Annotated in this window: 53 protein-coding genes and 2 tRNA genes (2 of these 55 only partly in view); 24 read left to right on the top strand and 31 right to left on the bottom strand. The window is 64.0% G+C overall.

Translation table 11 applies throughout. The features are described 5' to 3' along the window. From D0T21_RS19640 to D0T21_RS19630, 3 genes are all read left to right on the top strand, one after another. A protein-coding gene (locus tag D0T21_RS19640) for a hypothetical protein (protein WP_116991512.1) crosses the window boundary here: on the top strand, positions 1 to 53 show its end. It extends 316 nt beyond the left edge of the window; the window shows 53 of its 369 coding nt (coding positions 317–369); its start codon lies beyond the left edge, outside the window; its stop codon occupies positions 51 to 53. Between the two features lie 54 nt (positions 54 to 107). Next, entirely contained in the window at positions 108 to 737 is a 630-nt protein-coding gene (locus tag D0T21_RS19635) for a hypothetical protein (RefSeq protein ID WP_116991513.1), read from the top strand. Between the two features lie 69 nt (positions 738 to 806). Next, positions 807 to 2,366 carry a S10 family peptidase gene (locus D0T21_RS19630; protein ID WP_229211553.1) on the top strand — a complete coding sequence of 520 codons (1,560 nt, stop codon included), beginning with the start codon at positions 807 to 809 and terminating at the stop codon, positions 2,364 to 2,366. Positions 2,367 to 2,411: 45 nt separating this feature from the next. On the opposite strand, the gene D0T21_RS19625 is transcribed toward D0T21_RS19630, so the two are convergent. The 7 genes from D0T21_RS19625 to ybiB all read right to left on the bottom strand — a co-directional run bounded on the left by D0T21_RS19625 (position 2,412) and on the right by ybiB (position 10,460). Further along, positions 2,412 to 2,490 (bottom strand) — tRNA-Ile (locus D0T21_RS19625). 102 nt (positions 2,491 to 2,592) lie between these two features. Further along, on the bottom strand, positions 2,593 to 4,833 hold the full coding sequence (gene rpoD / locus D0T21_RS19620) for an RNA polymerase sigma factor RpoD (protein ID WP_116991514.1): 2,241 nt from the start codon (positions 4,831 to 4,833) through the stop codon (positions 2,593 to 2,595). A 490-nt stretch (positions 4,834 to 5,323) separates the two neighbouring features. Beyond that, the gene (gene dnaG / locus D0T21_RS19615) at positions 5,324 to 7,120 is read right to left on the bottom strand and encodes a DNA primase (protein ID WP_116991515.1); all 1,797 of its coding nucleotides are present in this window, start codon (positions 7,118 to 7,120) and stop codon (positions 5,324 to 5,326) included. Positions 7,121 to 7,214: 94 nt separating this feature from the next. Continuing rightward, positions 7,215 to 7,664 (bottom strand): GatB/YqeY domain-containing protein, encoded by a 450-nt coding sequence (locus D0T21_RS19610; protein ID WP_116991516.1) that lies wholly within the window; start codon positions 7,662 to 7,664, stop codon positions 7,215 to 7,217. Between the two features lie 141 nt (positions 7,665 to 7,805). Then, on the bottom strand, positions 7,806 to 8,018 hold the full coding sequence (gene rpsU / locus D0T21_RS19605; RefSeq protein WP_008451879.1) for a 30S ribosomal protein S21: 213 nt from the start codon (positions 8,016 to 8,018) through the stop codon (positions 7,806 to 7,808). Between the two features lie 194 nt (positions 8,019 to 8,212). Next, on the bottom strand, positions 8,213 to 9,421 hold the full coding sequence (locus D0T21_RS19600; RefSeq protein WP_116991517.1) for an NAD(P)/FAD-dependent oxidoreductase: 1,209 nt from the start codon (positions 9,419 to 9,421) through the stop codon (positions 8,213 to 8,215). A gap of 49 nt (positions 9,422 to 9,470) precedes the next feature. Further along, positions 9,471 to 10,460 (bottom strand): DNA-binding protein YbiB, encoded by a 990-nt coding sequence (ybiB, locus tag D0T21_RS19595; RefSeq protein ID WP_116991518.1) that lies wholly within the window; start codon positions 10,458 to 10,460, stop codon positions 9,471 to 9,473. A gap of 74 nt (positions 10,461 to 10,534) precedes the next feature. Here ybiB and D0T21_RS19590 point away from each other — a divergent pair, with 74 nt between their 5' ends. After that, entirely contained in the window at positions 10,535 to 11,593 is a 1,059-nt protein-coding gene (locus D0T21_RS19590) for a 3-deoxy-7-phosphoheptulonate synthase (RefSeq protein WP_116991519.1), read from the top strand. 10 nt (positions 11,594 to 11,603) lie between these two features. On the opposite strand, the gene D0T21_RS19585 is transcribed toward D0T21_RS19590, so the two are convergent. Beyond that, positions 11,604 to 11,903, bottom strand: coding sequence for a hypothetical protein (locus D0T21_RS19585; RefSeq protein WP_116991520.1), 300 nt, complete (start codon positions 11,901 to 11,903; stop codon positions 11,604 to 11,606). 186 nt (positions 11,904 to 12,089) lie between these two features. On the opposite strand from D0T21_RS19585, the gene tsaD reads away from it, so the two are divergent. Continuing rightward, positions 12,090 to 13,130 (top strand): tRNA (adenosine(37)-N6)-threonylcarbamoyltransferase complex transferase subunit TsaD, encoded by a 1,041-nt coding sequence (gene tsaD, locus D0T21_RS19580; RefSeq protein ID WP_116991521.1) that lies wholly within the window; start codon positions 12,090 to 12,092, stop codon positions 13,128 to 13,130. Here tsaD and D0T21_RS19575 read toward each other — a convergent pair. Then, a complete protein-coding gene (locus tag D0T21_RS19575) occupies positions 13,127 to 13,312 on the bottom strand; it encodes a hypothetical protein (protein WP_116991522.1) in 186 nt (61 codons plus the stop codon). The two genes, tsaD and D0T21_RS19575, sit on opposite strands and share 4 nt — an antisense overlap. Positions 13,313 to 13,445: 133 nt before the next feature. Further along, positions 13,446 to 14,366 carry a LysR family transcriptional regulator gene (locus tag D0T21_RS19570; RefSeq protein ID WP_116991523.1) on the bottom strand — a complete coding sequence of 307 codons (921 nt, stop codon included), beginning with the start codon at positions 14,364 to 14,366 and terminating at the stop codon, positions 13,446 to 13,448. A gap of 108 nt (positions 14,367 to 14,474) precedes the next feature. Between D0T21_RS19570 and D0T21_RS19565 the strand changes: the two genes are divergently transcribed. Further along, positions 14,475 to 15,335 (top strand): oxidoreductase, encoded by an 861-nt coding sequence (locus D0T21_RS19565; RefSeq protein ID WP_116991524.1) that lies wholly within the window; start codon positions 14,475 to 14,477, stop codon positions 15,333 to 15,335. Here D0T21_RS19565 and D0T21_RS19560 read toward each other — a convergent pair. The 7 genes from D0T21_RS19560 to ybaK form a co-directional block, all read right to left on the bottom strand. After that, a complete protein-coding gene (locus D0T21_RS19560) occupies positions 15,332 to 16,582 on the bottom strand; it encodes a metal-dependent hydrolase (protein WP_116991525.1) in 1,251 nt (416 codons plus the stop codon). The two genes, D0T21_RS19565 and D0T21_RS19560, sit on opposite strands and share 4 nt — an antisense overlap. A 4-nt stretch (positions 16,583 to 16,586) precedes the next feature. After that, on the bottom strand, positions 16,587 to 17,321 hold the full coding sequence (locus D0T21_RS19555; protein ID WP_116991526.1) for an AAA family ATPase: 735 nt from the start codon (positions 17,319 to 17,321) through the stop codon (positions 16,587 to 16,589). A gap of 3 nt (positions 17,322 to 17,324) precedes the next feature. Then, positions 17,325 to 17,615 (bottom strand): DUF427 domain-containing protein, encoded by a 291-nt coding sequence (locus tag D0T21_RS19550; RefSeq protein ID WP_116991527.1) that lies wholly within the window; start codon positions 17,613 to 17,615, stop codon positions 17,325 to 17,327. A gap of 18 nt (positions 17,616 to 17,633) precedes the next feature. Then, positions 17,634 to 18,686 (bottom strand): sensor domain-containing diguanylate cyclase, encoded by a 1,053-nt coding sequence (locus tag D0T21_RS19545; protein ID WP_116991528.1) that lies wholly within the window; start codon positions 18,684 to 18,686, stop codon positions 17,634 to 17,636. 133 nt (positions 18,687 to 18,819) lie between these two features. After that, positions 18,820 to 19,470, bottom strand: coding sequence for a DsbA family oxidoreductase (locus tag D0T21_RS19540; RefSeq protein ID WP_116991529.1), 651 nt, complete (start codon positions 19,468 to 19,470; stop codon positions 18,820 to 18,822). Positions 19,471 to 19,548: 78 nt separating this feature from the next. Continuing rightward, the gene (gene plsY, locus D0T21_RS19535; protein ID WP_116991530.1) at positions 19,549 to 20,178 is read right to left on the bottom strand and encodes a glycerol-3-phosphate 1-O-acyltransferase PlsY; all 630 of its coding nucleotides are present in this window, start codon (positions 20,176 to 20,178) and stop codon (positions 19,549 to 19,551) included. 71 nt (positions 20,179 to 20,249) lie between these two features. Next, positions 20,250 to 20,741: a Cys-tRNA(Pro) deacylase gene (gene ybaK, locus D0T21_RS19530; RefSeq protein WP_199538527.1), complete on the bottom strand. Its 492-nt coding sequence runs from the start codon at positions 20,739 to 20,741 to the stop codon at positions 20,250 to 20,252. Between the two features lie 47 nt (positions 20,742 to 20,788). On the opposite strand from ybaK, the gene D0T21_RS19525 reads away from it, so the two are divergent. Beyond that, complete coding sequence (locus D0T21_RS19525) at positions 20,789 to 21,787, top strand: endonuclease/exonuclease/phosphatase family protein (RefSeq protein WP_116991532.1); 999 nt, start codon at positions 20,789 to 20,791, stop codon at positions 21,785 to 21,787. A gap of 9 nt (positions 21,788 to 21,796) precedes the next feature. Here the strand turns inward: D0T21_RS19525 and D0T21_RS19520 are convergent, their stop codons facing one another. Beyond that, the gene (locus tag D0T21_RS19520) at positions 21,797 to 23,548 is read right to left on the bottom strand and encodes a bifunctional diguanylate cyclase/phosphodiesterase (protein WP_229211551.1); all 1,752 of its coding nucleotides are present in this window, start codon (positions 23,546 to 23,548) and stop codon (positions 21,797 to 21,799) included. A 220-nt stretch (positions 23,549 to 23,768) separates the two neighbouring features. On the opposite strand from D0T21_RS19520, the gene D0T21_RS19515 reads away from it, so the two are divergent. Together D0T21_RS19515 and D0T21_RS19510 are read left to right on the top strand one after the other, a co-directional pair. Beyond that, positions 23,769 to 25,004 (top strand): efflux RND transporter periplasmic adaptor subunit, encoded by a 1,236-nt coding sequence (locus D0T21_RS19515; RefSeq protein WP_116991533.1) that lies wholly within the window; start codon positions 23,769 to 23,771, stop codon positions 25,002 to 25,004. Between the two features lie 3 nt (positions 25,005 to 25,007). Then, positions 25,008 to 28,154, top strand: a complete 3,147-nt coding sequence (locus D0T21_RS19510) for an efflux RND transporter permease subunit (protein WP_116991534.1) — start codon at positions 25,008 to 25,010, stop codon at positions 28,152 to 28,154. 50 nt (positions 28,155 to 28,204) lie between these two features. Here the strand turns inward: D0T21_RS19510 and D0T21_RS19505 are convergent, their stop codons facing one another. From D0T21_RS19505 to D0T21_RS19495, 3 genes are all read right to left on the bottom strand, one after another. Then, a complete protein-coding gene (locus D0T21_RS19505; protein WP_116991535.1) occupies positions 28,205 to 28,387 on the bottom strand; it encodes a hypothetical protein in 183 nt (60 codons plus the stop codon). A 71-nt stretch (positions 28,388 to 28,458) separates the two neighbouring features. Continuing rightward, complete coding sequence (xerD, locus tag D0T21_RS19500; RefSeq protein ID WP_116991536.1) at positions 28,459 to 29,364, bottom strand: site-specific tyrosine recombinase XerD; 906 nt, start codon at positions 29,362 to 29,364, stop codon at positions 28,459 to 28,461. Continuing rightward, positions 29,340 to 29,861, bottom strand: coding sequence for a methylated-DNA--[protein]-cysteine S-methyltransferase (locus tag D0T21_RS19495; protein WP_116991537.1), 522 nt, complete (start codon positions 29,859 to 29,861; stop codon positions 29,340 to 29,342). The genes xerD and D0T21_RS19495 overlap by 25 nt, the downstream gene beginning before the upstream one ends. A 595-nt stretch (positions 29,862 to 30,456) precedes the next feature. Between D0T21_RS19495 and D0T21_RS19490 the strand changes: the two genes are divergently transcribed. Both D0T21_RS19490 and D0T21_RS19485 read left to right on the top strand, forming a co-directional pair. Continuing rightward, the gene (locus D0T21_RS19490; protein ID WP_116991538.1) at positions 30,457 to 31,110 is read left to right on the top strand and encodes a TRAP transporter small permease; all 654 of its coding nucleotides are present in this window, start codon (positions 30,457 to 30,459) and stop codon (positions 31,108 to 31,110) included. Between the two features lie 29 nt (positions 31,111 to 31,139). Beyond that, complete coding sequence (locus tag D0T21_RS19485; protein WP_199538528.1) at positions 31,140 to 32,495, top strand: TRAP transporter large permease; 1,356 nt, start codon at positions 31,140 to 31,142, stop codon at positions 32,493 to 32,495. A gap of 58 nt (positions 32,496 to 32,553) precedes the next feature. On the opposite strand, the gene D0T21_RS19480 is transcribed toward D0T21_RS19485, so the two are convergent. Continuing rightward, positions 32,554 to 33,540, bottom strand: a complete 987-nt coding sequence (locus D0T21_RS19480) for a TRAP transporter substrate-binding protein (RefSeq protein ID WP_116991540.1) — start codon at positions 33,538 to 33,540, stop codon at positions 32,554 to 32,556. A 129-nt stretch (positions 33,541 to 33,669) separates the two neighbouring features. Here D0T21_RS19480 and D0T21_RS19475 point away from each other — a divergent pair, with 129 nt between their 5' ends. Then, positions 33,670 to 35,694: a PAS domain S-box protein gene (locus D0T21_RS19475; protein ID WP_116991541.1), complete on the top strand. Its 2,025-nt coding sequence runs from the start codon at positions 33,670 to 33,672 to the stop codon at positions 35,692 to 35,694. 3 nt (positions 35,695 to 35,697) lie between these two features. Further along, complete coding sequence (locus D0T21_RS19470) at positions 35,698 to 36,285, top strand: response regulator transcription factor (RefSeq protein ID WP_116991542.1); 588 nt, start codon at positions 35,698 to 35,700, stop codon at positions 36,283 to 36,285. Between the two features lie 97 nt (positions 36,286 to 36,382). Here D0T21_RS19470 and D0T21_RS19465 read toward each other — a convergent pair whose 3' ends face one another. Further along, complete coding sequence (locus D0T21_RS19465) at positions 36,383 to 38,143, bottom strand: DUF885 family protein (RefSeq protein ID WP_116991543.1); 1,761 nt, start codon at positions 38,141 to 38,143, stop codon at positions 36,383 to 36,385. A 42-nt stretch (positions 38,144 to 38,185) separates the two neighbouring features. Further along, complete coding sequence (queG, locus tag D0T21_RS19460) at positions 38,186 to 39,286, bottom strand: tRNA epoxyqueuosine(34) reductase QueG (protein WP_116991544.1); 1,101 nt, start codon at positions 39,284 to 39,286, stop codon at positions 38,186 to 38,188. Between the two features lie 57 nt (positions 39,287 to 39,343). On the opposite strand from queG, the gene tsaE reads away from it, so the two are divergent. The 3 genes from tsaE to D0T21_RS19445 are packed head-to-tail and all read left to right on the top strand — an operon-like array spanning position 39,344 to position 42,091. Then, positions 39,344 to 39,829, top strand: a complete 486-nt coding sequence (gene tsaE / locus D0T21_RS19455; protein WP_116991545.1) for a tRNA (adenosine(37)-N6)-threonylcarbamoyltransferase complex ATPase subunit type 1 TsaE — start codon at positions 39,344 to 39,346, stop codon at positions 39,827 to 39,829. Next, the gene (locus D0T21_RS19450; RefSeq protein WP_116991546.1) at positions 39,793 to 41,232 is read left to right on the top strand and encodes an N-acetylmuramoyl-L-alanine amidase; all 1,440 of its coding nucleotides are present in this window, start codon (positions 39,793 to 39,795) and stop codon (positions 41,230 to 41,232) included. The genes tsaE and D0T21_RS19450 overlap by 37 nt, the downstream gene beginning before the upstream one ends. Before the next feature lie 16 nt (positions 41,233 to 41,248). After that, complete coding sequence (locus D0T21_RS19445) at positions 41,249 to 42,091, top strand: D-hexose-6-phosphate mutarotase (RefSeq protein ID WP_116991547.1); 843 nt, start codon at positions 41,249 to 41,251, stop codon at positions 42,089 to 42,091. A 9-nt stretch (positions 42,092 to 42,100) separates the two neighbouring features. On the opposite strand, the gene D0T21_RS19440 is transcribed toward D0T21_RS19445, so the two are convergent. Both D0T21_RS19440 and D0T21_RS19435 read right to left on the bottom strand, forming a co-directional pair. Next, complete coding sequence (locus tag D0T21_RS19440) at positions 42,101 to 43,126, bottom strand: carbonic anhydrase (protein ID WP_116991548.1); 1,026 nt, start codon at positions 43,124 to 43,126, stop codon at positions 42,101 to 42,103. 104 nt (positions 43,127 to 43,230) lie between these two features. Then, positions 43,231 to 43,875, bottom strand: coding sequence for a VTT domain-containing protein (locus tag D0T21_RS19435; protein ID WP_116991549.1), 645 nt, complete (start codon positions 43,873 to 43,875; stop codon positions 43,231 to 43,233). 137 nt (positions 43,876 to 44,012) lie between these two features. Between D0T21_RS19435 and D0T21_RS19430 the strand changes: the two genes are divergently transcribed. The 3 genes from D0T21_RS19430 to miaA are packed head-to-tail and all read left to right on the top strand — an operon-like array spanning position 44,013 to position 47,884. Continuing rightward, positions 44,013 to 44,936 carry a peptidylprolyl isomerase gene (locus D0T21_RS19430; protein ID WP_116991550.1) on the top strand — a complete coding sequence of 308 codons (924 nt, stop codon included), beginning with the start codon at positions 44,013 to 44,015 and terminating at the stop codon, positions 44,934 to 44,936. 43 nt (positions 44,937 to 44,979) lie between these two features. Next, on the top strand, positions 44,980 to 46,926 hold the full coding sequence (mutL, locus tag D0T21_RS19425) for a DNA mismatch repair endonuclease MutL (RefSeq protein ID WP_116991551.1): 1,947 nt from the start codon (positions 44,980 to 44,982) through the stop codon (positions 46,924 to 46,926). 1 nt (position 46,927) lies between these two features. Beyond that, positions 46,928 to 47,884 (top strand): tRNA (adenosine(37)-N6)-dimethylallyltransferase MiaA, encoded by a 957-nt coding sequence (miaA, locus tag D0T21_RS19420; protein WP_116991552.1) that lies wholly within the window; start codon positions 46,928 to 46,930, stop codon positions 47,882 to 47,884. Here miaA and D0T21_RS19415 read toward each other — a convergent pair. Continuing rightward, positions 47,881 to 48,285 (bottom strand): VOC family protein, encoded by a 405-nt coding sequence (locus D0T21_RS19415; RefSeq protein ID WP_116991553.1) that lies wholly within the window; start codon positions 48,283 to 48,285, stop codon positions 47,881 to 47,883. The two genes, miaA and D0T21_RS19415, sit on opposite strands and share 4 nt — an antisense overlap. Before the next feature lie 146 nt (positions 48,286 to 48,431). On the opposite strand from D0T21_RS19415, the gene D0T21_RS19410 reads away from it, so the two are divergent. Further along, a tRNA-Met gene (locus tag D0T21_RS19410) sits at positions 48,432 to 48,508 on the top strand. A gap of 57 nt (positions 48,509 to 48,565) precedes the next feature. Here the strand turns inward: D0T21_RS19410 and D0T21_RS19405 are convergent. Genes D0T21_RS19405 through D0T21_RS19395 form a run of 3 tightly spaced genes read right to left on the bottom strand, consistent with a single transcriptional unit; the run spans position 48,566 to position 51,220 of the window. Then, complete coding sequence (locus D0T21_RS19405; RefSeq protein ID WP_116991554.1) at positions 48,566 to 48,904, bottom strand: cytochrome c; 339 nt, start codon at positions 48,902 to 48,904, stop codon at positions 48,566 to 48,568. A 10-nt stretch (positions 48,905 to 48,914) separates the two neighbouring features. Beyond that, positions 48,915 to 50,168 (bottom strand): molybdopterin-dependent oxidoreductase, encoded by a 1,254-nt coding sequence (locus D0T21_RS19400; protein WP_116991555.1) that lies wholly within the window; start codon positions 50,166 to 50,168, stop codon positions 48,915 to 48,917. 53 nt (positions 50,169 to 50,221) lie between these two features. Then, a complete protein-coding gene (locus D0T21_RS19395; RefSeq protein ID WP_116991556.1) occupies positions 50,222 to 51,220 on the bottom strand; it encodes an AraC family transcriptional regulator in 999 nt (332 codons plus the stop codon). A gap of 125 nt (positions 51,221 to 51,345) precedes the next feature. On the opposite strand from D0T21_RS19395, the gene D0T21_RS19390 reads away from it, so the two are divergent. Continuing rightward, positions 51,346 to 52,416, top strand: a complete 1,071-nt coding sequence (locus tag D0T21_RS19390; protein ID WP_116991557.1) for an alkane 1-monooxygenase — start codon at positions 51,346 to 51,348, stop codon at positions 52,414 to 52,416. 74 nt (positions 52,417 to 52,490) lie between these two features. Beyond that, the gene (locus tag D0T21_RS19385; protein ID WP_116991558.1) at positions 52,491 to 53,981 is read left to right on the top strand and encodes a diguanylate cyclase; all 1,491 of its coding nucleotides are present in this window, start codon (positions 52,491 to 52,493) and stop codon (positions 53,979 to 53,981) included. 5 nt (positions 53,982 to 53,986) lie between these two features. Here D0T21_RS19385 and D0T21_RS19380 read toward each other — a convergent pair whose 3' ends face one another. Further along, positions 53,987 to 54,826: an AraC family transcriptional regulator gene (locus tag D0T21_RS19380; protein ID WP_116991867.1), complete on the bottom strand. Its 840-nt coding sequence runs from the start codon at positions 54,824 to 54,826 to the stop codon at positions 53,987 to 53,989. Between the two features lie 48 nt (positions 54,827 to 54,874). Here D0T21_RS19380 and D0T21_RS19375 point away from each other — a divergent pair, with 48 nt between their 5' ends. Together D0T21_RS19375 and D0T21_RS19370 are read left to right on the top strand one after the other, a co-directional pair. Next, a complete protein-coding gene (locus D0T21_RS19375; RefSeq protein WP_116991868.1) occupies positions 54,875 to 55,807 on the top strand; it encodes a 4-hydroxyproline epimerase in 933 nt (310 codons plus the stop codon). After that, positions 55,792 to 55,838: the 5' portion of an FAD-binding oxidoreductase gene (locus D0T21_RS19370; RefSeq protein ID WP_116991559.1), read on the top strand. 1,072 nt of this gene lie beyond the right edge of the window; only the first 47 of its 1,119 coding nucleotides appear in the window; it begins with the start codon at positions 55,792 to 55,794; its stop codon lies off the right edge, out of view. Before D0T21_RS19375 ends, D0T21_RS19370 begins: the two co-directional genes overlap by 16 nt.

The raw sequence follows: 55,838 nt of genomic DNA, 5'->3' as shown, positions 1-55,838 counted from the left end.
CGGACGAGAACGAGCGGCTGCTGTTCGTCAAAAGCAGCAAGCTGATTAAGTGATGGCCGGACGGCGTCTGTGAGAAAATCCCGGATTGGATTCTACTCGCGACAACAATGCCCATCATCGAACCTATCACCCTGACGCTGGCCGAACTGGCCAGCCGTTGGAACAAGACCTCCAGCCAGCTGATCGAACAAGGCCTGCCGATGTATTTCTACTTCGACGGGCTGGTGTTCGACTTCAGCGACAAATGGCATCGCGCCAACGGCGACGTGAACGAACAGCAGGATCTGGAAGCGCATCAACTGCGCCTGTCCACGGTCGACCTGGACCTGCAACGGCAAGCGCTGCACAAGCGCGGCCTGCTGAAACTGACGCAGTGGGAAGACGCGCTCAGCGACGACGACCTGCGCAATCTGCAAGCCGAGTCAGACCGCCTGCATAAGGAAGTTGAACGCCTGACGGCGCTGGTGAAAGAGCGCAACGAAGAGCGCCAGCGTCACGTCCGCAACGGCCTGTTGCGCGCCGCCCCGCGCACCCTGCGCGACATCGCCCAGCATGGCAAGACCAAATTCCCGCAGTTCGCCTTCATGCCGAACTCACCAGGCGGCAACGAGAAGATTGCCGGCGGCGCCGTGGTGGCGCTGGAGGATGGCTTCCCGGCGAAGACGCTGCTGACAGCGGACGATCTGGTGATTGCGATGCTGGACGTGCGGGCGGTGGAAGCCTCCGACAAAACCTGACCTGCAGCAAACTGGACTGCAAGCCCGAAGCTGAACTACTATTGGTTATTTCACCTCCGGGAGTTGTGTATGAAATCCAAGCTTGCCATGTTGCTGCTGGTGTTGAGCGCGACCGTCTCCGCGCAGGATGCGGAACCCGCGGCGGCGCCCGCCCCCGCCGCGGCCGCACCGGCGCTCGGCAAGGACCGCGCTGCCGACCTGCTGGCCCATGAGCGCGTGCTCAAGGCCGACACCCAGGTCAGCAAGACGGCGCAGGTCGTCATCAAGGGCAAGAGCGTTCCATACAAAGTAACGGCCGGTACCCAGCCGGTGTGGGACAAGGACGGCAAGGTGATCGCATCGCTGTTCTACACCTACTACCAGCGCACCGACGTGGCCGACAAGAGCCGGCGCCCGCTGGTGCTGTCGTTCAACGGCGGGCCGGGCTCGGCGTCGGTGTGGATGCATATCGCCTACACCGGTCCCAAACTGTTGAACCTCGACGCCGAAGGCTATCCGACCCAGCCCTACGGCGTGCACGACAATCCGCACTCCATCCTCGACGTCGCGGATATCGTTTATATCGATCCGGTCAACACCGGCTTCTCGCGCGTGCTGGACGGCAAGAACGACCGCGCCCGCTTCTTCGGCGTCAATGCCGATATCGCCTATCTGGCGGAATGGGTCAGCGCCTTCGTTTCGCGCGAAGGCCGCTGGACCTCGCCCAAATATCTGATCGGCGAAAGCTATGGCACATCGCGCGTGGCGGGCCTGGCGCTGGAACTGCAAAATGCGCAGTGGATGTATCTGAACGGCGTGGTGCTGGTGTCGCCAACCGAGCTGGGCCTGAAGCGCGAAGGCGCGGTGGGCGAGGCGCTGGCGCTGCCGTATTTCGCCGCCACCGCCTGGTACCAGAAAGTGCTGCCTGCGGACCTGCAAAGCCGCGACCTGAAAGACGTGCTGCCGGAAGTCGAAGCCTTCACCGTCGACGAACTGCTGCCGGCGCTGGCCAAGGGCGGCTTCCTCGATCCGCAGAAAAAAGCCCAGATCGCCGCCAAGATGGCGCGCTATTCGGGCCTGTCGGAAACCTTCCTGTTGCAGCACAACCTGTCGGTGCCACCCGAGCATTTCTGGAAGGAGTTGCTGCGCGCGCAGGGCAAGACCGTCGGCCGCCTCGACTCGCGCTACCTCGGCATCGACAAGAGCGATACAGGCAACGCGCCCGACTACAACGCCGAGCTGAGTTCGTGGCTGCATTCGTTCACGCCGGCCATCAACCAGTACCTGCGCAACGAGCTGCAGTTCAAGACCGACCTCAAGTACGCGCTGTTCGGCGACGTCCATCCATGGGATTTCAAGAACGAAAAAACCGGCGACAATCTGCGTCTGGCGATGGCCGCCAATCCGTATCTGAAGGTGATGATACAGTCCGGCTACTACGACGGCGCCTGCACCTACTTCGACGCCAAGTACACCATGTGGCAGCTCGATCCCAGCGGAAAAATGAAAGACCGCCTGCGCTTTGAAGGCTACCGCAGCGGCCATATGATGTATCTGCGTTCGGAAGACCTGGCCACGTCCAACGAAGACCTGCGCGACTTCATCCGCAAGGCGACGCCGGCGCCGAACGCGCCGGCAAAGTACCAATAAAAAAAGGGGACGAATGATCGTCCCCTTTTTTCTTTATGCAAATTCTGGTGGGCCTCCCGTGAGTCGAACACGGCACCAACGGATTATGAGTCCGCTGCTCTAACCAAGCATGAGCTAGAGGCCCAGGGTCTTGCTTTGCGCTGGGAGCCTGGCAGCCCCTCTAACGCGCGCTCGTTTTTAAAACGAACTCGCGAGGATAAGGGCTAGCCCGGCCACTAGTCAAGTCTTAGTTGCCTTCCAAGAAGCTTTTCAGCTTGTCCGAACGCGATGGGTGGCGCAGCTTGCGCAACGCCTTGGCTTCGATCTGACGTATCCGCTCGCGCGTCACGTCAAACTGCTTGCCCACTTCTTCCAGCGTGTGGTCGGTCGACATTTCGATACCGAAACGCATCCGCAACACCTTGGCTTCGCGCGGGGTCAGCGAATCCAGCACATCCTTGACCACGCCACGCATCGAAGCGTGCAGCGCGGCATCCGACGGCGCCAGCGTGTTGTTGTCCTCGATGAAGTCGCCCAGGTGCGAATCGTCGTCGTCGCCGATCGGCGTCTCCATCGAAATCGGTTCCTTGGCGATCTTCATGATCTTGCGGATCTTGTCCTCGGGCATCTCCATCTTGATGGCCAGCGTCGCCGGGTCCGGCTCGGCGCCGGTTTCCTGCAGAATCTGGCGGGAAATCCGGTTCATCTTGTTGATGGTTTCGATCATGTGCACCGGAATACGGATGGTGCGCGCCTGGTCGGCGATCGAACGGGTGATGGCCTGACGGATCCACCACGTCGCATAGGTCGAGAACTTGTAGCCGCGGCGGTATTCGAACTTGTCCACCGCCTTCATCAGGCCGATATTGCCTTCCTGGATCAGGTCGAGGAACTGCAGGCCGCGGTTGGTGTATTTCTTGGCGATCGAGATCACCAGGCGCAAGTTGGCCTCGGTCATTTCGCGCTTGGCCTTGCGCGCCTTCATTTCACCGGCCGCCATCTGGCGGTTGATGTTGCGCAGGTCCGGCAGCGGCAGCACAACGCGCGCTTGCAGGTCGATCAGGCGCTGCTGCAGTTCCTTGATGGTCGGGATGTTGCGGCCCAGGATGGCGCTGTACGCGTGCCCTGCGGCCACTTCGCCGTCCACCCATTCCAGATTGGTTTCGTTGCCTGGGAAGACTTTGATGAAGTGGGCGCGCGGCATGCCGCACTTGTTCACGGCCACGTCGAGGATCTGCTTCTCGATGTGGCGCACTTCGTCGACCTGGCCGCGCAGCGTGTCGCACAGCTTCTCGACCACCTTGGCGGTGAAGCGGATGCCCAACAGCTCGTACGAGATCGCTTCCTGCGCCTTGACGTAGGCCTTGGAGTTGTAGCCTTCCTTCTCGAAGGCGCGGCGCATCTTGTCGAATTGCAGGGAGATGACGTCGAATTTTTCCAGCGCGGCGTTTTTCAACGCTTCCAGCTGTTCGGCCGAGAAACCGGCGGCGCCAGACGCGCTCGCTTCTTCCTCTTCCTCTTCTTCCTCTTCTTCCTCTTCCTCTTCTTCCTCGTCCTCTTCGGCCGGCGCGGCCGCTACCGGCGGCGCCACTTCATCGCTATCGTCGACCAGGCCGTCGACGATTTCGTCGATCTTGATTTCATCGGCGCGGATGCGGTCGGAGGCGGCGATGATCTCGGCGATCGTCACCGGGCAGGCAGAGATCGCCTGTATCATGTCCTTCAGGCCGTCTTCGATGCGCTTGGCGATCTCGATCTCGCCTTCGCGGGTCAGCAGCTCGACCGACCCCATCTCGCGCATATACATGCGCACCGGGTCGGTGGTGCGGCCGAAATCGGAGTCGACGGTCGACAGCGCCGCTTCGGCGGCCGCTTCGGCTTCGTCGTCGCTGGTGACGGTGGCGACGTTGTCCGACAGCAGCAAGGTCTCGGCGTCCGGCGCGTGCTCGTAGACGGCGATGCCCATGTCGTTGAAGGTGCCGATAATGCCCTCGATCGCTTCCGGATCGACGATATTTTCAGGCAAATGGTCATTGATCTCGGCGTACGTGAGGAATCCACGTTCCTTGCCGAACTTGATCAGGGTCTTGAGTTTCTGGCGGCGGCGTTCGAGTTCTTCCTCGGTGGCTTCCGTGTCCGACGAGAAAGCGTCCTTCAGCAGCGCCTTTTCCTTGGCCTTGCGGTCCTTGGCCTTGGCCTTGTCGACCGCCTTCAGTTCGGCGCGTTCGACCGCGTTCAGCGCGGCGACTTCGTCGTTTTCTGGCTGGAATTCTTTTGGCTTGCGCCCGCGCCGGCCCGGCACTTTGACCGACGGCAGCACATAGCCCGAGGTATCGATGGCAGCGAGCGTGGCCGCGTCGGTGGTCTGGCTGACCGCTGGCGGGTTGCTGGCGACACGCGTTTCCGACTTATCCGCTGTCTTGGCGGACTTCGCGGTCACTTTGCTCGGCTTTGCAGCCGCTTGGGATTCAGGTTTCTTGATTGGCACAGGCGCTTTCGATTACACAACGACTTGCTTATTTAGGATAAAGTTTCTTGCGGCCCTTTCGGGCCTACGTCTTCGAACATGCCGACTGCACAAGTCCGACAATACTACGACTTACTTACACCTGGTCAGACCGACCGGCCTCAACAGAACTCCACCCTCTCATGGCGGAAATTCTACTGCATCAGACACGTGCGTGGGGGCAAGAAACCATGACTAGGTTGGAAAACGAACGGAACGCTCGCTATACAGCGCCGCCGTAGCGCGCTGACTCAACCAAAGCTGGCCCTGGCCGCCGACACCCGTCTTTCCATGCCGATCAAGAGCCTAACTTACTGAAAACAAACACACTCTGAACTGAAAAACGATGCCAAAACATACAACACTTAGCGTTTTATTATAGCACGTCACTTTTCAATTTCCAGAGGGCAGAACCCACTTCCCAGCACTGCAATCATGACAGAAACATTACTACACAAAACGACCTGCAACATTATCGGTTAGCCAACTCCGCCTGCGCCTCGCGCAACAGTTGATCTTGCTGCGCCGTCAGCTCCCGGTAGCGCACGCCGATCTCGTCGGACGACAGGCCGGCCGCGAACAACTGGCTCAGCTCCTGCTTCAACGCTTCGGTCTTCACCTGTCGGATAATCCCGCGCAACTCCATCAGCACCGCGTCGATGTCGGCCTCCGGCTCCTTGACGATCTCGCCGATGAGCGCGTCGTACTCGTCGCCCTGCGACTTCAGGTGCTGGGCAAAGGCTGCGAAGCCGCCGTTCGGCCCCAGCGCCTGAGCCGACGCCACCAGCTGCGCCAGGCGCTCGGCCGGCGCCGCGCCAAAGTAATTAAACGCCGCCAGCGCCGCCGCATCGATATTCAGCGCCAGCGGCGGATGCGCCACCAGCATCCGCACGATCTGCAACTCCAGCCCCACCGGCACCGGCCGCCCGGTGCGCGGCGGCGCCTGGCGGGCGATGGCGACCGGCTTGGCCAGCTCGAACAGCGCCTCGATCTCGGACGGCGTGGTCTGCGTCAACTGCGCCAGGCCGCGCACGATTTGCAGGCGCAACGCGGTCGGCGTCATCGATTGCAACATCGGCTTAGCGTCGAACTGCGCGCGCGCCCGGCCTTCCGGACTCTGCAAATCATGCTCGCCGACCGCTTCCTTGACCAGGAACTGCGACAACGGCATCGCTTCGTGGATCTCCTGTTCGAACGCTTCCTTGCCGTGGGCGCGGACGTAGCTGTCCGGATCGTGCTCGGTCGGCAGGAACAGGAATTTGATGGTCTTGTTGTCCGTCACGTGCGGCAGACAGGCTTCCAGCGCGCGCCGTGCGGCGCGGCGGCCGGCCTTGTCGCCGTCGAAACTGAAAATCACCGTGTCGGTTTGACGCAACAATTTCTGTACGTGGTTGGTGGTGCAGGCGGTGCCCAAGGTCGCGACGGCTTGCGGGAAGCCCATCTGCGCCAGCGCCACCACATCCATATAGCCTTCCGTCACCAGCACATAACCCGCATCGCGGATCGCCTGGCGCGCTTCGAACAAGCCATACAGCTCGAATCCCTTTGAAAATAAAGGCGTTTCGGGGGAATTCAAGTACTTCGGCTCACCGTGGTCCAGGACCCGGCCGCCAAAGGCGATGACCTGGCCTTTGGTGTTTTTAATCGGAAACATCACGCGTTCGCGGAAGCGGTCGTAGCGTTTGCGATTGCCGCCGTCCTCGTCCACCTTGTCGATCACCAGGCCGGCCTCGGCCAGCGCCACGACTTCGTAGTCGGGGAAGATCGAACGCAGATTGTCCCAGCCGGCCGGCGCGTAGCCGAGGCCGAAGCGGGCGGCGATCTCGCCGGTCAGGCCACGGTTCTTCAGGTAGGCGATGGCGTCGCTGGCGCCGCGCAGCTGGGCGCGGTAAAAGTCGCTGGCGCGCGTCATCGCCTCGGTCAATGCCAGGCTTTGCGCGGCCATTTGCGCGCGCTGGGCCGGCGGAATCTTGTCGTCCTGCTCGGGTACCACCATGCCGACGTTTTGCGCCAGGTCTTTGACGGCGTCGACAAAGCCCATGCCGGAATATTCGATCAGGAAACCGATCGAGGTGCCGTGGGCGCCGCAGCCGAAGCAATGGTAAAACTGCTTGGTCGGGCTGACCGTGAAACTGGGCGATTTTTCGTTGTGAAACGGGCACAGGCCCATGAAATTCGCGCCGCCTTTTTTCAGCTGCACATAACGTCCGACCACGTCGACGATGTCGACCCGGTTCAGCAAATCAGAAATAAAGGATTGTGGGATCACTGGGCTATGCGGTCTTGTTATGGATCAGACTATACCGCCGCGCTAATCCGGTTTTGACACGGATCAAGCTGCGGCGGAGGGAACTACCGGCGCATTATGCCGGGGTCAGTGCTTTCTTGACCAGTGCGGACACCACGGTCATGTCGGCACGGCCAGCCAGCTTAGGCTTGACGATGGCCATGACCTTGCCCATGTCCTGCGGACCGGCGGCGCCCGAGGCAGCCACGGCGGCGGCCACTTCGGCGGCGATTTCCTCGTCGGACAGGCCGGCAGGCATGTAGGCGGTCAGCACCACCAGTTCGGCTTTTTCGATGTCAGCCAGGTCGGCGCGGCCGCCGGCTTCGAACTGGGTGATCGAATCCTTGCGCTGCTTGATCATCTTTTCCACGATGGCCACGGTCTGGTCGTCGTTGACTTCGATGCGCTCGTCCACTTCCTTGCGCTTGATTTCCGCCAGGATCAGGCGGATGGTCGACAGGCGGCCGGCTTCCTTGGCGCGCATGGCGTTTTTCATGTCTTCGGTGATTTGTTCTCTCAAGCCCATGGCGTAGTTTCTCTCAAAAAATTGTTGGAGTAAAAATGCGAAAACCCGCTGCGGCGAACCGGAGCGGGTATCTTCCAGATGCAGCAAGATACAACCCGAGGCGTAAGCGCCATACTACCGGGTTGAATCTGCAGAGCAGTCTTAGAACAGTTTTTTCGGCAGTTGCTGGCTGCGGATGCGCTTGTAGTGACGCTTCACTGCAGCTGCCAGCTTGCGCTTACGCTCAGCCGTTGGCTTTTCGTAGAACTCGCGTGCACGCAGTTCGGTCAGCAGACCGGTTTTTTCGATGGTGCGTTTGAAGCGACGCATTGCGACTTCGAACGGCTCGTTTTCTTTAAGGCGAATAGTGGTCATGTAAAAATTCAAACCGTTTGAGGTTATAGGGAGAAAGAGACTATAGCAGCTTTTGCAGGAAAATGGAAGACGCCTGGCCATCTGAACGGCCAACCGTAAGGCTTTGACTGCAAAAACAACGCGGCGTATGGTGCAATCTTTCAGGAACTTCAACGATTGCGTGACGCCACTAACTTCCAGAGACAGTCAGTATATCAGACTGCTTGCCCCGCCGCCACACCGGATGCCCATGCCCACTGGAAATTGTAGCCGCCCAGCCAGCCGGTGACATCGACCGCCTCGCCGATGAAATACAGGCCCGGTACTTTGTTGGCCATCATGCTCTGCTGCGACAGCTCGCGGGTGTCGACGCCGCCGCGCGTGACTTCGGCTTTCTTGTAGCCTTCCGAGCCGTTCGGGGTGATGGTCCACTGGTTGACGGCCGCGCCCAGCTTGCGCAGCTGCGCGTCGGGCAGGTCGGCCAGGCGCGCGTCCAGCGCGAAACCGTGCGCCAGCAGCAAGCCTTCCGCCAGACGCGCCGGCAGCCATTGCGACAACACATTGCCCAGCTGCTTCTTGATCGTGCCTTTGCCTTCGATCAGCGTGGCGGCCAGGTCCAGCTCGGGAATCAGGTTGATGACGATAGGCGTGCCCGGCGTCCAGTACGAGGAAATCTGCAGGATCGCCGGGCCGGACAGGCCTCGGTGAGTGAACAGCAGGTCTTCGCGGAAGCGGCCGCCGGTCGGGTTGCGGCCCTTGAAGGAGCCGGTTTCCACGTCCACTTCCAGCGCGATGCCGGCCATTTCCACGAACGGCGCCCATTGCTGCGGGTCGAAGGTCAGCGGCACCAGCGCAGGGCGCGTCTCAACCATGCGCAAGTCGAACTGCTCGGCGATGCGGTAGCCGAAGTCGGTCGCACCGATCTTGGCGATCGACAGGCCGCCGGTGGCGATGACCACACTGTCGGCTTCAATTTCACCGGTGTCGGTTTGCAGCACAAAGCCGCCCTCGTCCGCCTGCGCCAGGCTGGTGACTTTGCACGGCATGCGCCAGTGCACGTCGCCGCCCGCGCATTCGTCTTTCAGCATGTCGATGATCTGCTCGGCGGAGTCGTCGCAGAACAGCTGGCCGCGATGTTTCTCGTGGTAGCCGATGCGGTGCTTCTTCACCAGCGCGACGAAGTCGGCGGCGGTGTAGCGCGACAAGGCGCTCTTGCAGAAGTGTGGATTCTCGGACAGGAAGTTGGCCGGACCAGCGTTGATATTGGTGAAGTTGCAGCGGCCGCCGCCGGAGATGCGGATTTTTTCCGCCAGCTTGGTGGCATGGTCGATCAGCACCACGCGCTTGCCGCGCTGGGCCGCCGTCGCCGCACACATCATGCCGGCCGCGCCCGCGCCGATTACCGCTACATCAAACTTTGCCATATCAAATCCAATCGTCCAAAGGCGTATTGTACTTGACCGGACCGCCCGCTTACTCGATCGGCTCGCTCACCCGCTGGCGCGACTGCAAGGTGCGCGACACCAGCATGCACTGCGCCACCTGCTCGGCGATCGACGGCGGCACCGGCACATCGCCGTCCAGCACGGACTGGATCCAGGCCGCCGTGGTGGCCGCGTCCTTGTCTTCCGGCAGCAGCGGCAACTCGCCCACCAGGGTCTGCTTGGGCACCAGCGTGGTGCGCAGGCCGCCGTGGAACCAGTCGATCTGCTGCGCCTTGTTGGCGTTGGCCACGGTTTCGCCCTCGGTGCCGCGCATCAGGAAGGCGTCACCGCGCTCCGGCAAGGCCGCCGTAGTGAAGTATTCGCCCAGCATCTCCAGGTATTCCGGATGGGTGTACGACACCAGCCGCAGCGCCGGCCCGGCGAACGGCTGCATGATCTTGACCAGCGTGTGCGTCGAATTGCGCACGCCCAGCCGGCGCCGCAACGACAGGAGGTAGGCCAGCTTGGGCGCCAGCACGTCGATGGTGATGAAGGCCGGATGCCCTTGCGACATGGCCTCCTCCGCCTCGGACCGATGACGCGCGGCAGGCAAGCCCAGCGCCTCGAACACCTCGGCCGTGGCGACCCGGCCGGCGTCATGCGCCACGCCGTGCACCAGCACCGGCACGCCTTCGCGCGCCAGCAGCAGCGCCAGCAGCGGCGTCAGGTTGGCCATCTTGCGGGCACCGTTGTAGGTCGGAATGCAGACCGGGGCGAACTGGCCCGGCGGCGCGCTGAGCGGTTCAAAAGCGGCCTCTGCAGCATCGAGGAAGCCGGCGATCTCTTCCACCGACTCGCCCTTGATGCGCATAGCCAGCAAAATGCCGCCCAGCTCCAGCTCGGAAACGCGGCCGTCCAGCATGGCTTCGTACAGATCGTGGGCGTCGTCGCGGGTCATGCTGCGGGCGCCGTTTTTGCCGCGGCCTATTTCTTTGATGAAACGTGCGGCCAGGAATGGTTCGGTGGAGTGTGTCGTCATGACGTCAGCTTAAACCAGTCCGCCGCATTTCGGCTACACTATCCCTCCCCCGCAATAAATATACGTAGAGAATCATGATCTCCCCAGATATCGAAAACATCAACGTCACCTCGTTCGCGCCGATGCCGTCGCCGGAAGCCTTGCACAGCAAGCTGCCGCTGACCGACAGCGCCTCGGACACCGTGATGAAGGGCCGCGAAGCCCTGCGCAACATCATCGACCGCCAGGACAAGCGCCTGTTCGTGGTCGTCGGTCCATGCTCGATCCACGATCCCGTGGCCGGCCTGGATTACGCCCGCCGCCTGAAAGCCCTGCAAGCCGAAGTGGCCGACACCATGCTGCTGGTGATGCGCGTGTATTTCGAAAAGCCGCGCACCACCACCGGCTGGAAGGGCTATATCAACGATCCGGACATGGACGATTCCTTCCGCGTCAACGTCGGCATGGAAAAGGCGCGCCAGTTCCTGCTGGACGTATGCGAGCTGGGCCTGCCGACCGCCACCGAGGCGCTCGATCCGATCTCGCCGCAATACCTGGGCGACCTGATCGCCTGGACCGCCATCGGCGCCCGCACCACTGAATCGCAGACCCACCGCGAGATGTCGTCCGGCCTGTCGACCCCGGTCGGCTTCAAGAACGGCACCGACGGCGACATCAGCATCGCCATCAACGCCATCCTGTCGTCGGCGCATCCGCACTCCTTCCTGGGCATCAACGCGCAGGGCAACGTGGCGATCGTGCGCACGCGCGGCAACGCCTACGGCCATGTGGTGCTGCGCGGCGGCGACGGTCGTCCGAACTACGATTCGGTGTCGATCGCGATTGCCGAGCAGGCGCTGGCCAAGGCCAAGCTGCCGGCCAACCTGGTGGTCGACTGCTCGCACGCCAACAGCTACAAGAAGCCGGAACTGCAACCGCTGGTGATGGCCGATGTCATCCACCAGATCGCACAGGGCAACCAGTCGCTGGTGGGCGTGATGATCGAATCGAACATCGTCGGCGGCAACCAGAAGATCCCGGCGGACCTGAGCCAACTGAAGTACGGCTGCTCCGTCACCGACGGCTGCATCGACTGGGAAACCACCGAGAAGATGCTGCTCGACGCGCACAAGCAACTGAAGAACCGTCCGTAAGTCAACGAAGTCAGCCGAAGGCCATCACCCTGGTGGCCACGCCGAAAGACCCCGCCAGCGCCGCTTCGGCCTGGCTGGCCGGGGCGCTCAGTTCATCGAGATCCAGATAGACCTTGCAGTCCTCCACCTTGACCGAGTAACGGCGCGGCTCGACATCGCTGCACGCCAGCACCGCATGCACCTGCTCCTCGCCGGTACGGAACAGCGCCACGCCCGGCAATTCCTGCCAGGCCAGACCGCGCGGCACCAGGCGCGCGCCGCTCATGGGCACATCCTTGAGTTTGCAAATCAGCTTCCATTGTCCGGTCATCGCGCGCCTCCCTAGTCAACTTCCCCCAGTTGTCTAAGCAAAACCGGTGCCACGAAAAACGCCCGGAATCCTGACCGAACGGCAAAATTCCGCACTTTGCCAGTGCGGCGCGGACCTGACATGGTGCATGCTTGCACGCACTTTCCATTACAATGGCGGATTCCCCTTTTCATTTGTGCACCCTTCATGATCGTTCTCGGCGTCGAATCCTCCTGTGACGAAACCGGCCTTGCGCTGTACGACACGCAACACGGCCTGTTGTCCCACGCCCTGTATTCGCAAGTGGCGATGCATGAAGAATACGGCGGCGTGGTGCCGGAACTGGCCTCGCGCGACCACATCCGCCGCGCCATTCCTCTGCTGACGCAGACGCTGGAAGGGGCCAGCAAGACGCTGGCCGACATCGACGCCATCGCCTACACCCAAGGCCCCGGCCTGGCCGGCGCGCTGCTGGTCGGCTCCTCGGTCGCCTGCAGCCTGGGCCTGGCGCTGGACAAGCCGGTGCTGGGCGTGCACCACCTGGAAGGCCATCTGCTGTCGCCGCTGCTGGCGTCGCAGCCGCCGGAGTTCCCTTTCATCGCGCTGCTGGTTTCGGGCGGCCACACGCAGCTGATGCGGGTGGACGGCGTCGGCCAGTACACGCTGCTGGGCGAAACGCTGGACGACGCGGCCGGCGAAGCCTTCGACAAATCGGCCAAGCTGCTGGGCCTGGGCTACCCGGGCGGTCCGGCGATTTCGCGCCTGGCCGAGTTCGGCGACCCGACGGCCTACAAGCTGCCGCGCCCGATGCTGCATACCAAGGATTTCAATTTCAGCTTCTCCGGCCTGAAGACGGCGGTGCTGACGGTGGTGAAGAACCACGAAGAAAAAGTCATCGCCAATATCTGCGAGCAGGACAAGGCCAACATCGCGCGCGGCTTCGTCGACGCGATCGTCGACGTGCTGACGGCCAAGTGCATCTCCGCGCTCAAGCACACCGGCCTGAAGCGGCTGGTGATCGCGGGCGGCGTGGGCGCCAATTCGCAGCTGCGCGCGTCGCTGAACGAGGCGGCGGCCAAGAAGAAATTCAAGGTCTACTACCCCGAACTGGAATTTTGCACGGACAACGGCGCGATGATCGCCTTCGCCGGGGCCATGCGCTTGATGATCAACCCGGACGCGGCAAAGAAAGACTACTCGTTCAACGTGCGGCCACGCTGGCCGCTGGACGACATCAAAGTCGTTTAAGCCTGCGCGAACGCGACCGAGGCCAATACGGCCAGGCCGGCCAGCGCCAGCAGGTACTTGATCTTGCCCTTACCCAAGCGCACGCCGCGCGCGGCGATGCGTTCGCTGCGCAGACGGTGCTCGTCCGACGCCGATTCGTGGACTACATTGTTCGTTGTTTTTTGTTCAGTTGCGGTATTCATAACAGCCTCCATGTTTAACGATCTTCTTCCTTTCTGGAGGGCAACGCAATTGTCATGCCAGCCATCTAGTCCAAAAGTGGCCTATACGACTTGATTTTAGGCCTTTTTGTGGCAAACACGCGACACGATACCGCTAAGCAAGCGCGGCCTGCTGCGCCGCCAGCCGCTGCGGCGCCCGCTCCGCGACGAAATCGATGAAGTGCCGCACCCGCAGCGGCATCAAGGTACGTTGCTGGTAGTACATGAACACGCCGCTGTTGGACGTGGCCGTCTGCCGCAGCAGCGGCACCAGCGCGCCGCTGGCCAGCTCGGCCTCGATCATGAAGACCGGCAACTGGCCGATACCCAGGCCGTTTAGCACCGCCGTCAACTCCCCTTCCACCGTATTGAACCTGGCCACCGTCGGCATCTCCTGGTAGACCGTGGCGCCGTCCACCTGCAATTCCCACGCCATCACGCGGCCGGTGGAAGGGTGGAGGAAGCCGGTGCAGCGATGCTGCTGCAAATCCGCCGCCGTCTGCGGCGTGCCGTGCAGGGCCAGATAGCCGGGCGTGGCGCAGGGCACCAGCAGGATCTCGCCCAGCTTGCGGGAAATCAGGTTGCGCTCGGGCGGATTGCCGGCGCGGAAGCCGACATCGATCTTGCTCTCCACCAGGTCGGTGAAGTGGTCGTCCAGTTGCACATCGAAATGCGCGCCCGGATAGCGCCGCTGGAACTCCGGCAGCAGCGGCACGAGGATCGTATTGCCGATCGACATGGGCGCGACCACGCGGATCAGGCCGTCCACTTCGAGACGGCTGTTCTGGATATGGTCCAGCGCCTCGTCCAGCAGGCGCAGGCCGGGGTTGGCCAGCTCGAACAGGCGCGCGCCCTCCTCCGTCAGGCTCAGGCTGCGGGTGGTGCGGTGGAACAGGCGCACGCCCAGATGATCCTCCAGCTGCCGCACCGCCTTGCTGACGGCCTGCGGGGTCAGGCCGGCATCCACCGCCGCCTGGCTGAAGCTTTTGGCGCGCACCACGCCGATGAACAGACTGACAACCCTGGCTTTATCCATATTTACAACCAAAAGGTGATAATCAAACAGCTTCCCTATGGCTAGTGTAACAGGTCGGTGATGCCTACACTGGCATCTACCAACTCACCTCACACCAAGGAAACGATCATGACTGGCACTGCACAAAAAGTATGGTTCATCACCGGCGCATCCCGTGGCTTCGGCATGCTGACGGCGCAAAAAGCGCTGGCACGCGGCGACTTCGTGGTCGCCACCGCCCGCGATCCGCAATCCGTCACCGCCGTTCTGGGCGACCATCCGAATCTACTGGCCTTGCGCCTGGACGTCAAACTGGAAGCGCAAGCCATCACCGCCGCCCAGCAAGCGATTGCGCGTTTCGGCCGCATCGACGTGCTGGTCAACAACGCCGGCTACGGCCTGCTGGGCGCGGTGGAGGAAGCCAGCGCCGAGGAAGTGCGCGCGCTGTACGACACCAACGTCTTCGGCCTGCTCAACGTCACCCGCGCCGTGCTGCCGGCGATGCGCAAGCAAGGCGGCGGCCATGTCATCAACATCTCGTCGGTGGGTGGTTATTCGGCCTTTGCCGGCTGGGGCCTGTACAGCTCGACCAAGTTCGCGGTCGAAGGCTTGAGCGAGGCGCTGGCGATGGAAATGGCGCCGCTGGGCATCCATGTGACGGTGGTGGAACCGGGCTTCTTCCGCACCGATTTCCTCGATGCCTCGTCGCTGGTGTCCACCCACAGCCGCATCGAAGACTACGCCGCCACCGTGGGCGCGATGCGCGAGTTCGCCGCCGGCGTCAATCACCAGCAGCCTGGCGATCCGGCCAAGCTGGCCGGCGCCCTGCTGCAACTGGCCGACAGCGCCAAGCCGCCGGTGCGTTTGCAACTGGGCTCGGACACGGTGGAACGCGTGCGCGCCAAGAACCAGTTCGTCGAAACCGAGATGGCGCAGTGGCTGGAGCTGGCGGTATCGACCGACTTCAACGCGCTGCAAAAAGCGGCTTAAAGCTTGCCCGGCGGGTGCAGCGACAGCATATCCTCGCGCGGGTAGCCCCAGCCGGGGACGCCCGCCGGACATGGCCCGGCCTGCCCCGCATGCAGCGTCGTGAAGTTCCCACGCGGCGTGGTCGCGAAACGATAATCGGCCAGCTCGCCGGTTGACAGCATCAGCGCCGGCATGCGGGCAAAGCGCAGCCAGGCGTCCACCTGGCAGTTCTCATCCTTCAGCATGCGCAGCGCCGTCAGGCTGGCCAGCACCGTGCCGAATTGCTGCACACCGGGCGACAAAGCCAGCACCTGCTCCGGCGCTCCGACCAGGCCCGCAGGACAGGCCAACGGCGCCAGCCACTCAGGCGCCAGGCTGGCCACGCCACGCCGCAGACGGTAGTAGCCCTGCTTCTCATTGGCCTCCACGCTGGCGTACGACCAGCACAGCGGCTGCGACGGGAACGCCGTCATCGCCACATCCATCACGCGCACGCCCGGATCGGCCTTCAGCAACGCAGCGCTGATTTGCTCGCGTCCGTAATGCGAGGCCACGCCCTGCAGCGCGATGAAGCTGGCGCTGACTACCAGCGCCAGCACCAGGCCCGCGCGGCCGCGCGCACCGGCGCGCCACTGCGCTGCGCCGCAAGCGGCCGCGATCAACAGCAGCGCGGCAAACGACGTCCACGCCAGATAACCCTTGGCCGCGAACACCACCAGCGCGCCGAACAGGCAGGCCAAGCCGAGCATGCGCAAGGAACGCCAGCGCATGATGAGCGCCATCGGCACGCCGATCGCCACCCAGAACAGCGGCTCGACGATGAACACCATGTCTCCATAGAACCAGCGTCCGGTGAACGGATACCAGGGATGAATGCCGTAGGAATTGGTGAAGTCCATCAGCAGGTGCAGCGCAAAGCCCAGCCCCACGCTTAAGGCCAGGCCGAGCCGCGCCGGCCGGCTGGCCTTCAGCAGCGCGCGCGCCGACGGCCAGCAGAACCACAGCAGCGCCGCCAGCAGCAAGGCCTGCGGCAGCGCCAGCAAGGCCGTATGCGTATGGCCGCGATGATGCAGCAGATAGCCCAGCGGATCGGGCAGCAGCTTGTTCAGGACCAGGTCGAGATCGGGGAAATTACTGGCCAGCGCGCAAGCCACCAGCAACAGCCGGTGCCGCACCCGCTGCGACGGCGCATCCGCCTCGTCGGGCAGGCTGCGGTGCACCAGTTCTCCAACGCCGAAACCGATAATGCTGTGGGTGATATTGTCCATGTACCTATTCTGGTTTGAGCAGCTGTTCCAGCCGCCGCGGATAGTGGTTGAGGAAGTCGCGCGTGACGGCGTAATGCTCGGTGTCTTCGTAGGCGACTTCGGTGATGCCGGTGCCGTCGAACAGCAGTATCTTCGCGTTCGGGTAGGACAGCAGTATCGGTGAGTGGGTGGCGATGATGAATTGCGACTCGTCCTCCACCAGCTGATGGATCGCCGTCAGCGCCGCCAGCTGGCGGTTGGGCGACAATGCCGCTTCCGGCTCGTCCAGCAGGTACAGGCCCTTGCCTTTGAATTTGTTGAGCAGCACCGCCATGAACGCCTCGCCATGCGAGCGCGTATGCAGCGAGCGGCCGCCGTAACCATCCAGGTAGCCCACTTCGTCCATGTAGGTGGCGACGTTGTGAAAACTCTCGGCACGAAAAAAATAGCCATCGCGCGGCGCGCGAAAACTCCTGGACAGCTTGAGCGACTCAAACAGCGGCGCATCTTCGCGCGCCGTATTCAAGCGCACGCCCTTGGTGCCGCCCTCCATGCTGAAGCCCAGTGCCAGCGCGATCGATTCCAGCAGCGTCGATTTGCCGGCGCCGTTCTCGCCGATGAAGAAAGTCACATCCGGGTGAAAGCTGATCGACTCCAGGTTGCGTACCGCCGGCACGGTGTAGGGATGCCGCTCCCAGTCGACACCATCGCCGAACAGCGCCGTGATCCTTTGCAGATACGGCTTGGCCTGTAACGCCATCGCCTAGCGCTGCACGTCCACGCCGCGCCAGAACGCCACATGGTCCTTGATCTGCGCAGCCTTCTCGGACGGCTCAGGATAGTACCAGGCGGCGTTCTCGTTGACCTTGCCGTTGACGTTCAGGCTGTAGTAGCTGGCCAGGCCCTTCCACGGACAGCGCGAAGTGTGCGCGCTCGCCTGCAGGTACTCCGTCTTGACGCTGGACGGCGGGAAGTAGACATTGTTCTCGACGATTTCAACTTCGTCGTCCTTCGCATCGGCGATGACGACGCCGTTCCAGCTGGCGGTAGGCATGGGGACTTCCTTTCAGTGTCAGGTGGGGCCGCATTCCACGCGGTTGCGGCCGGCGTGCTTGGCGCGGTACAGCGCAGCGTCGGCCTGGCGCAGCAGGCTTTCCGCGTCGCTGATTTCCATGTGGTCGAACGAACCCACGCCGATGCTGGCCGTCACCGGCAGCAGGCGCGGGCCGGCGTAGTGCAGCTGCGCTTCAATCTTGGCGCGCAGTGTTTCGGCGAACTTGCAGGCGCCTTCGACCGGCGTGTTCGGCAGGATCACGCACAGCTCTTCGCCGCCGTAGCGGCCCGGCACGTCGATCACGCGCACGCTCTCGCGCAGCAGCAGGCCGACGCTGGCCAGCACCTGGTCGCCGACCGCGTGGCCGTATTCGTCGTTGATTTGCTTGAAGTGGTCGAGGTCTATCATCACCGCCGACAACGGCGAGCGGAAACGCTTGGCGCGCGCCGTCTCGAACTTCAGGCGGTGCAGCAGCGAGCGGCGGTTGTGCAGGCCGGTCAGCTCGTCGGTGGTGGCCAGCTGCTCCAGCTCGCGCACGGTGGATTCCAGCGCCTTCTCGTTGGCGCGCAGTTCGATCAGCGCCATCACCTGGCGCGCCAGCTTGACCAGCGTGGCGCGCTGTTCGGCACTCAGGCCGCCCGGCTTGGTGTCCATCACGCACAGCGTGCCGATGGCGAAACCGTCGGACGAGGTCAGCGCCACGCTGCTGTACATGCGCATGTGGGGTTCATCGACCGTCAGCGCCATGTGGGCGGTGCGGAAGTCCAGCGTCAGGTCGGGGATTTCAGTGGCGGTCTCGCCCAGCACCGCCAGCGAGCAGTAGCTCTCGCCGCGCGGCAGCTCACCCAGCTGCATGCCGGCGCAGGACTTGATCCAGACGCGCTCGGCGTCGACCAGCGAGATGAAGGCATACGGCACCTCGCACACTTTGGCGGCCAGCTCGGTGAGGAAGCTGAAGTCTTCGCAGGCGGGGGTATCGAGGATGTGGTAGCGGTGCAGTGCGGCCAGCCGGAACTGGTCGGCCTGCGGACGGGCGATGGACAGCGTGTGTACTTTTTCTGCGGCCAGCATAGGCCTCCCTGTAGCGACGTCGATCTTTTTTGGGCACCCGGAATGCAGCGGGGCCGAACTATGGTGCTACCCGATCAGTTTATCGCAAAACAGGGACGGCGGGAGCACTTGCCCCCGCCGCGGTCCGCATTTTTTAAGCCGCTTGCGCCATGATCTCGCGCAGCGCCTTTTCAAACACCTCGGCCGGCTGGCCGCCGGAAATCAGGTGGCGCTCGTTGATGATCACGGCCGGCACCGAGTTGATGCCGTGGCGCTGGAAGAACTGCTCGCGCTCGCGCACCTCGTCGGCGTACTGGTTCGATTGCAGCACCTCGGCGGCGACGCCGGTGTCCAGCCCCACTTCGCCGGCCACCCGCAGCAGCACGTCGTGCGAACTCGGATCGTCGCCCTTGGTGAAGTAGGCGCCGAACAGCGCTTCCTTCAGCTCCTTCTGCTTGCCCTCGGCCTCGGCCCAGTGCAGCAGGCGGTGGGCGTCGAAGGTGTTGTAGATGCGGCTGCGCTTGCCCATGGCGAAATCGAAGCCGACTTCGGCGCCGCGTGCGCGTATCATCTCGCGCGCCTGTTCCTGCTGCGACGGGGTCGAACCGTATTTTTCGGCCAGGTGCTCGCCGATGTCCTGGCCCTCGGGACCCATGTTGGGATTCAGTTCGAAGGGCTGGAAGTGCATGCTCACTGCCGCTTCATCACCGATATTGGCCAGCGCCTGGTCCAGCGACTTGAGGCCGATGGCGCACCACGGGCAGGAAACGTCGGAGACGAAATCGATCTTCAGGGGAGTGGTCATGATGTGCCTTTGCTAAACGTAATTTTCAGCATATGGCGATGCCCGGCGCAAAATCAAGCGCCGGGACGGGGGATGGCCTTACTTTTTCTTGGCTTTGACGGCTTCTTTGCTTTTGCTGCCGATGCGGCTTTCCTTGCCAGCCAGCAAATTCGAGATGTTTTTGCTGTGACGGAAAGCCAACAGTGCGCTCATGACGAACACCGCGAACAGCTGCGGCTCGACGCCGAACAGCAGGCCGTAGTAGAACGGCGCGAACAGCGCCGCCACCAGCGCCGCCAGCGACGAGTAGCGAAACGCGAACGCCACCGCCAGCCAGGTCACCAGCGTGGCCAGGCCCAGCCAGGGGTTCAGGCCCAGCAGCACGCCCAGCGCGGTCGCCACGCCCTTGCCGCCGACGAAGCGGAAGAACACCGGCCACAGGTGGCCCAGGAACACCGCGATCGCCACCAGGGCGATGGTGGCGTCGCCGATCTGCAACTGATTCTGGTAACGGATCGCCAGCCACACCGCCAGCCAGCCCTTGGCGCCGTCACCGATCAGGGTCATGATGGCGGCCGCCTTATTGCCGCTGCGCAACACATTGGTGGCGCCGGGATTTTTCGAGCCGTAGGTGCGGGGATCGGCGATGCCGAACAACTTGCTCATCACGACGGCAAACGAGATCGAGCCGATCAGATAGGCGGCGACGGTCATCCAAACTGTATTCATTATTTCCTCAAAAGTAGTCATACGCCCGTTGGGGGCCGCTGAATATACACTGCCGGCGGCCAATCAGCCAACTAATCGGCCAGCGCGCAGTGCACCGGCTTGGCCTGCAACAAATCGATCAACACCTGCGGCGCGATGCCAACCAGATAACCCCTGCGGCCGCCATTGATATAAATCGTTTCCAGCGCAAGAATGCTATCCTCGACATACACCGGCAGCGCCTTGCGGGTGCCGAACGGCGAGGTGCCGCCGATCTGGTAACCGCTGTGGCGGGTGGCCACCTCCGGCTTGCAGGGTTCGACGGATTTGCAGCCGATGCCGCGCGCCAGGTTTTTGGTCGAGACCTTGCAATCGCCGTGCATCAGCACAATCAAGGGTTTAGCGGCCTCGTCCTGCATGACCAGGGTCTTGACCACCGCGTGTTCGTCCACGCCCAGTTCGCGCGCCGACACCGTGGTGCCGCCGTGTTCTTCGTAGTCGTAGGGGTGCTCACTGAAGACCACCTTATGTTTGCGCAGCATTTGCGTTGCCGGGGTCTCGGAGATGTGCTCTTTTTTAGCCATGCGTGATACGCTGCTTGTGAAGTAATGTCGATCGGGAGTTTCTAATTATGCAGCAGGAAATTCGCTTTGCCACTTTCAATGTTTGCAATCTTTCCCAGCCTGGGGCGAAATTGTACGACAATCTGCCGCCATTGACGCCGGCCGAGTACCAAGCGAAAGTCCTGTGGACCGCGCAGCAGCTGGACCAGCTCGACGCCGACGTGATCGGCTTGCAGGAAATTTTCTCGCTGGCGGCGCTGCGCGACGTGCTGGCCCACAGCGCCCGCTACCGCGAAGCCACGCTGGCCGGCTTCGACGCCGCGCCCGATCCGAGCACCGGCGCCGCGCGCGTGGTGCCGCAGGTGGCGCTGATCTCGCGCCTGCCGCTGGCGGCGCCGGCCGCCGAATACCGCGCCTTCCCCGACGGCGTGGCGCTGCCGGCCGGCAGCCGCGACGCCGACCGCTTCGCCCGCGCGCCCTTGCACGCGCAGGTGCTGCTGCCGGACCAGCGCATCGTCGACGTGATCGTCATCCACCTCAAATCCAAGCGGCCCGACTACAGCAGCGGCGACGACTACGCCGATCCGATGCAATACGCGCAAGCCAACCTGCGCTCGCTGATACGGCGCGGCACCGAGGCGGTGGCCCTGCGCGCCCTGCTCAGCCAGCTCGAAAGCAGCGCGCGCCGGCCGCGCGTGGTGCTGGGCGATTTCAACGACACCGCCGACGCCGTCACCACCGCCATCGTCATGGGTTCCGGCGCGGCCGGCCTGCCGGGCGAGGAACTGAGCGGACGCATGTTCGATTGCAACCAGATCCAGCTGGGCCGCGACACGCTGCGCCAGGTCGGCTACACCAACATCCACGAGGGCCACTACATGACCATCGACCATGTGCTGGTGTCGGAGGAGTTCAACCCGGCCTCGCGCTACGCGGTCGGCGAGGTGCTGGACGTGACTTATCTAAATGACCACCTGCTGCAGGACAAGCCGGAAGCGTCCGACCACGGTCAGGTGCTGGTGCGGCTGCGCCTGTACGGCGCGCGCGACCGCGCCCAAGCCATGTAGCCTGGCGTATCAGGCACCGTCCAGCAGGCCGCCCAGGCCGTCGAGCAAGCCGTTCTGCCGCACATAGTGCCCTTGGTACTGCTGGCAACCATGCTGCGCCAGGAAATGCAGCTGCGCTTCGGTCTCCACCCCTTCCGCCAACACCGTCAAGCCCAAGCTGCGCGCCATCGCGATGATGGCGATCACCACCACCGGCGGCGCCGCGCCGTCGCCAGCGCCGTCGATGTCGCCGATAAAGGTGCGGTCTATCTTCAACTTGTCGAACGGGTACTCGCGCAAATGGCCAACCCGCGTATAGCCGGTGCCGAAGTCGTCGATCGCCAGCCGCACGCCCAGCGCCCGCAAGGCGCGCAGCGTGGCCGGCGCAGTGGAGCTGTGCTTCATGATGACGGCCTCGGTCAGCTCCAGCTCCAGCAGCTCGGGCGCCAGGCCGGACAAGGTCAGCGCCGCGGCGACGCTGTCGGCCAGGTTCCGCTGCAGGAACTGCGTCTGCGACAGGTTGACCGCCACCGCCAGCGGACAACCGGCATCCTGCCAGCGGCGGGCGTCGCGGCAGGCCTGCTCCAGCACCCATTGCCCGATCGACACCATCAGCCCGCTGTCCTCGGCCACCGCGATGAAACGCTCCGGCCGCAGCAAGCCCAGCGCCGGATGGCGCCAGCGCAGCAAGGCTTCGGCCGCCAGTGGCCGCGCACTGGCGATGTCGATCTGGGCCTCGTATTCCAGCACGAACTGCTGCTCGCGCAGCGCGCGCCGCAAGTCGTTTTCAAACGTCACCCGCTCGACGATCTGCGCGTTCATTTCGGGACTGAAGAACTGGAAGCCGTTGCGGCCTTTTTCCTTGGCGTGGTACATGGCCAGGTCGGCGTTACGGACCAGGGTGTCGATGTCGGCGCCATCGTCCGGGTAGATGCTGACGCCGATCGAAGTGCTCACATGCAGCCGGTGCGGCTCCAGCACGAACTCCTGGCTGATGGCGTTCAGCACCGTGTCCGCCAGGTGCGCCACCTGGTCGATGCCGCCGATCTCGGGCAGCATGATGACGAACTCGTCGCCGCCCTGGCGGCTGACGGTGTCGACGCTGCGCACGCAGCGCACCAGCCGCGCCGCCACCTCCTGCAGCAACTGGTCGCCGACGTGATGGCCCAGGGTGTCGTTGATATTTTTAAAACGGTCGAGATCGAGGAACAGGATCGCCAGCCGGCTGCGCTTGCGCCGCGCCACCGCCATCGCCAGGCTCAGGCGGTCGAGCAGCAGCACCCGGTTCGGCAAGTCGGTCAGGAAATCGTGCTCGGCCAGGTGGCGGGTCTGCTCCTCGGAGCGGCGGCGGTCGGCGACGTCGGCCAGCAAGGCCAGGTACATCACCAGCTGGTCCTGCTTGCGGGCCGAGATGTCGCGGATCACCGCGACCATGCGCTGCGGGCCGATGGCGGTCAGCAACACCTCGGCCCAAAACCGGCGCCCGCCGCAACCCACGCAGCACCATTCGAACTGGCGGTTGCCGTCGCGTTGCGCATCGGCCAGCAAGTCGGCCAGCGCGCGCGCCGACAACACGCCCTCGGCCTGCTGCAATGGTGACAAATCGACCAATCCCAGGCCCAGCAGGCGGTCCGGCTGGGCGCACTCGAACAGCGCCTGCGCGGCCGGATTGCAGGCCACCACGCGGCCATCTTGCAACAACAGCAAGGCGTCGCTGGTTTGCGCATACATCGCGAGCAAGTCCGCGCCCGCGCCGTCATCTCGTTTGTGTGCTGGTGCCACCTGGCCCTCTCCGGCATAGCGCCCATAGCGCCCTCTCAGGCCTTGCTCATTCTTGCCGCTGACAGGAATCGACCATTGACTTCCATCAAACGCGCTTGATCCCGCGTTTTTACCGTTCATCCGTATTTTTTCGCGGCCTGTCGCATTTCTCTGGCGGCCGGCCTTGAAAATTCCTAAAGTGCCAATATGCGCCGTGGCGACCTTTAAATAGAAGAACGATATGAAACTAGAAACCTTGCCCGTCTCCCCACAATCCACGGTGCGCAGCAAGCGCTGGCGCAAGCCGCTGGCGGCGCTGATCGTCATCGGCCTGGCCGGCGGCGGCTGGACCGTCATGCACAAGAAGGACGCCCCGCCGCCCAGCGCGCAGGCGGCCAAGGACGATAAAAAGAAACAGGAAATCTTCGAGTTGGCCAGCGGCGATATCGCGGCCATCGATGCCAGGTCATTGGCGGTCAGCTTGCCCTTATCCGGCTCGCTGGCGCCCCTGAGTTCGGCCACCATCAAGTCCAAGGTGTCGGGCGTGGTGGAGGCCACCACGGTGCAGGAAGGCATGGCGGTGTCCGCCGGCCAGGTGCTGGCGCGCATCGACCAGTCCGACCTGCGCGCGCGCCTGCAACAGCAGCAGGCCATGCTCGACGAGGCGCAGGCCAAGCTGTCGCTGGCGACCAAGAACGAGACCAACAGCGGCGCCCTGCTCAAGCAGAAATACATTTCGCAAAACGCCTACGATTCGACCCAGAACAGCGTCGACCTGGCGCGCGCCAACGTCAAGTCGGCCGCCGCGATGGTGGAGATCGCGCGCATCGCGCTGAACGACGGCGTCATCAAGGCGCCCATCAGCGGCGTGGTCAGCAAGCGCCACGTGCAGGCCGGCGAGAAGCTGGCGCCGGACATGCCGGTCTACAGCATCGTCAACCTGGCCGAGCTGACGCTGGAGGCGCAGGTGCCGGCCTCGGAAATCCCGCGCGTCAAGGTGGGCCAGGACGTCAAGTTCAGGGTCGACGGCTTCCAGGGCCGCGACTTCGCCGGCAAGGTGGCGCGCATCAACCCGGCCACCGAGGCTGGCTCGCGCGCGATGCTGGTCTACATCTCGGTCAGGAACGACGACAGCGCGCTGCGCGCCGGCATGTTCGCCAAGGGCAGCATCGTCACCGACCGTTCCGCCGTGATGCCCATCGTGCCGATGACGGCGCTGCGCACCGACAAGGGCCAGCAGGTGGTGTACAAGATCGAGCAGGGCAAGGTGATCGCGCAGCCGGTCAAGCTGGGGCTGCGCAACGAGGATGAGGGCTACGCCGAAGTGGTCGAAGGCCTGGAGCAAGGCGCCAACGTCATCGTCTCCAAGCTCGACAGCGTCAAGCCGGGCAGCCAGGTCAAGCTGCCGGCCAATGTCGCCACGCCGGCTCTGCTGACCAATTCGGCAAAGTCCGCCATGCTGGCTCAGAAGGGTTAAATCATGTGGATCACTAAAACCAGTATCCAGAACCCCGTCTTCGCCACCATGGTGATGGTGGCGCTGGTGGTGCTGGGCCTGTTCTCCTACCGGGGACTGGGCCTGGAAGCCATGCCCAACGTCGACATCCCCGGCGCGCTGATCGAGGTCAATTATCCGGGCGCGTCGCCCGAGGCGGTGGAGAACGACATCACGCGGCCGATGGAGGACGTGGTCAACACCGTCAGCGGCATCAAGACGCTGCGCGCCAACTCGTGGGAAGGCCGCGCCGGCCTGTACATCGATTTCGAGCTGTCCACCAATATGGACAAGGCGATGCAGGACTTGCGCGACAAGGTGGCGCAGGTGCGCCCGCGCTTCCCGAAAGAAGCCAAGGATCCGTTCATCGTCCGCTTCGAGGGCGAGAACAGCCGCCCGATCGCGCAGATCGGCCTGACCGCCACCGACCACTCGCTGCGCGACCTGTCGACCATGGCCGACCAGCTGATCGGCAAGCGCTTCCAGGGCGTGGCTGGCGTCGGCCAGGTGCGCCTGAACGGCACCGCCTCGCGCCAGATCCTGATCAGCCTGCGTCCCAACGACCTCAACGCGCAGGCCATCGGCGTCGATGAAGTGATCAACGCCATCCAGGCCACCAACACCAACCTGCCGGCCGGCTCGATCAGCTTTGCCGGCAACGAGCAGCTGGTGCGGGTCGAGGGCAAGATGAAGGATGCGCGCGACTTCAACAAGATCATCGTGGCGCGCCGCGCCAACGGTCCGGTATTCCTGGAGCAGGTCGCCACCGTGATCGACGGCGCGCAGGAAGAACTGTCGGTCTCGCGCCTGAACGGCAAGCGCGCCGTCACCATCGACATCACCAAGGTGCAGGACGCCAACGTGGTCGAAGTGGGCCGCCGCATCCAGAAGGTCGCCGCCGACCTGCAGAAGACGCTGCCGGCCGACATCACGCTGACCGTGCTCAACGATGAATCGCTGAAGGTGCAAAGCCAGCTCGACAACGTGAAGGAAACCATCATCGAAGGCGCCGTGCTGACGATGTTCATCGTGTTCCTGTTCCTGCACTCGTGGCGTTCGACCATCATCACCGGCCTGACTTTGCCGATCTCGGTGATGGCCAGCTTCATCGCCATGAAGTTCTTCGGCTTCACGCTGAACTTCCTGACCCTGATGGCGCTGTCGTTGTGCATCGGCCTGCTGATCGACGACGCCATCGTGGTGCGCGAGAACATCGTGCGCCACCTGGGCATGGGCAAGAACCACCGCCGCGCGGCCGAAGACGGCACCAATGAAATCGGCCTGGCCGTGATGGCCACCACCTTCGCCATCGTCGCCGTGTTCATTCCGGTGGCCTTCATGCAGGGCATCATCGGCCGCTTCTTCCTGCAGTTCGGCGTCACCGTCGCGGTGGCCGTGCTGGTGTCGCTGTTCGTCAGCTTCACGCTCGACCCGATGCTGTCGTCGGTGTGGCCGGACCCGGTCAAGGACCGTTTCAAATATGTGCCGTGGCTGGGCCGCTTCATGCACTGGCTGGAGGGCGGCGTCGAGGCGCTGCACGTGGTGTACGGCAAGGTGCTGGCGGTGGCGCTGCGCTGGCGCAAGCTGACCCTGGCCTTCGCCGCCGCGCTGTTCGTCGCCAGCCTGATGCTGGTGCCGATGATAGGCGGCGAGATGTTCCCCGACCAGGACAACGGCTGGATCAACCTGCACCTGAAGACGCCGGTCGGCTCCAGCCTGGAGTACACCGACAACAAGGTGCACCAGGTCGAGGAAGCGCTGAAGGCCTTCCCTGAAATCGCCAGCGTGATCTCGGTGGTCGGCACCCAGGACGGCCGCAACAACGCCCAGATCGACATGAAGCTGCAGGACCGCAAGACCTACAAGCGGCGCTCGCAGAAGGAGCTGGAAGGCGTGGTGCGCGCGCGCCTGAGCAAGATCGCCGGCATCACCATGTCGGTGGGCTGGAAGCCGATCTTCATCGCCATCCTCGGCACCGACGAAGGCAAGCTCGATTCCGTCGCCCATCACCTGATGGACAAGATGCGCAAGATCAAGGGCATCGCCGACCTGGAATACAGCCAGGAAGGCGCCAACCCGTCGACCACGGTCAAGATCAACAACGAGCTGGCCAGCGATTTGGGCCTGTCGGTGCAGCAGATCGGCAGCGCGCTGCGGCCGTTCGTGGCGGGCGACACCACCAGCCACTTCCTGGCCGACGACGGCCAGAACTACGACGTCAACGTGCAACTGCCGAAATCCGGCCGCCAGAAAATCGCCGACCTGGCCGACCTGTCGCTGGCCTCCAGCAAGCTGGGACCGGACGGCCGTCCGGTGATGGTGCCGCTGCGCCAGGTGGTGGACTTCGTGCCGTCGTTCAGCCCGCAGGTGCTGAAGCGCCAGGCGCTGCAACGCCGGGTGGCGGTGTATGCCGGTGTCGAAGGCCGTCCGGGCGGCGACGTCGACAGCGACGTCAAGAAGGCCATGAAGGAAATCGAGCTGCCGGCCGGCGTGCGCTTCGACGTCGGCGGCAATGCGCAGGACATGGAAGAGAGCATGTCGTCGGCCATGATCGCGCTGGGCATCGCGGTGATCTTCATCTACCTGGTGCTGGCTTCGCAGTTCGGCAGCTTCCTGCAGCCGGTGGCGATCATGATGTCGCTGCCGCTGTCGCTGATCGGCGTGCTGGTGGCGCTCTTGATTACCGGCAGCACCCTGAACATCTTCTCGGTGATCGGCTTCATCATGCTGATGGGCCTGGTGACCAAGAATGCGATCCTGCTGGTAGACTTCACCAACCATGCGCAGCAAGGCGGCATGGGCCAGCGCGAAGCCATCATGTCGGCCGGCCAGGTGCGGCTGCGGCCTATCGTGATGACCACCTTGGCGATGGTGTTCGGCATGCTGCCGATGGCGATCGGCATGGGCGACGGCGGCGAAACGCAGGCGCCGATGGGCCGTGCGGTGATCGGCGGGGTGATCACCTCCACCCTGCTGACCCTGGTGGTGGTGCCGGTGGCCTACACCTACCTGGACAGCCTGGGCAAGCGCTGCGCCCGCTTCTTCAAGGGCAAGGCGCACGACGAAGAGGCCGCGCTGCAGGACGCCATCGAGCCGCTGCACGACGTCAAGAGCCGCAACGAAGTCGCCTGATTAGCAGGCACCACGCAAAACCGGGCTGCATGCCCGGTTTTTTTTCGTTCTTACTCGGCCGCTGCGGCGTCGCCATCGGCGGCGTCGTCGCCGTCCATCTCTTCCAGCTCGCCTTCCTGGGCCAGGCCGGGGTTCTGCTTCAGCTCGGCCTTGCGCCGGGCTTTTTCATCCGCTTTTTTCTTCTTTTCCAGCTCACGCTGGCGCTTTTCATACGCGAAATTTGTCTTTGCCATTTGCCACCTCTTCTTTATACGGTTCGATTACCTGCCCACATTATGACGCAGTTACGGCCGGCGCAAGTTTTTCAGCCGCGAGGATGATGTTGCGCATGCAAATGCTTCAGGCGTTCGCGGGCGACGTGGGTGTAGATTTGCGTCGTCGAAATGTCCGAATGCCCCAGCAGTAACTGTACCACCCGCAGGTCAGCGCCGTGGTTCAGCAAGTGGGTGGCGAAGGCGTGGCGCAAGGTGTGCGGCGACAGCGGCGCGGTGATGCCGGCCTTTAATGCATGTTTTTTAATCAAGACCCAGAACATCTGCCGCGTCATCGGCCCGCCGCGCGCGGTGATGAACAGCGCGTCGTCGACCTGGCCGTTGAGGATGATGCCGCGCGCTTCCTTGACGTAGCGCTCGATCCACACCCGCGCCTGCTGCCCGAACGGCACCAGCCGCGTCTTGGCGCCCTTGCCGGTGATGCGCAGCACGCCGTCGTTCAGGCTCAACTCCAGCAGCTTAAGCGTGACCAGCTCGGACACGCGCAGGCCGCTGGCATACATCAGCTCCAGCATGGTGCGCTCGCGCAGGCCCAGCGGCGTGGCGACGTCGGGCGCCGCCAGCAAGGCCTCCACTTGAATTTCGCTCAAGGTGTGGACGAAGCGCGCCGGCTGTTTGGCAGATACCAATTTCAGCGTCGGGTCGTCGGCGATGCGGCGCTGGCGCAGCAGCATCTGGTAGAAACGCCGCAGCACCGACAGCCGCCGGTTGGACGAGGTGGCCTTGCCGCTGTCCTGGTGGCGGGCGGCGATATAGCCTTCGATATCGTGCGCGGCCACCGCCGCCAGCCCCGCCACCTGCGGCCGCTTCTTCTCCAGCCAGGTGGCGAACAGGCGCATGTCGCGCCGGTAGGCTTCCAGCGTGTTCTTCGACAGGCCGTCCTCCAGCCACAGGCTGTCGCAGAACTCGTCGATCAGAGCAGTGTTGTCTGTTGCCATGCGTATTCGCTCGATCCTTCATGCGCCAGCAGCCAGCGCTTGATGCCCAGCAGGTAGCCATTGGGGTCGTCGCTGTTGGCGAAGCCGCCCAGGCCGCTGGCCGAGGTGACGCGGTGGCAAGGAATCACCACCGGGAACCAGTTGGCGCCGCAGGCCTGGCCCACCGCGCGCGGCGCCGAGCCGATGTGCCGGGCCAGCTCGCCATAGCTGCGCACGCTGCCGCGCGGAATCGAACGGATGGCGTCCCAGACCTTGTGCTGAAACTCGGTGCCGGCGCGCTTGAGCGGCAGGTCGAAGATGAAATCGGCGTCCTGGCAATACTGCTCCAGCTGCCCGGCCGCCAGTTCCGCGACGGCGTCCTGTGGTGCTTTTGCATCAAAATGGGGCGGCAGGTAACACAGTTCCGTTATCAGACCACTTGCCGTGCGCACGCCCAGTTTTCCAAGCGGCAAATCCAGGACGGCGGAAAACAATTCATGCTGCTGTTGTATTTTCATCACACGCTATGCACCAAAAAATCCGGCTAAAGTTGTCGAAATGCACCATTTTGTTGCATTCGAACTACATTAAAAAAACCACACGGTTGCATTGTAAATCCGCGCCGCCAACGACAACGGATCGACAGGCAAAAAAAAACGCACCTTGCGGTGCGTTTCCAAATCCTGCTTCACGTTCCCGGTCGTTTGCCTGTCCCCGTAGCACGCTTGTGGCGGCCTTCAGCGACTATAACAACGACATTCTGTAAAACGTGCGTCTCCTCGATCTATTGCCGGTATTCAGTACCGTTTCTCTACACACTCCCCACCTACAATTCTGGGCTCTTGCTACCGGATCGCATATTGATATGCAGTTATCCCTGAGAGCGACGCAATCATAACGTATCTATTTCGCTTTTTCTCCTTTTTTTTCGGCCTGATGACGGCCTTGCTTTAAACATGAAACAAATCTGACGCATATCAAGAAAGTTGTGGTATTGGGCTTGAAATTGCCAAAAGACCTAGTAGTACCCCTCATTGCTTTCATCCCAACAAAATTATAATTTAGGCGAAAATGCCGGATTTCCCGGTATCAATAAAACCCTAGAGACAAATCATGTTCGCAAAACTACTGGATCATCTGGAGGAGTGGATCATCACCTTCCTGATGGCAGGCGCCACCCTGATCATCTTCCTGTCCGTGGTGCACCGCTACGGCACCGGCCTGGCCATCCCCGGGGTCCAGGATTACCTGCTGTCGCTGCACTTCGAATGGGCGCAGGAGCTGGCCATCATCATGTTCGTGTGGATGGCCAAGTTCGGCGCGGCCTACGGCGTGCGCATGGGCGTCCACGTCGGCGTCGACGTGCTGGTCAGCCGCCTGCCGGACGCCTGGCGCCGCCGCGCCACCTACGTCGCGCTGGCCTGCGGCATGCTGTTCACCGGCATCATCGGCACGCTGGGCCTGACCTTCGTGTGGGAAAACGGCCTGCACTACGCGCTGTTCAACAAGCTGGGCATGGATATCAGCGCCCTGACCGAAGGCCCGACCACGCCCGACCTGGAGTGGCCGACCTGGTTCATCTACTCGGTGGTGCCGATGGGCTCCTACCTGATGTGCTTCCGCTTCATCCAGGTGTCGCTGGTCTACTGGCGCACCGGCGAGATGCCGCACCAGGACGAATCGCACGTCGATGGCCTGGACGATGCCGAAGACGACGACATGTTTGCCGTCGCCCACCCTACCCCAGCCCACGGAGGTGCCAAATGAGCGGCGCTGCACTCACTTCAGTCAATGTCATGTCCAAGAAACGCGCGGCTACCTGGCTGATCGGCATCGCCGCCATCCTGCTGGCGGTGTGCGTGATCGGCGGCAAGGTCGGCATCGTGTTCGCGCTGCTGCTGGCGCTGATGTTGACCGGCATCCCGGTCTCCATCGCGCTCGGCCTGACGGTGCTGATGTTCATGTACCTGCTGACCCACGTGCCGGTCGAGGCGGTGGCGCTCAAGCTGTTCAGCGGCATCGAGAAATTCGAGATCATGGCGATCCCGCTGTTCATCCTGGCCGGTAACTTCCTGACCCACGGCGGCGTGGCCAAGCGCATGATCAAGTTCGCCACCAGCCTGATCGGCCACTGGCACGGCGGCCTGGCGCTGGCCGGCATCATCGCCTGCGCCATGTTCGCGCTGGTGTGCGGCTCGTCGGTGGCGACGGTGGTGGCGATCGGTTCGATCATCCTGCCGGCCATGGTCAAGCAGGGCTATCCGAAACGCTTCGGCGCCGGCGTCATCATCACCGCCGGTTCGCTGGGCATTTTGATGCTGCCGTCGATCCCGAAAGTGATCTACGCCATTTCCACCAACACCTCGATCGGCGCGCTGTTCCTGGCCGGCCTGTTCCCCGGCATCCTGCTGACCGTGATGCTGTGCACCACCACCTGGGTGCTGGCCAAGAAGAACGGCTATCCGCGCATGCGCAAGGCCACCTGGGGCGAGCGCGGCAAGGCGTTCAAGGACAGCGTGTGGGGCTTGATGCTGGTGGTGATCATCATCGGCGGTATCACCAAGGGCATCTTCACGCCGACCGAGGCGGCGGCGATGAGCGCGGTGTATGCCTTTATCATTTCGGTGTTCGTCTACAAGGACATGCCGCTGAAGAAGACGCCGGAAGTGCTGAAGAAATCGGCCAGCCTGAGCGCGATGCTGTTGTACATCATCACCAACGCCGTGCTGTTCTCCTTCCTGATGGCGCACGAGAACATTCCGCAGGCGATGGCGGACTGGATCCTGGCCAAGGACCTGGGCCAGGCCGGCTTCCTGTTCTTCACCAACATCCTGCTGCTGCTGGCCGGTAACGTGATGGAGCCGTCGTCCATCATCCTGGTGATGGCGCCGATTCTGCACCCGGCCGCGATCCGCCTGGGCATCGACGCCGTCCACTTCGGCATCATGATCGACGCCAACATGGAAGTGGGCCTGTGCCACCCGCCGGTCGGCCTGAACCTGTACGTGGCCAGCGGCATCTCGAAGATGAGCATCTCCGAGCTGACCGTGGCGGTGATGCCGTGGCTGCTGACGATGCTGGTGTTCCTGGTGATCGTGACCTACTGGCCGGGGCTGTCGTTATGGCTGCCCAAGGCGATGGGCTTGATGTAATAAAAAAGGGAGGCCAAGTTCGAAACTGGCCTCCCTTTTAATTTAAAAACGAGCTAAATTATTTAGCTGCTTCCTTGTTGATCGCCGAGATCAGATCCTTGCCGATACGGCCTTCCATATCCTTCTGCACCGGCAGCAGCGCCTTGCGCCATTCCGCCTGCTCTTTCACGCTAGGCGTGTAGATCTCGGTCTTGCCGGCTTTCTTGATGGCTTCCAGCGCCAGGTCGTTGTCGCGCTGGGCGATGGCTTTTTCAAACGTGGTGGCATCCTTCATCGCCTTGTCCAGCGCGGTGCGGATATCGGCAGGCAGGCCATCCCAGAACTTCTTGTTGACGATGACCGCATAACCCAGGTAACCGTGGTTGGACACCGTCACATACTTCTGCACTTCGTGCATCTTCTGGGTGTACATATTCGATGGCGGATTCTCGGTGCCGTCGACCACGCCGGTTTGCAGCGCCTGGTACACCTCCGAGAAGGCCAACACCTGCGGGTTGGCGCCCAGCGCGCGCATCTGCGCGTCCAGCACCTTGGACGACTGGATACGCATCTTCAGGCCTTTGAAATCGGCCACGCTATGCAGCGGCTTGTTGGCCGACATGACCTTGAAGCCATTGTCCCAGAACGCCAGGCCGATGATGCCCTTCGGTTCCAGCTTCTTCATCAGGCCCTTGCCGATTTCGCCCTCGGTGACGTTGTACAGCGCGGTCTTCGACGGGAAGATATACGGCAGGTCGAACGCTTCGAATTCCTTCACGCCCAGCGGGCCGAATTTGGCCAGCGACGGCGCCAGCATCTGCACGGCGCCCAGCTGCAGCGCTTCCAGTTCTTCCTTGTCCTTATACAGCTGGCTGTTTGGGTAGACTTCGACCTTGACGCGGCCATTGGTGGCCTTCTCGGCCAGCTGCTTGAAACGCTCGGCGGCCTGGCCTTTTGGAGTATCGGTGGCGACCACGTGGCTGAATTTGATGACGATAGGCGCCTGGGCGTAGGCATTGAAGCTCAGAGCGACGCTCAGTGCCAGTAGTACGGATTTCAGTTTCATGAAGTCTCCAGAAGGGAATTAAAATACACTATTGTTCTAGTTTGACCGATTCTTACCATTAGTGACAAGGGGCACAACTGTGGAAAACCACAATGGTGCCGCCACTCCAAGGCTTTACCCTGAGTGTCCATGACAGCCACACAAGTCCCAGCCCCGCCGCGCCGCGCCCAGTACAGCTCTTCGCTGCGCTGGTTGCTGCCCATTGTGCTGGTGCTGTTCTTCCTGGCGATCCTGATCTGGCTACCATGGCAGGCGCGCCAGATGGAGAGCAACGAGCGCCAGGAACAGCTGATCGCCGACACGTTGTGGGTCGAACAAACCATCCGCTTCCAAATGGCGCGCGACGAGGAAAGCCTGCGCGGGCTGGGCGCCGAGATCAGCGCTGGCCGCCTGCCGCCGGGACAGATGCACGAACGCCTGGCGCGCCTGCTGAAGAACGGCCACGAACTGCTGCGCGTGATCTGGCTGCGGCCGGACGGCACCCTGGCCGCCAGCAGCGATCCACAGGCGGCGCCGGTGGAACTGTCGGCCGCCTCGCTGGCAAGCATGGAGCTGTCCCGCAAGACCCGCCACGCGACCTACACCCAACCGGAAGCGCAGACGCCCAACCTGTCGGCCGCGCCCGCCGCCGTGCTGATGGACTACCACGTGCCGCTGTTCCGCGGCGACGAATATCTGGGCGACCTGGTGGCCACTTATCAAACCAGCACGCTGCTGGAGGAAATGGTGCCGTGGTGGTTCGCGCAGGACAACCAGGTCTCGCTGATCGACCGCGACGACAAGGTGCTGGCGCGCCGCGCCGCCGCAGGTCCCGGCCACGGCGTCTACACCCACAAGCGCGCGCTGGACCTGCCCGGCGCCACCATCACGCTGGTGACGGACAGCGTCAAGAGCGAACCGCAGCTGCTGCCCAACCTGCTGGTCGGCTCGGTGATCGTGCTGTCGCTGGGATTGTTATGGAGCTTGCTGGCCCTGTGGGGACACATCTCGCGCCGGCTGGAGGCGGAAGGCGCGCTGCGCCAGCAGATGTCGTTCCGCACCGCGATGGAAAATTCGCTGGTCACCGGCCTGCGCGCGCGCGACCTCGAAGGCCGCATCACCTACGTCAACCCGGCCTTCTGCCACATCGTCGGCTATCCGGCCGAGGAACTGGTCGGCATGCTGCCGCCCATGCCCTACTGGGCGGCAGAAGCCATGTCCGAATACCAGAGCCGCTTCGCCTCGGTCCTGGCGGGCAGGGTCACGCCGCAGTTCGAAACCATCTTCCAACGCCCCGACGGCGAGCGCGTGCCGGTGCTGATCTTCGAGGCGCCGCTGGTCGACAAGGATGGCAACCAGACCGGCTGGATGGGCTCCATCCTCGACATCTCGGACCGCAAGCGCATCGAGGAACTGAACCGCCAGCAGCACGAGAAGCTGCAGGCGAGCGCGCGCCTGGCGACCATGGGCGAAATCTCCTCGATGCTGGCGCATGAGCTGAACCAGCCGCTGGCCGCCATCTCCAGCTACACCACCGGCGCGCTCAATGTGCTGGCGCGCGCCGACAGCAGCGGCGCGGCGGTCGATTGCAGCATGCTCAAGCCGGCGCTGGAACAGGCCAGCGCGCAGGCGCAGCGGGCCGGCCAGATCATCCGCAGCGTGCACGAATTCGTCAAGAAGAGCGAGCCGCAGCGGCAGGAGATCGGCATCGCCTCGCTGCTCGACGGCATCCGCGCGCTGATCGAACTGCAGGCGCGCCAGGCCTACGTCTCCTTCAACGCCAGCATCCCCGCCGACCTGCCGCCGGTGCGCGCCGACCGCGTGATGATCGAACAGGTGCTGCTCAACCTGACCCGCAACGCCATCGAAGCGATGGCCCACATTCCGCCGCAGCGACGCATACTCAACGTGGTGGCGGCGTATGACGCGGCCAACGCGCAGGTCAGCGTGGCGGTGATCGACCAGGGGCACGGCATACCGGAGGACGTGGCGCAGCGCCTGTTCTCGCCGTTCTTCTCGACCAAGGCGGAAGGCATGGGCATGGGGCTCAACATCTGCCGCACCGCGATAGAATTCCACGGCGGCGCGCTGACCCACAGCGCCAACCCGCAAGGCGGAACCATATTTACCTTCACGCTGCCGGCGGTGCTGGCGGCGGCAGAACAGGAGACTTGAAGCATGCTGCATATCGTCGATGATGAAGCGGTCGTACGCGACTCCCTGACCTGGCTCGCCACCTCGCGCGGCATCCCCTCGCGCGCCTACGAATCGGCGCCGCAGCTGCTGGCGCATACGGAGGCCGGCCAGTTCGACGCCGACGGCGACTGCGTGCTGCTCGACGTGCGCATGCCGGACATGAACGGCGTGGCCGCGTTCGACCAGATGTCCGCGCGCGGCCTGGTGCAGCGCATGCCGGTGATCTTCCTGACCGGCCACGGCGACGTGCCGATGGCGGTCGATGCGCTCAAGCGCGGCGCCTTCGATTTCTTCGAGAAGCCCTTCAACGACAACCAGCTGATGGACCGCGTGCAGGAAGCGATGGCCAACTCGCGCCAGGCCGGCGCGATGGCGGCGGTGCACGCGCGCCTGGCCACGCTGTCGGCGCGCGAGCGCGAGGTGCTGGACCTGATCCTGGCGGGGAAGATGAACAAGGTGGTGGCCGACCAGCTGGGCATCAGCATGCGCACCGTCGAAGTCCACCGCGCCCACATCTTCGACAAGATGCAGGTCAAGACCGCCGTCGAGCTCGCAGGCCTGCTGAAATAAAACTGGGGTCAAGTCTGACATTCGGACACGAGCTGTACTGTAAATCGCTCAACGGCTGACCTCGTGTCCGAATGTCAGACTTGACCCCGCAGTTGTTTTAAGCCGCCTTCTGCGCGGCGATCCACTCGTCCACCACCTGCTCCAGAACCGGCAGCGGCACGTTGCCGGTCTCTAGCACCACGTTGTGGAAGGCTTTGATCGAGAACTTGTCGCCCAGCGCTTTCTGCGCCTTGGCGCGCAGGTCGAGGATGCGCATCATGCCGATCTTGTAGGCGCAGGCCTGGCCCGGCATGGCGACGTAGCGCTCCACTTCCGCCGCCGGAATGCCGTAGTCGATGCCCTGCTGGCGCGTCCACTTCATCGCGTGCAGGCCGGTGTCCACCACCAGCCGGCGCGCGCGGAACAGCTCCGCATCCAGCTGGCCCAGGTGGCCGACCACGTCACCGTCGTACCAGTTGTTTTCCGCCGCCAGCTGCTCCGCATACAAGGCCCAGCCCTCGCCGTACGCCGAACCCACCGCGAACACGCGGTCGCGGCGATAGCGCGGCAGCTTGTCGTTCTCCTGCTGTAGCGCGACCTGGAAGTGGTGGCCCGGCACGCCCTCGTGATACACCAGCGTGCGCATGCCGACGATGCGGAACTCCGGCCCCGGCATCGGCGCCCAGAAAATGCCCGGCCGCGTACCGTCCTTGGCCGGCCCCGTGTAGTGAGCCGCCGCCGTCTTCTCGGTGAAGGACGGCTCGCGCTTGACCACTACCGGCGCTTTCGGCGTCACGTCGAACAGCTCCTTGGCGCGCGCCTCGGCGTCGCGCAGCACGCCGTCGTAGCGGGCCAGCAGCGCCGGACGCGGATCGGCATCCTTCGGCTGCGAGTCCTTCTCCAGCTGCGCCATGCGCTCCTTGATCGTGCCGGCGCTGTAGCCCAGCGACGCCAGCAGACCATCCATCTCCTTCTCGATACGCGCCACTTCCTGCAAGCCGATATTGTGGATCTGCTCCGGCGTGTAGTCGGTGGAGGTCATCTGCTTGAGCAACAGCGCGTAGGCCTTGTCGCCATTGGGCAGGCGCCACAGGCCGGCGTCGTTGGTGGTGCGTGGCAGCTGCTCTTGCAGCATCGCGCGGGCGCGCTGGAACACCGGGATGATCGATTGCTTGACGATGGTTTCAGCCGCCGCCGCAAACTTGGCCTGCTGTTCCAGCGACACGTCCTTCAAGCCGCTCATGCGCTGCTTCAGCGTCGCGACGAAGACATTGTTCTCCGGCGCGTCGCCAAGGAAGCGGTCCAGCTGGCCAATCGAGGACTGCGTCAAAAAGGTCGGCATCAGGATGCCGTGGCCGGCGGCGCCGCGCGCCTGCACGATGCCGGTGTCCATCTTGCCGGCCACCGCCTTCAAGCGCATCAGATAGTTTTCCACGTCGCGCTGGTTGCGGATCGGGTGCGCCTGCGTCAGGAAATTCACCAGCTGCACATGCAGGCCGCCGAACTGGTTGAACACGAAGTTATAGTCCGCGTAAGGCCAGGCATCCACGGCGCCACGCAAATTCCAGGCGATGCTGGCGGCGCTGGCGCGCTGCTGCGGCGTCAGCGTCTGCTGGTCGATCCTGGCCAGCTGCGCCAGCGCGGTCTTGGCGGCGGCCACTTCGCCGGCGCGGTAGACGATGGAGTTCGGCGTCAGCTTGCGGTCCAGGCGATCCTGCTCCTTGCCGCTGAAGTACTGCTTCTGCGTGGCCTGCTCAGGGTCGTTGCGCACCTTGGCGTTGGCGACCTTGTCGGCCCAGTCGTCGAAGCTGGCGCCATGCGCGGCCAGCGTGAAGGATGCGCCGGCAAGCAGCGCAATGAATCTGGTTGAAGTATGCATTTGCGTGGGCCTTGTGTAAGAACCGCACGAGTGTAGCGCAGTTCAAGCGTGGCAGGCCAGCGCCCATTCGACGTGCTCGCGCACCAGTTCCGACGGGTGTTCGCGGCGCGCCATCAGCGCCGCCACGACGGCCGCATCGCCCTTGGCGCCGGCCGCCGCCGCGTTGCCCAGGCCGACCGCGATATTGCGCAGCCAGCGTTCATGGCCGATGCGGCGTATCGGGCTGCCTTCCATCTTGCGGTTGAATTCTTCCTCGCTCCAGGCGAACAATTCCACCATCGAGGCGCTGCCCAGGCCGTGGCGCTCGTCGAAGTCCGGCAGCACCGCGCGCTGCGCGAACTTGTTCCACGGGCAGGCGGTCTGGCAATCGTCGCAGCCGTAGACGCGGTTGCCGATCAGCGGCCGCATCTCCAGCGGTATCGCGCTTTTCAGTTCGATCGTCAGGTAGGACACGCAACGCCGCGCATCCAGCTTGCCCGGCCCGAGGATGGCCTGGGTCGGGCAGATGTCGATGCACGCCGAGCACTGGCCGCAATGACGGCCGGTCGGTTCGTCGACCGGCAGCGGCAGGTCGACCAGGAATTCGCCCATGAAGAACATCGAGCCGGCGGTCCGCGACAGCAGCAAGGTGTGCTTGCCGCGCCATCCCAGGCCGGCCTTCTCCGCCAGCGGCAGCTCCATCACCGGCGCCGAGTCGGTGAAGACGCGGTAGCCGAAGTCGCCGATCTCCGCTTTGACCTTGTCGGCCAGCTGCTGCAGCCGCGCGCGCAGCACCTTGTGGTAGTCCCTGCCCCGCGCATAGACCGAGATCACGGCGGCGCCGGGATCGGCCAGGCGCCGGGCCTCGCGCTCGCGCCAGTCGTTGTCGCCGCCGGTTTCCGTGTCCCTCGGCAGATAGTTCATGCGGGCGCTGATCACGCGGATGGTGCCCGGCACCAGCTCAGCCGGACGGGCGCGCATCATGCCGTGGGTGGCCATATAGTCCATTTCGCCGTGCATGCCGGCGTCCAGCCAGGCCTGCAGGCCGGCCTCGGCATGGCTGAGGTCGATGTCGGTGATGCGGATTTCGGCGAAGCCCAGCTCTACACCCCAGCGCTTGATGCTGAGGGCAAGTTCGGCTAAATTGGTGACAGGCAGGGACATCGGTAGCAGGTGGCGGTTACAATGGCTGGCGATCCAACCAACACGACATTCTAATTGATGCAGCACTTCCAAGCCCATCTCCATGACGAAGCCGGCACCGCCGCCCTGGGCACGGCCTTGGCGCGCGCCTTGGCGCCCGGCCTGGTGATCTACCTGCACGGCGACCTGGGGGCCGGAAAAACCGCCCTCACCCGCTCCCTGCTGCACGCGGCCGGCCATGTGGGCACGGTCAAAAGCCCGACCTACACCCTGTCCGAACCGTATGCAATCGAGCTCGACGGTCGCAGCGTCAGCGTGATCCATTTCGACCTGTACCGCATGGGCAGCCCGGAGGAATTCCTCGACGCCGGCTTCCGTGAAGACTTCAACGGCGACAACATCTGCATCGTCGAATGGCCCGAAAAGGCCGACCGCGTGCTGCCTGCCGCCGATATCAACCTGTTTCTGACTGTGGCCGGCAACGGCCGTGATGTAGAATTGCAGGCGTCCACCGCACTGGGTAACTCATGCCTTCAACGCCTCAAATTCGCCCCGAACATGTGAGCAGCAAGCCTGTTTCGCGCCGCACCGTCCTCAAGGCCGGCGCCACGCTGCTGCTTTCCGTGGTGGCGCCGATCCGCGCCTACGCCGCGCAAATCCTGGCGGTGCGAGTCTGGCCGGCGGAGGACTACACCCGCGTCACGCTGGAAAACGACGCCGCGCTCAAGGCCACCCACTTCATCGTCAAAGACCCGGAACGCATGGTGGTCGACATCGAAGGCCTGGAGCTGAACCCCACGCTCAAAAGCCTGGTCGCCAAGATCCAGTCCAACGACCCGTACATCAAGCAGGTGCGCGTGGGCCAGAACCGGCCCAACGTGGTGCGCCTGGTGTTCGACCTGAAGGAAGAGATCACACCCCAGGTGTTCACGCTGGCCCCGGCCGGCAACTACAAGCACCGCCTGATCTTCGACCTGTATCCGGTCAAGCCGGTCGACCCGATCGCCGCGATGATCGAAAAAGGCGACTGGTCGACAGACGGCAAACCGCCGCCGTCCGGCGCGGCCGCAAGCGGCAGCGCGCCCAAGGGCGACATGCCGCCGCTGAAGCCGTCCGAAGCCGACGCCATCGCCGCCGCGCCGCAGGCGCAATTGGAGGCACTGAAGCCCAACACCAAGGCCGAGCCGCGCGCGGAACTGAAGAACGAGCTGAAAACCGCCGAAGCCCAAACCCGCACCGACAAGAACGGCAAGCTGATACGCATGCTGACCGTGGTGCTGGACCCCGGCCACGGCGGCGAAGACCCCGGCGCTTCGGGCAAGAACGGCAGCCGCGAAAAGGACATCGTGCTGGCCATCGCCAAGCGCCTGAAGGACAAGATCGAGGAATTCCCCAATATGCGCGTGATGCTCACGCGCGACGGCGACTACTTCGTGCCGCTCGGCACCCGCGTCGACAAAGCCCGCAAGGTGCAGGCCGATTTGTTCGTCTCGATCCACGCGGACGCCTTCGTGCAGCCCACCGCGCGCGGCTCGTCGGTGTTCGTGCTGTCGGAAAAAGGCGCCAGCTCGTCGGCCGCGCGCTGGCTGGCGGACAAGGAAAACCTGGCCGACACCATCGGCGGCGTCAACGTCAAGACCCAGGACCGACAGCTGGCCAGCGTGCTGCTGGACCTCTCGACCACGGCGCAGATCAACGATTCGCTCCGGCTAGGCAAGTCGGTGCTGGGCGAGATCGGCGGCATCAACCGCCTGCACAAAGGCTCGGTCGAGCAGGCCGGCTTCGCGGTGCTGAAGGCGCCGGACATTCCGTCGATCCTGATCGAAACCGCCTTCATCTCCAACCCGGAAGAAGAAGCCAAGCTGCTCGACGACGGCTACCAGAACCAATTGGCCGATGCCATCGTCAAGGGCATACGGCGTTATTTCGCGAAGAACCCACCGCTGGCAAAGAACCGGCTGACCTGATTAAAACGGACGAGACATGGCTGTAATAGCAAACACGGAATACGGCGCACTGCCGGCAGTACAAATCACGGCGGCCGACGGCAGCCAGGCGACGGTGTCGCTGTTCGGCGCCCACCTGCTGTCCTGGAAAACCGGCGACGGCAAGGAGCGGCTGTTCGTCAGCTCGCAGACGCCGCTGGACGGCAGCAAGGCCATACGCGGCGGCGTGCCGGTGATCTTCCCGCAGTTTAATGTGCGCGGCCCCGGCCTGCGCCATGGCTTCGCCCGCGTCAGCACCTGGCGCCTGACCGGCAGCGGCGGCGACGGCGGCCAGTCCTTCCTCGAATTCAGCCTCAATCAAAACGACCTGGCGCCGGAACACGCGCAAGCCTGGCCGCACGCCTTCGAACTGACGCTGCGCTTCACCCTGCACGGCGAGTCGCTCGATGCGCAGTTCACCGTGCATAACAGCGGCACACAGGAGTTCCCGTTCGGCGTCGCGCTGCACACCTACTACGACGTCGGCCAGCTGGCAGCGACCAGCATCAGCGGCCTGCAGCACATGCGCTGCACCGACCATCACCAGGAAACGCTGACGCAGGAGCATCCGGCGCTACACTTCACCGCGAAGCTGGACCGCCTGTACCAGTCCACGCCGACGCTGACGCTGAACACGGCCAACGCCACGCTGCGCCTGGAGCAGCAAGGCTACGATAACTGGGTGGTGTGGAATCCGGGCCAGGACGACGCCAGGGCGCTGGTGGACCTGGCCGATGACGAGTATCTGCGCTTCGTCTGCATCGAGCCGGCGCGCATCGACCAGCAGCAGCTGGCCGCCGGCGCCACGTGGACCGGCAACCATCGCATCACTGCGGATTAAGTCAGATCTTTAATTCGATTCTTTGACGATGCGGCCGGAACCCGGCTGGATAGGCCGCGCATTCAATGGATAGAGGCGGCTGAACAGCGCCATCTGCGCCGGCGAGGCCTGCACCGGCTCCTTCATCACCAGCCACAACACGCCCTCGGAACACGGCGGCGTGGTCAACGAACCCATAAACGTGAAGTAGTCGCGGCGCGCCGGCAGCAGGTCCATCGGATCGAGCACGGTCGATGGCGCCAGCGTTTCCAGCTTCTCCAGCGGCAGGTTGTTCCACACCGTCTGGATCACCGGCTGCGGCTTGCCGCGCTCCAGCAGCAGCGCCAGCACGGCCAGCTTGCCCTCGCCGTCCTTGTGCACCAGGTGCACCACCATCTCGTAACCCTTGCCGTTGATGCGCTCCTCCGACGGCCGGTGGAAGTGGAACTGGATCAGCTCATACATGCGGTTGTTCACCGTGATGAAATTGCCGCCGCCGAGCATGACCTGCACCGTGTGGCCGTTGTCGGTCACGTTGAACGAGGAGGGATGGTAGTCGAAGGCGATCTGTTCCAGCTCGACCTTCATGCCGTCGCGGATATCGATCGGCGACTGGCGGTTGCCGGTGCCGCACTTGGCCCACTCGGGATTGATCTTGCCCCAGTTGGCCGGGCCGTTCTCGCCCTCGTACGACCAGACATTGCTGTACACCCTGGGCACCACCGGCGCGGCGGCGGCGACCTTCTTGGCCTTGGCCGCCGCGGCGGCGCGGGCCTGCTGGTTGGCGCGCATGATGGCCAGGCGCGCCGCGATCTTGGCCGACAGGTCGGATTCCGCCTCGGCCTCGCGCTCGCGCTCGGACATCTTGCGGGTCGGCGAAGAGCCACTGGATGCGGAAGCGCTGGAAGAACCTGGACTATTCGGACGAATGGACGCGATCGACCCCGTGGCGCCACCCACCGCCGATTTCGTCGAAGGCGAAATCAGCGGATCGTTTGCTGCGCTGGCGGTCGCGAGGACGCAGCAGCAGGCAATCAGGGTGAGAAGAGGTCGCATGTGTATCCAGAAAGAAGAGAATTCACACTGGTATACGGATGCATTTGGGCAAAACTTGAGCGGACCGGGCCTTTTCGAAGGACTTTATTTACAAAACATCACGCTCAGCGGCCCAGCATGCGGCGCGACAGCTTCCACATGCCGCCCAGCGCCATCGGCACCACGGCCACGCCGACGCCGAACAGCACGATCTCGGTCAGGTGTTCGCGCACGATGGCGATATTGCCGAAGAAGTAGCCGGCGGTGGTCAGCAGCGCCACCCACAGCACGGCGCCGGTGATGTTGTACATCTGGAAGCGGGTATGGGTCATGTCCGACACGCCGGCCACGAACGGCGCGAAGGTGCGCACCACCGGCACGAAACGCGCCAGCACGATAGTCTTGCCGCCGTGTTTTTCAAAGAAATCGTGGGTGCGGCGCAGCGCATCCTTGTTGAGCCAGCGGTAATCGTGGGTGAACACGCGCTGCCCGATGGCCTCGCCTATCCAGTAATTGAGCGTGTTGCCGGTGACGGCCGCCGTAATCAGCAGCAGCATCAGCAGGAACAGATTCATTTCGCCCAGCGCGCACAGGGCGCCGGCAATGAACAGCAGCGTATCGCCTGGGAAGAAGAACAGCACCACCAGACCGGTTTCGCAGAAGATAATCGCGAACAGCACGGCATAGACCAAGGTTCCGTATTGCTGAATCAGCACTTCCAGTGTTTTGTCGACATGAAGGATCATGTCAAAAAATTGCATAAAATCCATATTCTTCCCATAAAGTCTGCGCCGGAATCATACACCACCCTTGCCCCGGTCGCGGAAGTTTCCAGACCGTTGATATCCAGTTTACAATCTCCCGGGCGCCCGCAACAAGCAGGCGCGACCAACCAAGGAGATAATGGATGTCCCTGACCCACCCGTTCCGCGCCCTTCCCCTCTCCGCCCTGGCGATCAGCCTGGCTTCCCTGGCGCATGCCGCCGACCTGCCGGTCCGGCCCAGCGCCGGCGACATCGTCAAGCTGTCCAAGCCGTCCGACTGGCGTCCGCTGGACCCCAACAACACCTTGTACATGGAGCTGCCCAGCGGCCGCGTGGTGATCGAGCTGGCGCCGGATTTCGCGCCGCAGGGCACCGCCAACATCAAGACGCTGGTCAAGGAAGGGTATTTCGACGGTCTGGCCATGCTGCGCTCGCAGGATAACTATGTGGCGCAATGGGGCGACCCGAACGCCGAGACCACGCCCAAGTCGCTGGGATCGGCCAAGGCCAAGGTGCCGGGCGAGTTCACGGTGCCGATGGCGAACGACAAGCGCTTCGTGCGCCAGCAGGACGCGGACGGCTACGCGCCGCAGATCGGCCATTCGAACGGCTTCCCGGTCGGCCGCGATCCCAAGGCCAAGACCACCTGGCTGGCGCATTGCTACGGCATGGTCGGCGTGGGCCGCGACAACGACACCGACAGCGGCACCGGGGCCGAGCTGTATGCCGTCACCGGCAACGCGCCGCGCCACCTGGACCGCAATATCACGGTGGTGGGCCGGGTGGTAGCGGGCATGCCGCTGCTGACCGGACTGCCGCGCGGCAGCGAGGCGATGGGCTTCTATGGCGCCAGCGAGACCCGCATGCCGATCAAATCGGTGCGGCTGGAGGCCGATGTGCCGGAGGCGGAGCGCAGCCACCTGGAAGTGATGCGCAGCGAGGCGGCAATTTACAAGGACGTGGTCGACGCGGCGCGCAACCGTGGCGGCCCGTGGAACAAATTCACGCCGCATTACGTTGAGCTGTGCAATGCGCCGATTCCGGTGCGCGAGCATCCAAAAGACTAAGCCCGGCGGGGGAGCGGGCGCGGCGAGCAGTTATAATCTCGTGATGAACGCGCCCGACACTTCCCCCCACACTCCCCGCCCCATCCAGGCCCTGCCTGACCAGCTGATTTCGCAGATCGCCGCCGGCGAGGTGGTCGAACGGCCGTCCGCCGTGGTCAAGGAGCTGCTGGAAAACGCCCTCGACGCCGGTTCCACCCAGATCACCGTGCGGCTGGAGGAAGGCGGCGTCAAACGCATCGCCATCACCGACAACGGCCGCGGCATCCCGCCCGAGCAGATGCCGCTCGCGCTGGCGCGCCACGCCACCTCCAAGATCGCCTCGCTGGACGACCTGGAAAACGTCGGCACGCTGGGCTTCCGCGGCGAGGCGCTGGCCTCGATCGCCTCGGTGGCCGCCGTCACGCTGACCTCGCGCACCGCCGATGCCGCCCATGCATGGGAAATCGTCGGCTCGCACAACGGCGCGGTGGCGCCGTCGTCCGGCGCCCAGGGCACCACGGTCGACGTGCAGGACCTGTACTTCAACACGCCGGCGCGCCGCAAGTTCCTCAAATCCGAGCAGACCGAATTCGGCCACTGCGCCGAAGTCGTGCGCCGCATCGCGCTGGCGCGGCCGGACGTGTCGTTCTCGCTCAGCCACAACGGCCGCACCATCGATCACTGGAACGTCAGCGAGATGGCCAAGCGCAGCGCCCACATCCTCGGCGACGGCTTTGCCGAGGCGCGCCTGCCGATCGACGAAAGCGCCGGCCCGCTGCGCCTGCACGGCTACGCCGGCCTGCCGACCGCCTCCAAGGCGCGCGCCGACGGCCAGTTCTTCTACGTGAACGGCCGCTTCGTGCGCGACAAAGTGCTGGTGCATGCCGTCAAGGCGGCCTACCAGGACGTGCTGCACGGCGACCGCTTCCCTTCCTACGTGCTGGCGCTCGATCTCGATCCTGCGCTGGTGGACGTCAACGTCCATCCGTCGAAGATCGAAGTGCGCTTCCGCGACAGCCGCGCGGTGCACCAGTTTGTGTTCCATGCGGTGCAGCGCGCGCTGGCGCAGACCTCGGCCACCGCGCACGGCAGCGTGCCGTCGCCGCTGCCGGCGGCCGAAAGCCTGGGCAGTTCGACCTGGCGCGGCGAACAGACTTCGTTCGGGCCGTTGCTGGCGCCGGACTATGCACCGACGTTCTCGCCGTCGCCATTCGGGTCGCGTGACAGCGGCGCAGGCGCAGGCTTCGGCGCACCGCGCTTCGGCGGCAGCGAAGGCGGCATCGCCCAGAGCACGGAAAAATACGGCGCCCTGTTCGGCGGCTCCGGCCCCGTCACCGGCTACCGCGCCGAATCGGACATGGCGCTGCCGCAGGCCAGCCCGTTCACCGTATCCTCGGCCGCGATGGCGCAGGAAGAGTTCCCGCTCGGCTTCGCGCTGGCGCAGCTGCACGGCATCTACATCCTGGCGCAGAACAACAAGGGCATGGTGCTGGTCGACATGCACGCCGCGCACGAGCGCATCCTGTACGAACAATTGAAGACCGCATTGGACAGCCGCGTCGCCGGCGAAGAGATGCAGGTGCAGCCGCTGCTGATCCCCGTCACCTTCTACGCCGACACGGTGGAAGTGGCCACCGCCTCCGAACACCAGGAGACCTTGCAGGCATTGGGCTTCGACATCGCCACGCTGTCGCCGACCACGCTGGCGGTGCGCTCGGTGCCGGTGCTGCTGAAGAACGCGGACGCCCAGACGCTGGCGCGCGACGTGCTGCGCGACGTGCGCGAATTCGGCGGCTCACGGGTGCTCATCGAGCGCCAGAACGAGCTGCTCGGCACCCTGGCCTGCCACACGGCGGTGCGCGCCAACCGCATCCTGTCGACGCAGGAGATGAACGCCCTGCTGCGCCAGATGGAAATCACCGAACGCGCCGACCAGTGCAACCACGGCCGCCCGACCTGGGTGCAGGTGGAAATCGGCGCGCTCGACAAGCTATTCCTGCGCGGTCAATAAGATGAACACTCACGTTTCAAAACCGCTGGCGGTCGCCATCATGGGGCCTACGGCGTCGGGCAAGACGGCGTCCGCGCTGGCCATCGCGCAGCGTATTCCGTCGGAGATCATCTCGGTCGATTCCGCTCTGGTGTATCGCGGCATGGACATCGGCACCGCCAAGCCCACGCGCGAAGAACGCGCCGCCGCGCCACATCACCTGATCGACATCATCGATCCACTAGATTCGTATTCGGTGGCGCAGTTCCGCAACGACACGCTGCGGCTGGTCGACGACATCGTCGCGCGCGGCAAGCTGCCCTTGCTGGTGGGCGGCACCATGCTGTACTTCAAAGGCCTGGCCGACGGCCTCGACGACCTGCCCGGCGCCGATCCGGCGCTGCGCGCCGAGCTGGAAGAGGAAGCGGCCCGCGTCGGCTGGCCGGCGATGCACGCAAAATTAGCATTGCTCGATCCCGAAACCGCCGCCCGCCTGGCGCCGGCGGACGCGCAGCGCATCCAGCGCGCGCTGGAGATCTGCGCCTTGAGCGGCAAGCCGATGTCGGAACTGCTGGCGTTGAAGGAAAAGACCGAGCTGCCGTTCGACCTGCTGTCGTTCGCGCTGGAGCCGTCGGACCGCGCCGTGCTGCACGAACGCATCGCGCGCCGCTTCGACATCATGCTGGAAGAAAGCCCGGACGGTAACCTGATCACCGAAGTGGAAGTGCTGCGCCGCCGAGGCGACCTGCATCCAGGCCTGCCGTCGATGCGCTGCGTCGGCTATCGCCAGGCATGGGAATACCTGGACGGCACCATCGACTACAAGACGATGCGCGAAACCGGCATCATCGCCACGCGCCAGTTGGCCAAGCGCCAGCTGACGTGGCTGCGCTCCATGCCGGAGCGCGTGGTGCTCGACTGCCTGGGCGCCGATCCGGCCAGCGCGATGCTGGCGCAGATCGCCGAGAAGCTGGGCTAGGTTTTCGGCGGCGCCGAATCCATATAAATGATTTCCCACAAATGGCCGTCGAGGTCCTGGTAGCCGTGGCCGTACATGAAGCCATGGTCCTGCGGCTCCTTGTAGGCGCTGCCGCCGGCCTCGATGGCCTTGTTGACCATGGACGTGACCTGTTCGCGTGATTCCACCTGCAGGCAGAGCAGCACCTCGGTCGAGGTACGGGCGTCGCAGATGGGTTTGGGTGTGAAACCCTTGAAGCGCTCCTCGACCAGCAGCATGACGAAGATATTTTCCGCCACGATCATGCAGGTGGCGCTGTCGTCGGTGTAGTGCTGGTTGAAGGAGTAGCCCAGATGAGTGAAGAACCTGACCGAGGCCGCCAGGTCGCGCACGGGGAGGTTCACAAAGATATTGGTCGCCATATCGTCTCCGTTAAAAAAATGCTCACATCCAGCGAAACAGCATACCAATTTGACTATCTTTTGGCGACGCGATTCAAAATTTTAAAAAATTTTCGGAACGGTCGTTGACAGCGAAGGCTCCAACCCCCATAATGCTGGGCGTTGCAGGTGATATAGCTCAGTTGGTTAGAGCACAGCATTCATAATGCTGGGGTCGGTGGTTCAAGTCCACCTATCACCACCAAGAATTTCGAAGGGCGATAACTCGATGAGTTATCGCCCTTTTTGCTTATGTGTCGCGCTATTTGGTGGCGGCGGGACGGGTGGCAGCGGTGCGTTCGGCGCCGTAGGTCTTGACCAGGTAATCGACCATGTCGGGAATGTCGGCATCCGCAAACGGGGCGCCGAACGGTTTCTTCATCTTCTTCACCGTGGCTTCCCAGTAGGCGCGCGGCGATGCCGGCGGTTGCGAGTGGATGTAGTGCGCCGAGTGGCAGAGCATGCAATTGTTCTGGACCAGCGCATAACCCGGCAGTGTGCTGGGTTTGAACAGCGCGGTTTCGGACGGCAGGTCGATATCGAGCGCGAACGCGGGGGCCGCCATCATCAGGCCGGCGGCGAGCAGGGAACGGATCATCATGACTCTCTCCTTAAACCGCGACGACGCGCGTCGATTCGACCACATTGCGCATGTAGCCGGGTGGATTCCACAAGGCGCTGGCAGGCTGGCCCTGGCCGATGCGATTGACCGCACGCACCATCAGCTCGTGACTGCCTTTCTGCTTGGGCGTGAACGCCGCGCTCCATTCGCGGAACGAGTACTTGCCCAGGTCCTTGCCCAGTTGCGCGGCCTGCCAGTTCTTGCCGCCATCCGACGAGAAAGCCACCTCGTTCACGCCATAGCCGCCGTCGAAGGCGATGCCGCGCACCGCCGTCTGCTGCCCGCTCTTGACGTGCATGCCTTCGGTCAGGCTGGTCACGAAGGAGCGCACATTCATGCGGTTAATCGGGACGGTCTTGGCCGGTCCTTTACCCGGCTCGGTGCAGGCGCACTGGTTGTCCGGTATGCGATAGGCGGTGCTCATCCAGAAGCCATCGAACACCTTGTCGGTCACGGTGATATCGGACAGGTGCTTGACCCAGTACGTGCCGTAGTAGCCCGGCACGATCAGGCGCAGCGGATAGCCGTTCAGCATCGGCAGGTCGGCGCCGTTCATCTGCCAGGCCAGCATGACTTCACCATCGAGCGCATGATCGAGATTGAGCGCCTTGACGAAATCGGGGCCGTCGCCGAGCGGCGGCGTATCGAGGCCATTGAACGCCACCTGCACCGAGCCAGCCTTTACGCCGGCCTTCTCCAGCACCTTGCGCAGCGGGACGCCGGTCCAGCGCGCGTTGCCCATGGCGCCGTTCGACAGCTGGCCGCCATTGGCGCGCGGCTCGAAATGTCCACGGCTGTTGCCGGAGCACTGGACCACGGCGACCAACTCGGTCGCATCGGCCATCTGGCGCAGGTCGGCCAGCGAAAGCTCCAGCGGCGTATTGACGTTGCCACCTACGCGCAGGCGATAGGCCTGCGGGTCGATGGAAGTCGGAATGCCGCTCCAGTGATAGCGCACGAAGAAGGCGTCGTTCGGCGTGATCACCGATTCGTTGAAGACGCTGAACGGCGTTTCCAGTTGCGGCGGACGGGCGGTGAGCAGGATCAGCGGCCGCTTCTGCGGATAGGCGACCAGTTCACGCTCGCCGTTCTCGAACGGCAGCGTGACGCGGCCCGGTTCCGCCGCCAGCGCGTCCAGCACCGGGTTGCCGAATGCGGCCGCTGCGCCTATCGCGCCGGCCTGCCGTAGAAAGGAACGGCGCCGCAGCGCCTCCGCCGTCAATACCAACGCTTTAGTCGCCATGCTGGTCTCCGTTCATGTGATGAAGTCAGTGATAACGATAATGCCATAAATCGTCAGCGCCGCGCCGATGGCGGCACCGACTCCCAGCGCTTAAACGCGCGGCGGAAGTTAGCGACGTCGGTGTAGCCCAGCGCGTAGCTGATCTCCTGCACGCTGAGCTGTCCGGCGCGCAGGTATTCCAGCGCCAGCATGCGGCGCACCTGTTCCAGTATCTGCTTGTATGAACTGCCCTCCTCCAGCAGGCGCCGGTGCAGGGTGCGCGGTGTCATGCACAACAGCCGCGCCGTCAGTTGCAGCGACGGGAAGCTGGTGCGCTGCTCCAGCATCAGCCGCTGCACGCGCGCGCTCAGCGAGACTTGCGCCGCCAGCTTGTCCAGCTCCCGCTGGCAGATCTGCACCGCGTGTCCGAACGTGGCGGGATCGCCCACCCGCAACGGCACATCGATGGCCGCCGATGGCAGCACCATGCCGGTCCAATCCTGCTCGTACTTGACCTCGCAGCGGAACAGCTCCCGCGCCAGCGGAGCATCGTCCGGCGCGGCGAACTGGAAGGCCACGCTGCGGCATTGATACGAGCCGCGCGCGATGAAGTCCAGCACATTTTTAAACGCCAGCAGCGCCGCCTCCAGCACCGGCCGCGCGATATCCCCCAGCGGAATGCGTTCATGCAGGCGCACGCGGAAGTCGTCGCCCTGCTGCGCGAAGTCGATCGAGATCATCGTCGTGCGCAGCATGAAGAAGCGCTCCAGCAGTTCCAGCGCCTGGCGCAGCGTGGCGCTGTTCATGGCGGCGTAGCCGAGGATGCCGTGGGTGTGCTCGCGCATGCGGTCGCCCACCAGCAGCCCCATGGCCGGTTCGCCGGTGAGCGTCACCGAGTCCAGCACCAATTGGCGGAAAACCGGGAACGACACGGCCAGTTCGCCGTCGTCCAGTTGGTCCGCGCGCAGGCCGCTGCGCGCCAGCCAGTCGCCGACGTCGCCGCCCATGCTGCCGATTTGCTCGGCGATCTGGCGCAGGTAGCTGCTTGCCAGCGTGTGATCGTTTGCCTGCATGGGGAGCGCCTGAATGAAGATGAATCGATTGTCAATAAATAACCCCTGCATGTCAATTCGGCACCTCCCTTGGACGCCGCGACGCTGCCTACAATGGACGTAATAACAACAAGGAGACCGCGTCGATGAACGTCCTGCACTACCTGAAGTTTTTTCTGTTCCATGTGGTCGGCCTGCTGGCCGCCGCCGCGCTGTACGTGGGCGGCGACACGGTCACGGCGTCGCTGCTTGGCGTGGTGCTGTTCTACGTGCTCGGCGACCTACTGGGCGGCGACGATCTGAGCACGCCGTCGCTGCGCCATCACGCCATCCTGACCGGGCAACTGTGGCTGGCGTTGCCGCTGCTGTTGCTGATCGTCGGCGCGGCGCTGGACAGCTTCATCGCCGGCCGTTACGCCTCGCCGCTCCAGCTGGCGGCCGCCGTGCTGCTGACCGGGCTGATGATAGGCATGATAGGCACCATCACCGCGCATGAACTGGTCCACCGCACCAAGGAACCGGTATCGCTGCTGATCGGCCGCTGGCTGCTGGCCTTCAGCTTCGACACCGGCTTCGCCATCGAGCATGTGTACGGCCACCACCGCTACGTCTCCACCTGCGAGGACCCGGCCACCGCGCCGCGTGGACGCAACGTCTACTGGCACATCGTCTGCTCCACCATCAAGGGCAACATCAGCGCGTGGAAGCTGGAACGCAAACGGCTGGAACGGCGCGGCCATCGCCAGTACACCTGGCACAACTTGGTGATACGCGGCTACCTGATGAGCGTACTGCTGCTGGCCGCGGCCTGGTACTGGGGCGGCGCCACGGCGACGCTGTTCTTCACCGCCTGCGCGCTGTGGGGCAAGGCGCTGCTGGAGGTGGTCAACTACATGGAGCACTATGGCCTGGTACGCAATCCGGCCAAACCGGTGCAGCCGCGCCACTCGTGGAACACCAACAAGCGCCTGAGCTCCTGGACCATGTTCAACCTGACGCGCCACTCGCACCACCACGCCCGCGCCGGCCTGCCGTACCAGGACCTGCATCCGTATCCAGATGCGCCGATGATGATAGGCGGTTACCTGTCGACCATCCTGGTGGCGCTGGTGCCGCCGCTGTGGCACCACCTGATGACGCCGCGGCTGCGGGCCTGGGATCTGCACCAGGCCAACGACGAAGAGCGCGAGCTGGCCGCCCGATTCGGCAGGGATTGACAGCGCTGCCGTTGCGGGGCAATCTAGCGTGAACCGACCGCCGCGCCGGTTGCCTCCCTCCGCAAAGGCAGCTGATGATCAAACGTGCCACGTTCTGGGAACGGCCTGGCTGGCTGTTCTGCGTACTACTGTTCCTGCTCCATTTCGCCAGCGTCAAACTGACGCTGTTCTGCGCCGTCACGCCTGAAAAAGTGGTGGTGGTCTGGCTGCCGAACGCCGTGCTGCTGGCCGCGCTGGTGCGCTTTAACGGCCAACGCGCGCCGCTGATGGCGGCGATGACCTTCAGCTCCGACATCCTGGGCAATCTCGGTACCTTCCCCTTGCATGAAGCGGTCCTGCTGAGCGTCATCAACCTGTTCGAGGTGATGCTGTCCTTCCTGCTGATGCGCCGCAGCGGCGCCACCTTCCGCCTGCAACGGACGCAGGACCTGCTGCGCTTCGTGGTGGCCGGGCCGATCGCCGGCACGCTGGCGGCTGCGCTGATGGCGGCGGTCGTGATGCAGCAGGTCGGCGGCGACACCACGCCCTACCCGACACTGGTCCGCCTGTGGTGGTTCGGCGACGCCCTCGGGCTGCTGATCTACACGCCGATGCTGCTGGCCTTCACCTACCCGCCGCGCCAGAAACGGCGCCGCACATGGCTCGACGACGCCGGCCTGGCGCTGACGCTGATGCTGGCGACGGCCGTGCTGTTCGCGCAGGGCGGCGCCATCGACGGTTTCCCCGTCACGCCCACCCTGCTGCTGCCCGCGGTGGCGGTCATCGCCTTCCGCTTCGGCATCCGCATGACGACGTTGTTCGTGGCCCTGATTTCGCTCGGCATGACGATGACGATGACCGCCCATTTCAAACCCTTCGGCGACGTGCCGGTGTACCTGGAGACACTGCACGCCCAGGAGTTCATCCTGACGCTGTGCATCGTCGGCATCGGCTTCGCCGTGATGCTCAACGAACTGCGCATGCGCGAACGCGAACTGGAAAGCCGGGTGCAGGAACGCACGCGCGAACTGGAACAATCGAACCAGCTGCTGGCCGCGATGAGCGCCACCGACGGCTTGACCGGCATCGCCAACCGGCGCCGCTTCGACGAGATGCTGAACGCCGAATGGAGCCGCGCCTGGCGCGGCCGCCAGCCGCTGGCGGTGGCGATGCTGGATGTCGACCTGTTCAAGCAATACAACGACCACTACGGCCACCAAGCCGGCGACGAGGTGCTGCGCATGGTGGCGCAGGCGCTGGCCGCCCAGGTGCGGCGCAGCGGCGATTTCGTCGCGCGCTACGGCGGCGAGGAGTTCGCGGTGATCTCGCAGTCGACCGATGCCGAACACGCGCAAAAGATGGCGGATATGGTGTGCCAGGTGGTCGAGGCGCTGCGCATGCCGCACGCCTTGTCGCCCTACGGCGTGGTCACCGTCAGCGTCGGCGTCGCCGTGACGGTGCCCGATGCGGACAGCGCCGCCGCCGACCTGCTCAAGCAGGCCGACGCCTCGCTTTACCGCGCCAAGCAGATGGGCCGCAACCGCGCCGAGATGGCCGACATCCGCGACATCCACCTGCCGGTATGAGCGCGCTAACCGCCCTTGCCCGCCACCGCCAGCTGGCGGTACTGGGTCGGCGTGACGCCGGTGGTGGCCTTGAACTGGCGCGTGAAGGCGGAATGGTCGCCGTAGCCGCAGGCCTGGGCGATTTCCGCCACGCTGGGGGCGCCCTTCAGCAAGCGCGAGGCGGCGTCGACGCGGGTCTGGATGATCATCTGGCGCGGCGTCAGGTGGAAGATGCGCAGGAAGTAGCGCTCGATCTGCGCCACCGACATATTGGCCGTGCGCGCCAGCTCGGCCAGCGGCAAGGCCTGGCCGTATTCCTGGTGGATCAGGTTCACCGCCGCCGCCACCTTGCGGTAGGCGGGGTTCTTCTTGTCCGCCATCGCCAGGTCGCGCGACACGCCGGTCAGGCCGACGATGCGGCCGGCGGCGTCGCGCAGCGCGGTCTTGCGCGTCAGGCACCAGCCGGGATCGCGGTTGGGATACAGATGCAGTTCCAGCTGGTCTTCGATATCGCTGCCGCCGGCCAGCACCGCCATGTCCTGCGCCAGGTAGGTCTGGCCGAACGGCCGCGCGAACACCTCGGCCGGCGTGCGGCCGATCAGCGCCGCCTTGTGCCGCTGACCGCAACGCTGCACCAGCGTCTGATTGACCACCACATAGCGGCATTCGACGTCCTTGACGAAGAAAACCACGTCCGGCAGCGCGTCGAACAGCGCTTCGGCGAAGAAGGGATCGGCGATGCCCGTGCCCAGGGCGCGGCGGGCGTCGTCGTGAGGGAGTTCTTTATGCATGAAGGCGATTGTGCCAGCGGCGCCCGGCGGCGTCTCCTGTTTTATCGCAGTTGTGCAGATTTCGTCATCGATCATGCGCAGGACGTGCAAGACAACTAACCTCAGGAGGCCTAAGATTTGAGCATGAAAACCATCTCCATCATCGACTCCCACACCGGCGGCGAACCGACCCGCCTGGTGACCGACGGCGGCCCGGAACTGGGCCAAGGACCGCTCAGCGAGCGGCTCGCCCTGCTGAAACGCCAGCACGACCGCTTCCGCTCCGCCGTGGTGTGCGAACCGCGCGGTTCGGACGTGCTGGTCGGCGCGCTGCTGTGCGAGCCCTACGAGGCCGATTGTGCCGCAGGCGTCATCTTCTTCAACAATGTCGGCTACCTCGGCATGTGCGGCCACGGCACCATCGGCCTGGTCGCGTCGCTGGCCTTCATGGGCCGCATCGGCGCCGGCCGCCATCGCATCGATACGCCGGTGGGCGTGGTCGAGGCGGAGCTGCACGCCGACGGCAGCGTCACGGTGGACAACGTGGCCTCGTACCGCAGCCAGGCCCAGGTCACGGTCGACGTGCCTGGCCACGGCCCGGTCACCGGCGACGTGGCCTGGGGCGGCAACTGGTTCTTCCTGGTTTCCGGTCATGGATTGGAACTGGGGGTTGGTAACGTCGAGGCGCTGACCGCCTACACCGTGGCAGTGAGCGCGGCACTGGAAAAGGCCGGCATCACCGGCGACGGCGGCGCGCTGATCGACCATATCGAACTGTTCGCGCCATCGCGCACCGGCGCCGACAGCCAGAGCTTCGTGCTCTGCCCCGGCAAGGCCTACGACCGCTCGCCTTGCGGCACCGGCACCAGCGCCAAGCTGGCCTGCCTGGCGGCCGACGGCAAGCTGGCCGAGGGCGCGCTGTGGAAGCAGGAAAGCGTGATCGGCAGCGTGTTCGAAGCCTCGTACCGCCATCGCGACGAACAGCTGATCCCCAGCATCCGCGGCCGCGCATGGGTGAACTCGCAGGCGCAGCTGATCCTCGATCCGACCGATCCTTTCGTATGGGGCATCCGGTGAACAACCACGACGTGATCGTCATCGGCGCCGG

The sequence above is a fragment of the Duganella sp. BJB476 genome (genome assembly GCF_003416895.1).
In the GTDB taxonomy this organism is placed as follows: domain Bacteria; phylum Pseudomonadota; class Gammaproteobacteria; order Burkholderiales; family Burkholderiaceae_D; genus Rugamonas.
This window is presented reverse-complemented; position numbering and strand designations above follow the sequence as displayed.

Coding starts and splice junctions, on each gene's coding strand:
- miaA (WP_116991552.1), top strand. CDS start 46,928: ATGAACACTCACGTTTCAAAACCGCTGGCGGTCGCCATCATGGGGCCT.
- D0T21_RS19510 (WP_116991534.1), top strand. CDS start 25,008: ATGTGGATCACTAAAACCAGTATCCAGAACCCCGTCTTCGCCACCATG.
- mutL (WP_116991551.1), top strand. CDS start 44,980: ATGAACGCGCCCGACACTTCCCCCCACACTCCCCGCCCCATCCAGGCC.
- D0T21_RS19465 (WP_116991543.1), bottom strand. CDS start 38,143: ATGCATACTTCAACCAGATTCATTGCGCTGCTTGCCGGCGCATCCTTC.
- D0T21_RS19545 (WP_116991528.1), bottom strand. CDS start 18,686: ATGCTGGCCGCAGAAAAAGTACACACGCTGTCCATCGCCCGTCCGCAG.
- D0T21_RS19540 (WP_116991529.1), bottom strand. CDS start 19,470: ATGACCACTCCCCTGAAGATCGATTTCGTCTCCGACGTTTCCTGCCCG.
- D0T21_RS19590 (WP_116991519.1), top strand. CDS start 10,535: ATGATCTCCCCAGATATCGAAAACATCAACGTCACCTCGTTCGCGCCG.
- D0T21_RS19560 (WP_116991525.1), bottom strand. CDS start 16,582: ATGGACAATATCACCCACAGCATTATCGGTTTCGGCGTTGGAGAACTG.
- D0T21_RS19445 (WP_116991547.1), top strand. CDS start 41,249: ATGGCTGTAATAGCAAACACGGAATACGGCGCACTGCCGGCAGTACAA.
- D0T21_RS19470 (WP_116991542.1), top strand. CDS start 35,698: ATGCTGCATATCGTCGATGATGAAGCGGTCGTACGCGACTCCCTGACC.
- D0T21_RS19565 (WP_116991524.1), top strand. CDS start 14,475: ATGACTGGCACTGCACAAAAAGTATGGTTCATCACCGGCGCATCCCGT.
- D0T21_RS19485 (WP_199538528.1), top strand. CDS start 31,140: ATGTCCAAGAAACGCGCGGCTACCTGGCTGATCGGCATCGCCGCCATC.
- D0T21_RS19390 (WP_116991557.1), top strand. CDS start 51,346: ATGAACGTCCTGCACTACCTGAAGTTTTTTCTGTTCCATGTGGTCGGC.
- D0T21_RS19440 (WP_116991548.1), bottom strand. CDS start 43,126: ATGCGACCTCTTCTCACCCTGATTGCCTGCTGCTGCGTCCTCGCGACC.
- D0T21_RS19400 (WP_116991555.1), bottom strand. CDS start 50,168: ATGGCGACTAAAGCGTTGGTATTGACGGCGGAGGCGCTGCGGCGCCGT.
- D0T21_RS19575 (WP_116991522.1), bottom strand. CDS start 13,312: ATGAATACCGCAACTGAACAAAAAACAACGAACAATGTAGTCCACGAA.
- tsaE (WP_116991545.1), top strand. CDS start 39,344: ATGCAGCACTTCCAAGCCCATCTCCATGACGAAGCCGGCACCGCCGCC.
- D0T21_RS19495 (WP_116991537.1), bottom strand. CDS start 29,861: ATGAAAATACAACAGCAGCATGAATTGTTTTCCGCCGTCCTGGATTTG.
- D0T21_RS19610 (WP_116991516.1), bottom strand. CDS start 7,664: ATGGGCTTGAGAGAACAAATCACCGAAGACATGAAAAACGCCATGCGC.
- D0T21_RS19600 (WP_116991517.1), bottom strand. CDS start 9,421: ATGGCAAAGTTTGATGTAGCGGTAATCGGCGCGGGCGCGGCCGGCATG.
- D0T21_RS19525 (WP_116991532.1), top strand. CDS start 20,789: ATGCAGCAGGAAATTCGCTTTGCCACTTTCAATGTTTGCAATCTTTCC.
- D0T21_RS19395 (WP_116991556.1), bottom strand. CDS start 51,220: ATGCAGGCAAACGATCACACGCTGGCAAGCAGCTACCTGCGCCAGATC.
- tsaD (WP_116991521.1), top strand. CDS start 12,090: ATGATCGTTCTCGGCGTCGAATCCTCCTGTGACGAAACCGGCCTTGCG.
- D0T21_RS19555 (WP_116991526.1), bottom strand. CDS start 17,321: ATGGCGTTACAGGCCAAGCCGTATCTGCAAAGGATCACGGCGCTGTTC.
- D0T21_RS19375 (WP_116991868.1), top strand. CDS start 54,875: ATGAAAACCATCTCCATCATCGACTCCCACACCGGCGGCGAACCGACC.
- D0T21_RS19480 (WP_116991540.1), bottom strand. CDS start 33,540: ATGAAACTGAAATCCGTACTACTGGCACTGAGCGTCGCTCTGAGCTTC.
- plsY (WP_116991530.1), bottom strand. CDS start 20,178: ATGAATACAGTTTGGATGACCGTCGCCGCCTATCTGATCGGCTCGATC.
- queG (WP_116991544.1), bottom strand. CDS start 39,286: ATGTCCCTGCCTGTCACCAATTTAGCCGAACTTGCCCTCAGCATCAAG.
- D0T21_RS19385 (WP_116991558.1), top strand. CDS start 52,491: ATGATCAAACGTGCCACGTTCTGGGAACGGCCTGGCTGGCTGTTCTGC.
- D0T21_RS19435 (WP_116991549.1), bottom strand. CDS start 43,875: ATGGATTTTATGCAATTTTTTGACATGATCCTTCATGTCGACAAAACA.
- D0T21_RS19475 (WP_116991541.1), top strand. CDS start 33,670: ATGACAGCCACACAAGTCCCAGCCCCGCCGCGCCGCGCCCAGTACAGC.
- ybiB (WP_116991518.1), bottom strand. CDS start 10,460: ATGACGACACACTCCACCGAACCATTCCTGGCCGCACGTTTCATCAAA.
- D0T21_RS19570 (WP_116991523.1), bottom strand. CDS start 14,366: ATGGATAAAGCCAGGGTTGTCAGTCTGTTCATCGGCGTGGTGCGCGCC.
- D0T21_RS19550 (WP_116991527.1), bottom strand. CDS start 17,615: ATGCCTACCGCCAGCTGGAACGGCGTCGTCATCGCCGATGCGAAGGAC.
- ybaK (WP_199538527.1), bottom strand. CDS start 20,741: ATGGCTAAAAAAGAGCACATCTCCGAGACCCCGGCAACGCAAATGCTG.
- xerD (WP_116991536.1), bottom strand. CDS start 29,364: ATGGCAACAGACAACACTGCTCTGATCGACGAGTTCTGCGACAGCCTG.
- D0T21_RS19630 (WP_229211553.1), top strand. CDS start 807: ATGAAATCCAAGCTTGCCATGTTGCTGCTGGTGTTGAGCGCGACCGTC.
- D0T21_RS19415 (WP_116991553.1), bottom strand. CDS start 48,285: ATGGCGACCAATATCTTTGTGAACCTCCCCGTGCGCGACCTGGCGGCC.
- D0T21_RS19585 (WP_116991520.1), bottom strand. CDS start 11,903: ATGACCGGACAATGGAAGCTGATTTGCAAACTCAAGGATGTGCCCATG.
- D0T21_RS19450 (WP_116991546.1), top strand. CDS start 39,793: ATGCCTTCAACGCCTCAAATTCGCCCCGAACATGTGAGCAGCAAGCCT.
- D0T21_RS19515 (WP_116991533.1), top strand. CDS start 23,769: ATGAAACTAGAAACCTTGCCCGTCTCCCCACAATCCACGGTGCGCAGC.
- D0T21_RS19490 (WP_116991538.1), top strand. CDS start 30,457: ATGTTCGCAAAACTACTGGATCATCTGGAGGAGTGGATCATCACCTTC.
- D0T21_RS19380 (WP_116991867.1), bottom strand. CDS start 54,826: ATGATCGATGACGAAATCTGCACAACTGCGATAAAACAGGAGACGCCG.
- D0T21_RS19635 (WP_116991513.1), top strand. CDS start 108: ATGCCCATCATCGAACCTATCACCCTGACGCTGGCCGAACTGGCCAGC.
- D0T21_RS19430 (WP_116991550.1), top strand. CDS start 44,013: ATGTCCCTGACCCACCCGTTCCGCGCCCTTCCCCTCTCCGCCCTGGCG.
- rpsU (WP_008451879.1), bottom strand. CDS start 8,018: ATGACCACTATTCGCCTTAAAGAAAACGAGCCGTTCGAAGTCGCAATG.
- D0T21_RS19405 (WP_116991554.1), bottom strand. CDS start 48,904: ATGATGATCCGTTCCCTGCTCGCCGCCGGCCTGATGATGGCGGCCCCC.
- D0T21_RS19505 (WP_116991535.1), bottom strand. CDS start 28,387: ATGGCAAAGACAAATTTCGCGTATGAAAAGCGCCAGCGTGAGCTGGAA.